The sequence below is a fragment of the Sphingomonas sp. Leaf242 genome (assembly GCF_001422045.1).
Taxonomy (GTDB): domain Bacteria; phylum Pseudomonadota; class Alphaproteobacteria; order Sphingomonadales; family Sphingomonadaceae; genus Sphingomonas.
Window position 1 is genome coordinate 280987 of record NZ_LMLW01000001.1, and the last position, 56228, is coordinate 337214.

The 56228-nt window shown below is 65.2% G+C and carries 58 protein-coding genes (1 of these 58 running past the window's edge); 29 read left to right on the forward strand and 29 right to left on the reverse strand.

What is annotated here, in order from left to right:
• Positions 1-406, reverse strand: partial view of a hypothetical protein gene (locus ASF09_RS19970; protein ID WP_156359124.1) — the 5' end (the start) only. Its footprint begins 485 nt before the window's first position; only the first 406 of its 891 coding nucleotides appear in the window; its start codon is at positions 404-406; its stop codon lies off the left edge, out of view.
• Positions 407-659: 253 nt separating this feature from the next.
• Here ASF09_RS19970 and ASF09_RS01330 point away from each other — a divergent pair, with 253 nt between their 5' ends.
• The 7 genes from ASF09_RS01330 (at position 660) to ASF09_RS01365 (ending at position 4812) form a co-directional block, all read left to right on the forward strand.
• Positions 660-977, forward strand: coding sequence for a hypothetical protein (locus ASF09_RS01330; protein WP_060524863.1), 318 nt, complete (start codon positions 660-662; stop codon positions 975-977).
• 537 nt (positions 978-1514) lie between these two features.
• A complete protein-coding gene (locus ASF09_RS01340; protein ID WP_156359125.1) occupies positions 1515-1757 on the forward strand; it encodes a hypothetical protein in 243 nt (80 codons plus the stop codon).
• The gene (locus ASF09_RS01345; RefSeq protein WP_060524060.1) at positions 1754-3049 is read left to right on the forward strand and encodes a hypothetical protein; all 1296 of its coding nucleotides are present in this window, start codon (positions 1754-1756) and stop codon (positions 3047-3049) included. The genes ASF09_RS01340 and ASF09_RS01345 overlap by 4 nt, the downstream gene beginning before the upstream one ends.
• Positions 3046-3501: a DUF3597 domain-containing protein gene (locus ASF09_RS01350; RefSeq protein WP_060524062.1), complete on the forward strand. Its 456-nt coding sequence runs from the start codon at positions 3046-3048 to the stop codon at positions 3499-3501. Before ASF09_RS01345 ends, ASF09_RS01350 begins: the two co-directional genes overlap by 4 nt.
• Before the next feature lie 73 nt (positions 3502-3574).
• The gene (locus ASF09_RS01355) at positions 3575-3988 is read left to right on the forward strand and encodes a glycine zipper 2TM domain-containing protein (RefSeq protein WP_183128697.1); all 414 of its coding nucleotides are present in this window, start codon (positions 3575-3577) and stop codon (positions 3986-3988) included.
• 278 nt (positions 3989-4266) lie between these two features.
• Positions 4267-4479, forward strand: coding sequence for a cold-shock protein (locus ASF09_RS01360; protein ID WP_031394996.1), 213 nt, complete (start codon positions 4267-4269; stop codon positions 4477-4479).
• Positions 4480-4584: 105 nt separating this feature from the next.
• Positions 4585-4812: a hypothetical protein gene (locus ASF09_RS01365; protein ID WP_056047490.1), complete on the forward strand. Its 228-nt coding sequence runs from the start codon at positions 4585-4587 to the stop codon at positions 4810-4812.
• 664 nt (positions 4813-5476) lie between these two features.
• Here ASF09_RS01365 and ASF09_RS01370 read toward each other — a convergent pair.
• From ASF09_RS01370 to ASF09_RS01435, 14 genes are all read right to left on the reverse strand, one after another.
• Positions 5477-6472, reverse strand: coding sequence for a cell wall hydrolase (locus tag ASF09_RS01370; RefSeq protein WP_060524063.1), 996 nt, complete (start codon positions 6470-6472; stop codon positions 5477-5479).
• Positions 6473-6629: 157 nt separating this feature from the next.
• Entirely contained in the window at positions 6630-9455 is a 2826-nt protein-coding gene (locus ASF09_RS01375; protein WP_060524065.1) for a M16 family metallopeptidase, read from the reverse strand.
• Between the two features lie 8 nt (positions 9456-9463).
• Positions 9464-9661 carry a hypothetical protein gene (locus ASF09_RS01380; protein WP_197978314.1) on the reverse strand — a complete coding sequence of 66 codons (198 nt, stop codon included), beginning with the start codon at positions 9659-9661 and terminating at the stop codon, positions 9464-9466.
• On the reverse strand, positions 9658-10809 hold the full coding sequence (tgt, locus tag ASF09_RS01385; RefSeq protein WP_060524067.1) for a tRNA guanosine(34) transglycosylase Tgt: 1152 nt from the start codon (positions 10807-10809) through the stop codon (positions 9658-9660). The genes ASF09_RS01380 and tgt overlap by 4 nt, the downstream gene beginning before the upstream one ends.
• Position 10810: 1 nt before the next feature.
• Positions 10811-11266: an EF-hand domain-containing protein gene (locus ASF09_RS01390; RefSeq protein ID WP_060524867.1), complete on the reverse strand. Its 456-nt coding sequence runs from the start codon at positions 11264-11266 to the stop codon at positions 10811-10813.
• 8 nt (positions 11267-11274) lie between these two features.
• On the reverse strand, positions 11275-12300 hold the full coding sequence (gene queA, locus ASF09_RS01395) for a tRNA preQ1(34) S-adenosylmethionine ribosyltransferase-isomerase QueA (RefSeq protein ID WP_060524069.1): 1026 nt from the start codon (positions 12298-12300) through the stop codon (positions 11275-11277).
• Between the two features lie 7 nt (positions 12301-12307).
• Complete coding sequence (locus ASF09_RS01400; protein ID WP_056047501.1) at positions 12308-13030, reverse strand: peptidylprolyl isomerase; 723 nt, start codon at positions 13028-13030, stop codon at positions 12308-12310.
• Between the two features lie 222 nt (positions 13031-13252).
• Complete coding sequence (gene coaD, locus ASF09_RS01405) at positions 13253-13759, reverse strand: pantetheine-phosphate adenylyltransferase (RefSeq protein WP_060524071.1); 507 nt, start codon at positions 13757-13759, stop codon at positions 13253-13255.
• Between the two features lie 9 nt (positions 13760-13768).
• The gene (locus tag ASF09_RS01410; protein ID WP_060524073.1) at positions 13769-14668 is read right to left on the reverse strand and encodes a polyprenyl synthetase family protein; all 900 of its coding nucleotides are present in this window, start codon (positions 14666-14668) and stop codon (positions 13769-13771) included.
• A 4-nt stretch (positions 14669-14672) separates the two neighbouring features.
• Positions 14673-14912, reverse strand: a complete 240-nt coding sequence (locus ASF09_RS01415; protein WP_056047509.1) for an exodeoxyribonuclease VII small subunit — start codon at positions 14910-14912, stop codon at positions 14673-14675.
• Between the two features lie 54 nt (positions 14913-14966).
• On the reverse strand, positions 14967-15167 hold the full coding sequence (locus ASF09_RS01420) for a hypothetical protein (protein WP_060524075.1): 201 nt from the start codon (positions 15165-15167) through the stop codon (positions 14967-14969).
• Positions 15168-15269: 102 nt separating this feature from the next.
• Complete coding sequence (locus ASF09_RS01425; protein WP_060524077.1) at positions 15270-16946, reverse strand: GGDEF domain-containing protein; 1677 nt, start codon at positions 16944-16946, stop codon at positions 15270-15272.
• A gap of 672 nt (positions 16947-17618) precedes the next feature.
• Complete coding sequence (clpA, locus tag ASF09_RS01430; protein WP_060524079.1) at positions 17619-19937, reverse strand: ATP-dependent Clp protease ATP-binding subunit ClpA; 2319 nt, start codon at positions 19935-19937, stop codon at positions 17619-17621.
• A gap of 305 nt (positions 19938-20242) precedes the next feature.
• Complete coding sequence (locus ASF09_RS01435) at positions 20243-20461, reverse strand: DUF1192 domain-containing protein (protein WP_443024935.1); 219 nt, start codon at positions 20459-20461, stop codon at positions 20243-20245.
• A 100-nt stretch (positions 20462-20561) separates the two neighbouring features.
• On the opposite strand from ASF09_RS01435, the gene ASF09_RS01440 reads away from it, so the two are divergent.
• The 7 genes from ASF09_RS01440 (at position 20562) to ASF09_RS01470 (ending at position 27865) form a co-directional block, all read left to right on the forward strand.
• Positions 20562-21542 (forward strand): NAD(P)H-quinone oxidoreductase, encoded by a 981-nt coding sequence (locus tag ASF09_RS01440; RefSeq protein ID WP_060524080.1) that lies wholly within the window; start codon positions 20562-20564, stop codon positions 21540-21542.
• A gap of 344 nt (positions 21543-21886) precedes the next feature.
• Complete coding sequence (locus tag ASF09_RS01445; protein ID WP_060524082.1) at positions 21887-22771, forward strand: UDP-2,3-diacylglucosamine diphosphatase; 885 nt, start codon at positions 21887-21889, stop codon at positions 22769-22771.
• A gap of 131 nt (positions 22772-22902) precedes the next feature.
• Positions 22903-23937 (forward strand): glycosyltransferase family 4 protein, encoded by a 1035-nt coding sequence (locus ASF09_RS01450; RefSeq protein ID WP_060524083.1) that lies wholly within the window; start codon positions 22903-22905, stop codon positions 23935-23937.
• A gap of 109 nt (positions 23938-24046) precedes the next feature.
• A complete protein-coding gene (locus ASF09_RS01455) occupies positions 24047-24724 on the forward strand; it encodes a DUF1013 domain-containing protein (protein WP_055873545.1) in 678 nt (225 codons plus the stop codon).
• A gap of 368 nt (positions 24725-25092) precedes the next feature.
• Entirely contained in the window at positions 25093-26157 is a 1065-nt protein-coding gene (locus ASF09_RS01460) for an MBL fold metallo-hydrolase (RefSeq protein ID WP_060524085.1), read from the forward strand.
• A 34-nt stretch (positions 26158-26191) separates the two neighbouring features.
• Positions 26192-27061: a dienelactone hydrolase family protein gene (locus ASF09_RS01465; RefSeq protein ID WP_060524086.1), complete on the forward strand. Its 870-nt coding sequence runs from the start codon at positions 26192-26194 to the stop codon at positions 27059-27061.
• Between the two features lie 189 nt (positions 27062-27250).
• Positions 27251-27865, forward strand: coding sequence for a glutathione S-transferase family protein (locus ASF09_RS01470; protein WP_082443981.1), 615 nt, complete (start codon positions 27251-27253; stop codon positions 27863-27865).
• Positions 27866-28377: 512 nt separating this feature from the next.
• Here the strand turns inward: ASF09_RS01470 and ASF09_RS01475 are convergent.
• From ASF09_RS01475 to ASF09_RS01485, 3 genes are all read right to left on the reverse strand, one after another.
• Positions 28378-28896 carry a thioredoxin family protein gene (locus tag ASF09_RS01475; RefSeq protein WP_060524871.1) on the reverse strand — a complete coding sequence of 173 codons (519 nt, stop codon included), beginning with the start codon at positions 28894-28896 and terminating at the stop codon, positions 28378-28380.
• Positions 28897-28901: 5 nt separating this feature from the next.
• Positions 28902-30593: a DEAD/DEAH box helicase gene (locus tag ASF09_RS01480; protein ID WP_060524088.1), complete on the reverse strand. Its 1692-nt coding sequence runs from the start codon at positions 30591-30593 to the stop codon at positions 28902-28904.
• 271 nt (positions 30594-30864) lie between these two features.
• Positions 30865-31344, reverse strand: coding sequence for a hypothetical protein (locus ASF09_RS01485; RefSeq protein ID WP_082444039.1), 480 nt, complete (start codon positions 31342-31344; stop codon positions 30865-30867).
• Positions 31345-31454: 110 nt separating this feature from the next.
• Between ASF09_RS01485 and ASF09_RS01490 the strand changes: the two genes are divergently transcribed.
• The 4 genes from ASF09_RS01490 (at position 31455) to zwf (ending at position 37205) form a co-directional block, all read left to right on the forward strand.
• Complete coding sequence (locus tag ASF09_RS01490; protein ID WP_060524090.1) at positions 31455-32882, forward strand: FAD-binding oxidoreductase; 1428 nt, start codon at positions 31455-31457, stop codon at positions 32880-32882.
• 62 nt (positions 32883-32944) lie between these two features.
• A complete protein-coding gene (locus tag ASF09_RS01495; protein WP_060524092.1) occupies positions 32945-33727 on the forward strand; it encodes a SapC family protein in 783 nt (260 codons plus the stop codon).
• A gap of 341 nt (positions 33728-34068) precedes the next feature.
• Positions 34069-35622, forward strand: coding sequence for a cation:proton antiporter (locus tag ASF09_RS01500; RefSeq protein WP_060524100.1), 1554 nt, complete (start codon positions 34069-34071; stop codon positions 35620-35622).
• Between the two features lie 83 nt (positions 35623-35705).
• On the forward strand, positions 35706-37205 hold the full coding sequence (gene zwf / locus ASF09_RS01505) for a glucose-6-phosphate dehydrogenase (protein WP_235529492.1): 1500 nt from the start codon (positions 35706-35708) through the stop codon (positions 37203-37205).
• 108 nt (positions 37206-37313) lie between these two features.
• Here the strand turns inward: zwf and ASF09_RS01510 are convergent, their stop codons facing one another.
• The 3 genes from ASF09_RS01510 to ASF09_RS01520 are packed head-to-tail and all read right to left on the reverse strand — an operon-like array spanning position 37314 to position 38305.
• Positions 37314-37601 (reverse strand): hypothetical protein, encoded by a 288-nt coding sequence (locus tag ASF09_RS01510; RefSeq protein ID WP_056047554.1) that lies wholly within the window; start codon positions 37599-37601, stop codon positions 37314-37316.
• A gap of 52 nt (positions 37602-37653) precedes the next feature.
• Complete coding sequence (locus tag ASF09_RS01515) at positions 37654-37884, reverse strand: hypothetical protein (protein ID WP_056047557.1); 231 nt, start codon at positions 37882-37884, stop codon at positions 37654-37656.
• Between the two features lie 43 nt (positions 37885-37927).
• On the reverse strand, positions 37928-38305 hold the full coding sequence (locus tag ASF09_RS01520) for a winged helix-turn-helix transcriptional regulator (protein WP_056047560.1): 378 nt from the start codon (positions 38303-38305) through the stop codon (positions 37928-37930).
• 95 nt (positions 38306-38400) lie between these two features.
• Between ASF09_RS01520 and ASF09_RS01525 the strand changes: the two genes are divergently transcribed.
• Positions 38401-39462, forward strand: coding sequence for an SDR family oxidoreductase (locus ASF09_RS01525; RefSeq protein ID WP_060524104.1), 1062 nt, complete (start codon positions 38401-38403; stop codon positions 39460-39462).
• A 135-nt stretch (positions 39463-39597) separates the two neighbouring features.
• On the opposite strand, the gene ASF09_RS01530 is transcribed toward ASF09_RS01525, so the two are convergent.
• Positions 39598-41985, reverse strand: a complete 2388-nt coding sequence (locus ASF09_RS01530) for a hypothetical protein (protein WP_060524106.1) — start codon at positions 41983-41985, stop codon at positions 39598-39600.
• A 142-nt stretch (positions 41986-42127) separates the two neighbouring features.
• On the opposite strand from ASF09_RS01530, the gene ASF09_RS01535 reads away from it, so the two are divergent.
• The 5 genes from ASF09_RS01535 (at position 42128) to ASF09_RS01555 (ending at position 46738) form a co-directional block, all read left to right on the forward strand.
• Positions 42128-43402 carry a Xaa-Pro dipeptidase gene (locus tag ASF09_RS01535; RefSeq protein WP_060524107.1) on the forward strand — a complete coding sequence of 425 codons (1275 nt, stop codon included), beginning with the start codon at positions 42128-42130 and terminating at the stop codon, positions 43400-43402.
• A 278-nt stretch (positions 43403-43680) separates the two neighbouring features.
• Positions 43681-45063, forward strand: a complete 1383-nt coding sequence (locus ASF09_RS01540) for a hypothetical protein (protein WP_060524109.1) — start codon at positions 43681-43683, stop codon at positions 45061-45063.
• Positions 45064-45165: 102 nt separating this feature from the next.
• The gene (locus ASF09_RS01545; RefSeq protein ID WP_060524111.1) at positions 45166-45681 is read left to right on the forward strand and encodes a DUF2975 domain-containing protein; all 516 of its coding nucleotides are present in this window, start codon (positions 45166-45168) and stop codon (positions 45679-45681) included.
• On the forward strand, positions 45681-45899 hold the full coding sequence (locus ASF09_RS01550) for a helix-turn-helix domain-containing protein (RefSeq protein ID WP_060524113.1): 219 nt from the start codon (positions 45681-45683) through the stop codon (positions 45897-45899). The genes ASF09_RS01545 and ASF09_RS01550 overlap by 1 nt, the downstream gene beginning before the upstream one ends.
• Positions 45896-46738, forward strand: a complete 843-nt coding sequence (locus tag ASF09_RS01555; protein WP_060524115.1) for a hypothetical protein — start codon at positions 45896-45898, stop codon at positions 46736-46738. Before ASF09_RS01550 ends, ASF09_RS01555 begins: the two co-directional genes overlap by 4 nt.
• 283 nt (positions 46739-47021) lie before the next feature.
• Here ASF09_RS01555 and rplL read toward each other — a convergent pair whose 3' ends face one another.
• Positions 47022-47396 (reverse strand): 50S ribosomal protein L7/L12, encoded by a 375-nt coding sequence (gene rplL / locus ASF09_RS01560; protein ID WP_056047577.1) that lies wholly within the window; start codon positions 47394-47396, stop codon positions 47022-47024.
• A 64-nt stretch (positions 47397-47460) separates the two neighbouring features.
• Positions 47461-47976, reverse strand: a complete 516-nt coding sequence (gene rplJ, locus ASF09_RS01565; RefSeq protein ID WP_055879768.1) for a 50S ribosomal protein L10 — start codon at positions 47974-47976, stop codon at positions 47461-47463.
• 575 nt (positions 47977-48551) lie between these two features.
• Between rplJ and ASF09_RS01570 the strand changes: the two genes are divergently transcribed.
• Positions 48552-48845 carry a hypothetical protein gene (locus ASF09_RS01570; RefSeq protein WP_060524116.1) on the forward strand — a complete coding sequence of 98 codons (294 nt, stop codon included), beginning with the start codon at positions 48552-48554 and terminating at the stop codon, positions 48843-48845.
• The gene (locus ASF09_RS01575; RefSeq protein WP_060524118.1) at positions 48842-50077 is read left to right on the forward strand and encodes a hypothetical protein; all 1236 of its coding nucleotides are present in this window, start codon (positions 48842-48844) and stop codon (positions 50075-50077) included. The genes ASF09_RS01570 and ASF09_RS01575 overlap by 4 nt, the downstream gene beginning before the upstream one ends.
• 269 nt (positions 50078-50346) lie before the next feature.
• Here ASF09_RS01575 and rplA read toward each other — a convergent pair whose 3' ends face one another.
• Positions 50347-51039 carry a 50S ribosomal protein L1 gene (rplA, locus tag ASF09_RS01580; protein ID WP_056047582.1) on the reverse strand — a complete coding sequence of 231 codons (693 nt, stop codon included), beginning with the start codon at positions 51037-51039 and terminating at the stop codon, positions 50347-50349.
• Positions 51040-51043: 4 nt separating this feature from the next.
• Positions 51044-51475 (reverse strand): 50S ribosomal protein L11, encoded by a 432-nt coding sequence (gene rplK, locus ASF09_RS01585; RefSeq protein WP_056047586.1) that lies wholly within the window; start codon positions 51473-51475, stop codon positions 51044-51046.
• 383 nt (positions 51476-51858) lie between these two features.
• Between rplK and ASF09_RS01590 the strand changes: the two genes are divergently transcribed.
• The 3 genes from ASF09_RS01590 to ASF09_RS01600 all read left to right on the forward strand — a co-directional run bounded on the left by ASF09_RS01590 (position 51859) and on the right by ASF09_RS01600 (position 54585).
• Positions 51859-52809: a hypothetical protein gene (locus ASF09_RS01590; protein WP_060524120.1), complete on the forward strand. Its 951-nt coding sequence runs from the start codon at positions 51859-51861 to the stop codon at positions 52807-52809.
• 145 nt (positions 52810-52954) lie between these two features.
• Positions 52955-53938, forward strand: coding sequence for a phosphoribosyltransferase-like protein (locus ASF09_RS01595; protein ID WP_156359127.1), 984 nt, complete (start codon positions 52955-52957; stop codon positions 53936-53938).
• Between the two features lie 5 nt (positions 53939-53943).
• On the forward strand, positions 53944-54585 hold the full coding sequence (locus ASF09_RS01600) for an NADAR family protein (protein WP_060524123.1): 642 nt from the start codon (positions 53944-53946) through the stop codon (positions 54583-54585).
• Here ASF09_RS01600 and ASF09_RS01605 read toward each other — a convergent pair whose 3' ends face one another.
• From ASF09_RS01605 to secE, 3 genes are all read right to left on the reverse strand, one after another.
• Positions 54586-54864 (reverse strand): hypothetical protein, encoded by a 279-nt coding sequence (locus tag ASF09_RS01605; protein WP_060524125.1) that lies wholly within the window; start codon positions 54862-54864, stop codon positions 54586-54588. It abuts the gene before it with no gap.
• 578 nt (positions 54865-55442) lie between these two features.
• On the reverse strand, positions 55443-55979 hold the full coding sequence (gene nusG, locus ASF09_RS01610) for a transcription termination/antitermination protein NusG (protein WP_055872668.1): 537 nt from the start codon (positions 55977-55979) through the stop codon (positions 55443-55445).
• 13 nt (positions 55980-55992) lie between these two features.
• Positions 55993-56190, reverse strand: a complete 198-nt coding sequence (secE, locus tag ASF09_RS01615; RefSeq protein ID WP_056047594.1) for a preprotein translocase subunit SecE — start codon at positions 56188-56190, stop codon at positions 55993-55995.
• Positions 56191-56228: the final 38 nt, after the last annotated feature.

Consider the following 56228-nt stretch of genomic DNA (forward strand, 5'->3'; position numbering starts at 1 on the left):
CGGCTTTCGTCATTTTCAGAGAAATTATCTTAGGATGCATCAGCCCGTATCTTGGGCCGGTCAGAAATTGCCTGGCTCCCGCATATCCCTTGAAAACGACATGCTGTCTTCCTCTGTATGTCTTTAGAATATACTGGCCGCCAATGCCTAATTCGGCAATGATAAGGCGTACGGTTGCTCCTCCTTCTCGGACGTCTTTCCCAATTGGAAAATAGCTTTTGATATTTTCTAGGTAATCGTGCCCGTGCTTCTGCCAAAACTCGTTTGATTTTCGAAGCGTGGTCTTACCGAGTGCAACCTGCTTGTCGGTCCAAGTGCGAACTACATGCTTGAGATCGACGACCGCGGCTTGCGCATTTGCTTGGGAACGTTGACCCGGCATCGCTCTAGCAGTTGGTCCAGTCATATAGACTCCAGTTTTCACCGATGTTTTTACAAGCGAAGGTTGCACTAACCAGAACAGCAGGAAAGTATTTCGCCGTCAATATCATCGCCATGCGATTGCCAGAGAGCAACGGAAATGTGTGGCAAGGGATTGTTAAGATGGTTAATTACCTCGTCGCATCGCCACCGAGGGGAGGGGCTTGCGGGCGACTGGTTTGGAACATGTCGTAGGTCCGATCCGTTGCCTGATATAGACCGCTGAATTGGATTCGACCATGACCAAGCCTCATCCGCACAAGCCCACCGCCCAGCCCAAGACGTTCGGCATCAACGCGCTGTCGATTGGGGCCGCGGCGATCGGTCTCGGGGGTGCGTTGCTGGCGGTGTTCCTGCGATCGAAGGCCAACCCCGCCGAGCATGCCGCGCCCGATCTCGCGCTCGACAAGCCCCGCCCGGGTGCGACCGATCGCGCGCCGGCCGCCTTCCGCCCCGATCCCACCGCGGTCCCCACCAAGGCCGAGCGCGAGTCGCTCCGCCCCGCCACCGGCCCGGCCCCGTCGTTCGCCGCGGATCGCGGTTCGACGCTCGGCTGAGACGGCTTCCTGATCCTCCCCCGCAAGGGGAGGTGGCTGGCGCTTGCCAGACGGAGGGGGAGGGGGCAAATACTCACGTCCCGTGTCCGCCCCCTCCGTCACCTGCGGTGCCACCTCCCCCTGGCGGGGGAGGATAAGTAGGGCTCGTCTACGCCGATCCCGAATCCTCCACCCTCGCTCCGTCACACCGGATTGCTTCCGGGGGCCACGCTCCCCCGAATTTGATAGCCGCGGTAGTGCGGAACGTTGGATACCGGAACGAGTCCGGTATGACGGGGGGAGGTGGCTTCGCCACGCCAGTCGGCCACGCACCCGTTGCCGAGCCCCCGTTGCCGATGCCAACCGTCATCCCCCCGTCCGTCATCCTGACGAAAGTCAGGACCCAGAGCCCCAAGCGCCGTACCCCGTAACCCTGGGTCCTGACTTTCGTCAGGATGACGATAGGGGGCGGCAGCACGAGCACCACCCGATAAAACCGCTGTCCTACACATCCCGATCCGGCATACCTGATCGGTCCTCTCGCAACGAGGATCGACCATGGCAAACGCACCCACTCCGGCCGATCCGCGACTCTGCCACTTGGCCAAGCGCGCCGTACCCGCCCCCAAGCCACGCTACGAACCCCCGATCCCCGACCACCTCCCCGACGCGGTCCGCCACGTCATGGCCTGGCAAGCGCATGTCGACGCCGGCCGGATCGGCAACCGCCTGCCCGTATCCCCCGAGATCGCCGCCAACCGCGACCGCTGGACCGCGCTTGCCCGGACCATGCGCAAGTGACCGCTGCTCTCCAGGAACACGGTATCGACGCGCCGCCGATCGACTCCTTCACGCAACAACATCGCCAGCGCATCGACGGCTGGTCCCCCGAGCGCCAGCGCGGCTTTCTCGAACGCATCGCCGAGGGTGCCACCGTCGACGAGGCGACCGCCAGCGTCGGCCTGTCGCCCCGCGCCGCGTACAGCCTGCGCCGCCGTGCATCGGGCGCGGCGTTCGCGCTCGGTTGGGACGCCGCCAAGCTCGTCGCGCGGCCGATCGTCGCCGAGGCGCTGTTCTGTCGCGCGATGGTCGGCCAGATCGAGCGTCTCACTAAGCCCGACGGCGACGTGATCGAACGCCACCGCTTCGACAACCGCCTCGCCATGTCGCTGCTCGCTCGGCTCGATCGCCATGCCGAGGAAAGCGAGACCACCAACGCCGCCGCGCGCCTGATCGCGACCGAGTTCGATGCGTTCCTCGACCTCGTCGAGCGCGATGCCGGCCCGGCCCGCGCCGGCCTGTTCCTCGGCGAACGCGTCCGCTCGACCGAAATAGGGGAAGGGCTGGCGCCGATCGTGGCGCTCGCCCGCGCCGACCGCTGGCTTCGCAGCAACGCCGGCCTCGCGTCGGAGGTCGACGTCGCCGATCTCGATCCCGCCGCCCGCGCAGGCTGGACCGCCGAGCAATGGGCGCGCGCGGAGGCCGCCGGGCTGCTCAGTCTCGCGCCCGAACCCGTCGCCAAACCGGTGCCACAGAAACCCGCTCCAGCGTCTGCACTTTCTGCACTTCCGGCGGCCGAGCCCGACGGACGCGATGGCGAATGCCCGGTCTGGTGGGACGACGTCACCTGTGCCTGGCGCACCCGCTTCCCACCGCCGAGCGACTATGACGAAGAGGACGGCAGCATTTTCGGCGACGACGATTACAGCCGCGACTGTTCCGAGGAGGAGGTGATCATCCTCGATGCGCCGCGCGACCGCGAAACCGCCGAGCGGGTCGTCGTCGAGGGCGCAGACCGCGACAGCTGGTTCATCGGCTATGCGGTCGACTGCGGGCTGATCGGCGATGACGAGGTCGACGCGGTGGCCCCCACCGATGCGGCCCGAGTCGCGGCGCTCGCCGATATGTTCGATCCGGAACGCCCGAGCGAACCCGACCCCGAGTTCGAACCCGGTGCCGATCACCGCCCCGGCGCGGGCCCCGGCCAGTCGCACGGCGCGGCCGATCTGACGCCGGCGCTTGCGGACGCTGCACCCAAATCCGCCACCGGGCGTTCTCCCGCCATACGCCTCATCAACGGAGACCCCCCATGAGCATCTTCAGCAAGATCAAGTCCGCCATCTTCGGTGAGCACGGCCCGCTCGGCAGCGGCCATTTCGGCACGCCCAAGGCCGACGCACCGGCTCCAGCGCCCGCGCCGCAGACCACCGCAGCCCAGCCCGCGCCGACGCCAACGCCGACGACTGCCGCCCCGACTCCGCAGGCGGCGCCCGCCGCGCCCGCCCAGTCGGTCGATGTCGAGGCCGTTCTCTCGGGTATCGCCTCCAAGAAGGGTTCGGATCTCAACTGGCGCACCTCGATCGTCGATCTGATGAAGCTGCTCGATCTCGATTCGAGCCTCGACAACCGCAAGGAGCTCGCCACCGAGCTCGGCTATACCGGCGCAAAGGACGGCAGCGCCGAGATGAACATGTGGCTGATCAAGGCCGTGATGCGCGAGCTTGAGAAGAACGGCGGCACCGTGCCTGCCAACCTCAAGGACTGATCTGGGATAGGCGCCGGCAACCAAACCCCGGCGCCGATCATTACGCTCTCGATATCCACGGAAAGGACACGACATGCGCGTTGCGATGCTGGGCCTGCTGGCCGCCTCCACTCTGGTCGCCGGCTGCGTTGGCGACGGCGGCAGCCGCTACGGCGCCGACCCGCGCTATCGGTCCTACGACTATAACCGGCCGGATCCCGCGTACAACGGCTACGATGCCGGCCGCTATTACCGCGACGACCGCCGCTACCGCGAGCGCCGCCTGTCGCAGAACGAGCGCGTCTATCGCGGCAACGACGGCCGGTACTATTGCCGCCGCAACGACGGCACCACCGGGCTGATCGTCGGCGGAGTCGCGGGCGGCGTGCTCGGCAACGTTATCGCGCCGGGCGGTTCGGGCCTGCTCGGCACCGTCCTCGGCGCAGCCGGCGGGGCGCTTGCCGGGCGTGCCATCGACCGCAACAGCAACGAGACGCGTTGCCGCTAAGCCGCTCGACCGGCACCGAAATATCGGTGTCGGTCGTCACGAAGTATTGCTGCTTCGGGATGGGCGCGCGAAAATATTAGTTGCGTAAATCGACGCGGTTTTTGACCCATTTTATCGGCAAGATTTGCATTTCCGGCGATCTTGGCCCATATGGTGCTCAGCTACAGTCGCATATCGACGGTTCTTGGCGCTTTGCGGCACCTTTCTCCTTCTTTCCCTGCTCCGCGGCACGGGCCGCCCGAACGTCGGGTTGCCCCATACTAAGAAGGAGCCATCTCATGGCTATCACCGGAACCGTAAAATTCTTCAACGCCGACAAGGGCTATGGCTTCATCGCGCCGGATGGCGGCGGCAACGATGCATTCGTGCACATCACCGCGGTTGAGCGCGCCGGCATGCCGACGCTGAACCAGAACCAGCGCGTCACCTACGAGCTCGAGCCCGACAAGCGTGGCAAGCAGTCGGCCGTGAACCTCCAGCCAGCCGATTGATCTCGCTGGCGGATTACGGTCCGCCAACCTGATCTCGGCTGCGATGCGGCGGCTATCATGGCCGCCGCTTCACCCCTTTGAAATTTCCCGCAGGAGCGCACCAGCATGGCCGATAATCCAGAATTTTACCGGGCCCGCGCTGATGAAGAGCGTCGCAATGGCGATGCCGCCCTCCTCGACAACGTTCGCGACCGCTGCCGCCGTGCCGAAAAGGCCTGGGACGAAATGGCCTCGCGCGCCGAGCGCACCCAGGTCCTCCGCGCCGCGCGCGAAGCCGCCCCTCCCGGCGGCGAGCGCATGAACATGATGAACGTGATGGTCGCCGCCGAATAGGCGCACCTGCGATCACCACGATGCGATCGACGAATGAAGACAGCCCGGGTGCCACCAGCGCCCGGGCTTTTCTGTGTCAGGAAGCGGCCGATAGACCCGGTTGAGTTCGGGGACTCTCGATCCCGTCATACCCATCCCTTCGGCTACGTTTAAGGGGATCGCCTAAACCTGCAACTCGGCGAACTCCAACGTTCCGGATTGGGCAAATTGAGCCCTGAAACCAGTCCGTGATAGCCAACCTGTCGGACCGTCCTGCGCCCCAAGCGGTGGAAGTCGCGCCGCTCCAGCAGCGATGCCTGGAACCCATCGACAGCCGGTTTGAACCGCTAAATCCGCTCTTTTCGCGCGTTATTTCGGCCGCTTCGGCTTTACTCAGGAGTTCAGGATCTCCGTTGCCGCCTATCGATAGAATATGGCCCGCGGAACAGTGTGCCCGTGAACCAGTCGGTGATCATAGTTTCAAGCAGGTAGTCGTCATTCCCGCGCAGGCGGGAACCCATAATGGCAAACCTCGCGACGTGATCGCCTACGCGTGAGCATATGGGTCCCCGCCTCCGCGGGGATGACGATGGTTAGGTGACAATGGGTATAACCACGGAACAGTACCGAGCGACGGAGCAATCTTGGCGCTGCCGCACCCGAACACACTGAGTGTCGGTCGGCCCTATTTCAACGGCTTCCCCGAATCCTTCCAGCGATCCAGAATCTGCGATTCGGGCGGCAGCATGTCGTCGGCAACCGGCGCGGGTGTAGGGGTGGCGGACTTCATGGACATCGCGCCCCGCTGAACCGACGCCATCGAGACAGCCGCGACGCTCGGCGTTGGAACGGTATCCGCCGCGGCGACGCCTGCAGCGATCATCGCCGGCGTGGGTGAAGCGATCGGTGCCAGTGGGGTGTGCGGCCCCGGTACGGGTTCACCGCCGCCATAATGTTGGCTGAACGCGGCCGATGTGCCCCAATACCCCTTCCATCGGTGGAAGAAATGCGCGCCGACGACATCGGTCATTACCATGCTGCGGTTCCACGCCGGGGTCACCGCATAAGTGTGATAATGCGTCGCCAGGCCGACCGGTGCGTAGACATAGCCGGACAGCGCCATGCCCGCGGCCCGCGCCGCCCGCATCCACGCCGCGCGATTGGGAATACGCGCCATCGCGCCATCGCACGCAAAGCTGAACTGGCAGCCGGCATGTTCGGACCCTTGATACACCACGCCGCACACGGTCGCGGGAAATGCCGGATGGCGGGTACGATTGAGGATCACCTGCGCCACGGCCTGCTGGCCTGCATCGGGTTCCGATGCCGCTTCATAATAGATCGCGGCAGTCAGGCACTGCACCGCGCGGCCGCGATCTATCGCCGAGATGCCGGTCGTCGAGAATGGCCGGGCGGGGACGATACCGACGTCTATCGCCGTACCGGCGGGGATCGGCAGGTCGGGAAGATCGATCGTCCCGGTCACGCCGGCAGCGGGCGCGGCGGTTTCCTGCTTGTCCGACACCGTCGGCAAAGCGGTATCGCCCGGCAAGGTCGAAGCATCGGTGCGATCAGCCGTGACCGCGCCGTGGCGCGCGATGGCACGCAGCGCGGCCTGCGCGGACATCCCGGCACCGATCACCAACAGCACCGCAACCATGCCCAACCAGATGCGGCGCATCAGCCGAAATGTTCGCATCTGAACCCGCAACCGACTTACCTCGCCTCTGCCCGACCGCCGCGGGAGAATCGGAGTATAGCCGATTATGCCGCCGCGAACTGTTCCGTATTTACAGCGCGTCCCGTCTCGGGACGCACGGCATCGTGGCAGGAATTGCTTACCGCAAGGTTGGCGTGTCGAGGTTCAAGGCGGCTTCGGGAATGACTTCGACGTTGGGATAGGCTTTGCGCAAGGGCGCGATGAACTGCTTCGCATCGCCGACCACGACGATGCTCGCCGCCTTCGGGTCGAGCAGCGCGATCGCCGCCGCCTGCACGCCCTTTGGATCGACCGCTCCGACCGCGCCCGTGAAGCGTTGGAGTTCGCCCAGCGGTACCCCGTTCTGAACATATGCGCCGAGAATGTTGGCGACACCGGCGGTCGTCTCGATCCCGCGTCCGAAATTGCCGATCAGCACGGCTTTACGCGTGTCGAGTTCGGCCGCCGGGACGGGGGCCGACCCCATCCGGGTCATCTCGGCGGCGATCAGCGTTACCACCTCCGCCGCTGTCGGGTTCTTGGTCTGGGTTCGCGCGGCGATCGTCCCCTGGGTCTTGCCGGCATCCAGCGCGCTGCCCGCACCGTAGGCCAGCCCGCGCTTGATCCGGATTTCCTGGTTCAGCCGCGACGAGAAGCCGCCGCCGAGCACGGTGTTGCCCACCGCCAGCGCATAATAGCGCGGGTCGGCGCGTTCGATGGCCGGCCGCGCGACGACGACGCCCGCTTGTCCCGCCTCGGGCATGTCGACGACGATCACGCGAGGCTTGGGATAGACGACCGGTGTAGCCTTCGGTGCACCTGCGCCCTGTGTCGTCCAGCGGCCGAACTGCGCCTCGGCCAATGCCTTCGCCTTGGCGGCGGTGACGTCGCCGACCATGATCAGCGTCGCTTGGTCCGGCTTGAAGCTGCGCGCATAGGCCGCGGTGATGTCGTCGCGCGTGATCGCTTTCAGCGATAGCGGAGTTCCCCCGCTGGGCGCACCATAAGGCGATGCGCCAAGCACCGCCCGGTCCGCGACGAGCCCGGCGACCTGCGCGGGGTCCTTGAGCGCCAGCGTGACCGCGTCGATCTGTTGCGTGCGTGCGCGCTCGATCTCCTCGGGCGCAAACGCCGGGTTGATCGCGACGTCGGCGAGGATCGCCATCGCCGGCGGCAGCTGATCCGATTTCACGGTCACGTCGACCGACGCCCCGTCGCTCGCCGCAGTGCTGCCGATCGCACCACCAAGACCTTCGATGGAGCGCGCGATCTGCGTCGCGGACCGCGTCTTCGTACCCTTGGTCAACAGGTCGGCAGACAGGCTGCTGACGCCGGCGCGGTTCGCAGGATCGGTGGCCGCGCCGCCCGCGGTCACGAGATACGCGGTGACGATCGGCAGGTCGTGCCGCTCCACCGTCACCAGCCGCATGCCGTTGGCAAGGCGGGTCTCGATCGGCTGCGGGATCGTCGGCGATACAGGTGCGCTTGGCGCAGGCGGCTGGACGCGCTGGCTGTCAGGCGCAGGCGTCACGATTTCGATATTTGCCGGTCCCTTCAGATCCGCGACTTGCACGGTCGGCGCCACCGCGATCGTATCCGCGATACCGCCCGCAGGTTTAGCGGCAAGTGGCATGTAGCGGATCGTTGCCGATTGATTGTCGCCAAGATATTTCCGCGCAACCCGCTGGATATCCGCCGCCGTCACCCGCGATATCGCCGCCAACTGCTTGTCAGCCGCCGCCGGATCGCCATCGATCAGCACCGCTGCGGCCAGCGTGCTCGCCTTGCCCTCTGCCGTCTCGCGCGACTGGATCGACTGGGTCAGGATCTCGTTCTTCGCCTCCGCCAGTTCCGCGGCGGTCACCGGTGCATCGCGGAACCGGGCGATCTCGCGCTTCAACGCGGCCTCGCCCGCCTCGACCGTCTTGCCGCCTGCCAGGATGGCATAGACGATCATGTTGCCGGTCGCCTGCTTGGTATCGAGCATGGCCTCCGCGGACTGCGCCAGTTGGTCGCGGTACACTAGGCTTTCGTACAGTCGCGAACTCTCGCCGGTCGCCAGCACTGCTTTCAGCACCGTCAGCGCGGGGATATCCGCGTCACGGTCCGGCGGCAGGTGATAGCTGACCAGCACGGCTGGCAGCGGCGTGTTCGGCTCGTACACGGTACGCGTCACCGCCTTGGTCCGCGCGGGCTCGGCCACCGTCACGCGGGGGATCGCGGTCGCCGGCTTCTTGATCCCCGCGAAATACTGGTCGACCCAGCCGTTCAGCTGTGCCGGATCGAAATTGCCCGACACCACGAGGATCGCGTTGTCCGGCCGATAATAGGTCGCATGGAACGCCCGTACGTCGTCGATCCCGGCGGCTTCGAGGTTCTCCAGGCTGCCGATCCCCGGCCGCGCATAGGGATGAACCTGATAGGCAAGCTCGGGATAGTAGATCGAGAACAGCTTGCCGTAGGGTTGCGCGAGCGTCCGCTGGCGCAGTTCCTCCTTCACCACATCGCGCTCCGAGCCGAAGCTCTTGGGCTCGACGACGAGGCTCGCCATGCGATCGGCCTCCGCGAACAACAGCCGCTGGAGGTGGTTCGCCGGGATCACCTCGTAATAATTGGTATAGTCGTCGTTGGTCGAGGCGTTGTTGTAGCCGCCGACATCCTCGGTCAGCCGGTCCATCTGCTCCGACACAAGATTGCGCGTCGACTTGAACATGAGGTGTTCGAACATGTGCGCGAACCCGGACTTGCCCTTGGGATCGTCCTTGGAGCCGACGTCGTACCAGACCTGCACAGACACGTTCGGCGTGCCGGTATCGCGGATCGCATACACGCGCAGGCCGTTCGGCAGCGTACGCTCGGTATACGCGATCGGCTTCACAGAAACCTGCGTGGGAGCGGTCTGCGCTACCGCCGCTACGGGAAGACATGCTGCGGTCAGCAGCAGAGCGGAGCGGAGGAGGCGCATCGGGATCCTTACTTGTTGCGGTTCGCGAACAGCACTGCGCCCGCGATCGCCGCCGAGCCGATGCCGACGCCAAGCCCGATCTTCGCGAGCGGCCAGCTCTTGGCCTTCTCCGCGGCGTTATGCGCGGCGGCTTCGGCCTGCAGCTTTGCCTCCTTCGCGGCGGCGAGGATTTCGTTCGGGGTGTCGCTGTCGATCTTGATCGTCACTTGGGCTCTCCTTCACTCTTCCGGGCATACACGCCACGGAAATCATTCGCGAACTGCGTCAGCGTCCCCGAGGCGATCGCCGCCCGCAGATCCGCCATCAGCGTCTCGTAGAACCAGATGTTATGCTCCGTCATGAGCATTGCGCCAAGCATTTCGCCCGACCGTACCAGATGATGCAGATACGCCCGGCCCCAGGTCGCGCAGACCGGGCAGGGGCAGGCGGGATCGAGCGGCCCCATATCCTCGGCGAACTTGGCATTACGGATGTTGATCGGGCCGGTGCGCGTAAAGGCCTGGCCGGTCCGCCCGGAGCGCGTGGGCATCACGCAATCGAACATGTCGATCCCGCGCTCGACCGCGCCGATGATGTCGTCCGGCTTGCCGACGCCCATCAGGTAGCGCGGCTTGTCGACCGGCAACTGGTCCGGCGCGAAGTCGAGGCAGCCGAACATCGCTTCCTGGCCTTCGCCGACCGCGAGCCCGCCGACTGCATAGCCGTCGAAGCCGATATCGATCAGCGCATCCGCCGACGACTTCCGAAAACCTTCGTTCAGCGCACCCTGCTGGATCCCGAAGATCGCATTGTTCTCGGCATGATCTTCGCCCGCATCGAACGCCGCGCGCGACCGCTTGGCCCAGCGCATCGATCGCTCCATCGCCGCCGCCTGTACTTCACGCGTCGACGTCGTCGGCACGAGTTCGTCGAACGCCATGACGATGTTCGAACCGAGCAGCCGCTGGATCTCGATCGACCGCTCGGGGCTTAGCAAATGTCGCGTGCCGTCGAGATGCGACTTGAACGAGACGCCCTCCTCGGACCGCTTGGTCAGGTCGGCAAGACTCATCACCTGATAGCCGCCGGAATCGGTCAGGATCGGCTTCGACCAGCCCGAGAACGCGTGCAGCCCACCTAGCCGCGCGACCCGCTCGGCGCCCGGCCGCAACATCAAATGATAGGTGTTGCCGAGGATGATATCCGCGCCCGCGCCAACCACGTCGGCGGGTTTCATCCCCTTGACCGTCGCGGCGGTGCCGACCGGCATGAACGCAGGCGTGCGGATGTCGCCGCGCTGCATCGCGATGACGCCGGTGCGTGCCTTGCCGTCGGTGGCGGAGATGGTGAAGTCGAAGCGGGGACGGGTGGTCATATTATTTTTTCTTGCGGAGGCCGTAGCGATCGCCGGCCGGCGCGCCGCGGATGGTGATGAGTTCGGCGCGAGTCAGCACGCCGTCCTTGTCGCGGTCGAACCGCGCGAAGAATTGCGCGAACCGCGCCTGGAGTTCGGCCAGCGTGATCCGGTTGTCGCCGTCGCGATCAATCTCGAACGGGCTCGGCAAAGCGTTGCGATCGCCGAGCCATGCCTGCGCCCAGTCGGCATAGGCAATGTACCCGATCGATCCCGACGCAGCGCCCTCGGCGGTTGCATAGCTCCGCGCAACGCACGCGGTCAGTTCGGCCTGCGTCACGCGGCCGTCACCGTTCGCATCGCACGCGGCAATGAACAGCGCAGCCGGCTCGGCGAAGATCGTCGCGGGCGGTTGCGGCGCGCCCGCGGGCGGCGGCGCGGCCGTGATAGCCTGAAGCAGAGCGAGAGCGAGCAGCATGCCGCCCGTCATGGCAGCAGAAGCGAGGCGTCGCCATAGCTGTAGAACCGATACTTCTCAGCGATCGCATGCGCATACGCCGCCTGCATCCGCTCGCGCCCCATCAGCGCCGACACCAGCATGAACAACGTCGAGCGCGGCAGATGGAAATTGGTCATCAGCCCGTCGATGCCGCGGAACCGGTATCCCGGCGTAATGAAGATCGCGGTGTCGCCGTCGAATGGACGGATCACGTCGTCCTCGCCGGTCGCGCTCTCGATCAGTCGCAGCGACGTCGTACCCACCGCGATCACGCGACCACCGCTTGCGCGGACTGCGTTGAGCCGGTCGGCGGTGGCGGCATCGATCCGGCCCCACTCGGCGTGCATCCGGTGCTCGGTCGTATCGTCTGCCTTGACCGGCAGGAACGTCCCCGCGCCGACATGCAGCGTCAGCGTCGCGTGACCGATCCCCGCCGCGTCGAGCGCCGCCATCAACTTGGGCGTGAAGTGCAACGCCGCGGTCGGCGCCGCGACCGCACCTGGCTCGCACGCGAACATCGTCTGGTAATCGTCCGCATCGCGTTCGTCGGTCGGGCGCTTGCTGGCGATGTACGGGGGCAGGGGCATGTGGCCCGCGCGTTCCAGCAGCAGCTCGACCGGCTCGTCGCCCTCGAACACCAGCGCGTAGCTGCCGTCGTCTTCGCGATCGACCGCCGCCGCGCTGACGCCGTTGCCGAACGCGATCACGTCGCCGTCGTGAAGCCGCCGCGCGTTGCGGATGAATGCCCGCCACCGACGCGGGCCCTCGCGCTTGTGCAAGGTCGCACCGATCTTCGAATCCCCGCGCCGTCCTTCGAGCTGGGCGGGGATCACGCGCGTATCGTTGAACACGAGCATGTCGCCACGCCGCAGCAACAACGGCAGGTCGGACACGCCCGCATCAAGGGTACGATCACCTTCGAGTACCAGCATCCGTGCAGAATCGCGCGGCGCCGAGGGGCGCAGCGCGATGTTGTCGGTCGGCAGGTCGAAGTCGAAAAGGTCGACGTTCAACGGAGTCTCACTTCTTGGCAGGCGCCTTCTTGACCGGCGCCTTGCGGGCCGGCGCGAGCTTGGGCTTCGCCGCGTTCGGGCCCGAAGCCGTTCCCGGCAACGTCACCGGCGCACCGAGCGCAGGCGCCGGCGGGCCAGCGACATACGCCGGAGGATTGTCCGCCGCGATATAGGCATGGACGATCCGCGACGGGTTCGCGGGCGGCTCGCCGCGCTCGATCGCGTCGACATACTGCATCCCGTCGATCACGCGGCCGAACACGGTGTATTTCTTGTCGAGGCTGAGGCGCGGCTGGAAGACGATGAAGAACTGGCTGTTCGCGCTGTCCTCCTTGTCAGAGCGGGCCGCCGACACCGCGCCGCGGACGTGCGGCAGATAATTGAATTCGGCCTTGAGGTCGGGCAGCGTCGATCCACCGGTGCCGTCGCCCTTGGGATCGCCGCCCTGCGCCATGAAGCCATCGATCACGCGGTGAAAGGCGAGGCCGTCATAGAAATGCTGGCGAGTCAGCGTCTTGATCCGCTCGACCATCAGCGGCGCGACGTCGGGCCGCAGCCAGATCGTCACGCGGCCGCCGGTCGACAGGTCGAGCAACAACAGGTTCTGCGTATCGGTCGTGAGCGGCGGCGTGAGGCGCGCAGGGGCTGCCACGACATCCTTCTTCTGCGCAGCGGCTGGTACCGTGACGAGGCACCCGAGCAACGCGAACATTCCGACGAAAAAGCGCATCAAATTCCCACTCGCAAGAGGCCCGGCGCAACCAGGCTGCCGCCACTTAGAGCAAATCCCCGCTTGCGCCAATCTGAACGTGCGGGGCCGCTGACGCCTAACTGCTCCCCTCCCTGAAAGGGAGGGGCCGGGGGTGGGTCGGCCCGCTTGAGCCTCAACGGTCCAGTCATGCGGCACCCGACCCACCCCCAACCCCTCCCTTCCAAGGAGGGGCGAAGAAGGTTAGCTCCCCTTGCGGCCGATCTTCTGGACCCGCGCCACGACCTCGACCCGCACCGATTCCGGCACGAACTTGGCGATATCGCCGCCATACAGCGCGATTTCCTTGACCAGCCGGCTCGCGATCGGCTGCAACGCGACGTCGGCCATCAGGAACACCGTCTCGACGCGCGGATTGATCTGCTGGTTCATTCCCGCCATCTGGTACTCATATTCGAAATCGGCGACCGCGCGTAAGCCGCGGACGATCACCTTCGCGCCCTGCCGCTCGGCGAAATCCATCAGCAGCGAATCGAATGCGACGACCTCGATGTCGCCGCCGATGCTCGCGACCTCGCGGCGCACCGTCGCCATCCGCTCCTCGATCGTGAACATCGGCGACTTCGAGGGATTGGTGGTGACGCCGATCACCAGCCGGTCGACCAGCTTGGCGCCGCGCCGGATGATGTCCATGTGACCTAGGGTGACCGGATCGAACGTGCCGGGATAAACGCCGATTCGCGGTGTCATTGCGCTCTCCTAGCGGTCGCGTTCGAGCACGTAGCGGGCGATATCCCGCAGCAGATCGGCTTCCTTGCCATAGCTATGGAGATGCGCGATCGCCTGGTCGACCAGCATCCGTGCCTGTTCGCGCGCGCGCTCGGGCCCGAGCAGCGACAGAAACGTCTCCTTGCCCGCGACCTCGTCCTTGCGCAGCGACTTGCCGACCACCGCCTCGTCGCCCTCGGCATCGAGCAGGTCGTCGGCGATCTGGAATGCGAGCCCCAGATCGTGCGCATAGCCGCGCAATCCGACGCGCCCCTCGGGTGGCAGGCGCCCGAGGATCGCCCCAGCCTCGACCGACGCCGAGATCAGCGCCCCGGTCTTCATCTGCTGCAACCGCGTGACGGTGGTGAGGTCGAACCGCGTGTTTTCGGCCTCGATATCCATCTTCTGCCCGCCCGCCATGCCGTTGGGGCCGGCGGCGCGCGCGAGATCCTGAACCAGTTCGATGCGGACGAACGGATCGGGATGCGTGGCGGGATCGGCGAGGATCTCGAACGCCAGCGCATGCAGGCAATCGCCCGCCAGGATCGCGGTCGCCTCGTCGAACAGCTTGTGCACGGTCGGCTTGCCGCGGCGCATGTCGTCGTCGTCCATCGACGGCAGATCGTCGTGGATCAGCGAGTAGACGTGGATCGCCTCCAGCGCGGTCGCCGCTCTCGCGGAACAGTCGCGTGATACGTCGAACAGGTTGGCGGTCGCGAACACGAGCAGCGGCCGCAGGCGTTTGCCGCCACCGATCGCCGCATGACGCATGGCTCGGTACAGGTCGTGACGCGGATCGTCGGGGATCGCCAGCAACTGGTCGAACTGCCGGTCGATCTCCGCCGAAACCTCAGCGAGCGCATCCTTCAGCGTGGTGGAAATCGCTGCCACCGGCTCAGCCTGCCGCGAACGGGCGCACGCCCACGGGCTTGCCCTCGCCATCGAGCCGGATCGCCTCGATCCGCGCCTGCGCCGCGTCGAGCCGGTCGGCGCACCGCTGGCGCAGCTTGTTGCCGCGCTCGTACAGCTCGATCGCCTGCTGGAGCGGCGTATCGCCACTTTCCAGCTTCCCGACGATAAGCTCGAGTTCCTTCAATGCATCCTCGAACGCGAGGTCTTCGATCGGCGTGTCCATGTCCGCCGCTATGGCGCAGGCACGCGATGGGGGTCAAGGACATGGCGCGCGTGTTCAGCGCAGCCGGCTTACGGTCCAGGTATAGAGCACGGAGACGCCGACTAGGCCGAAGTCGACCGCCGCCTGCATCCGATGCGGCGCGGGATCGCGCACATCGTGCGTGACCAATCGCAGATCGACGGTCGGATGCCGCATGGCGATCGCGGTCAGCGTGACCAGCCCCGCGATCAGCAGCGTCCCCTTGTGATTTCGCATCGTGTGTCCCCCCGGCAATGCGCGCGATCATGTCGCAAATGTCGCGCGGCGACAAGTCGACCGTCAAACCTCGGCAGCGGTCAGTCGGGGGTCAGGCGGCGGTCAGGCGGCGATGCACACCGGGGCTTCGCGCGCCCGGTCGCGCCCGGCGGCCTTCGCCGCGAACAACGCGCCATCGGCGCAGTGATACAGGTGCTTCCAGTCCTTCTCGTGCAGCAACGGCCCGGTGCACGCGCCGATGCTCGCGGTCACCACGATGTCGAACGGCATCCGCTGACGGCGCAGGCGATCCAGCACCGCGTCGGGCGAGACGGCGTTCGCCGCGTCGAGCAGGATCGCGAATTCTTCGCCGCCGATCCGCGCGACCAGCGCATCCGCCGGCACCGCGTTGCGCAGCGCGCGCGCGACCACGCGCAGCACTTCGTCGCCGCCGTCATGGCCGATCTTCTCGTTGACGCGCTTGAAGTGGTCGACGTCGGCGATCAGCAGCATCTGGTCGCCGGGCCGGCCGATCGCACGCGTCAGGAACGCGCGGCGATTGAGCAGTCCGGTCAGCGGCTCGGTATCCGCCAGCAACCGCGCGGCGATCTCCTGTTCGCGAGCCTCGTCGCGCTCGACGCTCAACAGGCGGATCCGATATGCGATCGCCAGACTCGACAGCATCGATTCGAGCGCCATCGACAGGATCGTCGAATTGTCGAGCCACAGGCTCCATTTCAGCAGGCCGAACGCATTCGCGACGCGCAGGCCGGCCACCGCGATCGGCACGCTCCATGCGAGCGAAAACAGCCACAGGAAATGGCTGCGCGTGCGCCAGGCGTTGTAGAGGACGGTGGGAATCAGGATCAGCAACGCGAGGTAGGCCGTCGCGAGCAACCTATCGAGCAGGTGGAAATGCCACGGAGCGAAGGCTGCCCACGCGGTCGCGCTGGTCAGCAACGCAACCATCACCCAGGTGCTCGCGGGCCGCAGCCATCCTGCGAACACCGGCCGCTCGAAGAACGCGCGCGCGAACAGCAAGGCCGAGACGGCGGACCCGGCAAGGAACAGCGTGTTCAGCCGCTGCCGGTCGTTATTGTCGAGGGCGGGGACCATCTGCCCGAGTGCTCCCGACGACGTCAGCGCATAGGCCAGCAGGCACAGCACCAGCAGGCAATAGGCAGGCTGGAAAGCCTGTCGCAGCGCCCCCCACAAAGCCAGGTTGTAGACCATCAGCGCCAGCGCCATCCCGCCAAATGCGCCGTACAATGCTGCCAGCAGGATTTCGGTGACGTCGCGTTGTTGGTGGTCCGCGATCGCAGGGCCGAGGATGAGACCGCGCAGGTTCGCCGCACCCTCGATGTGCCAGAGCAGCCGGACCGGCGCGGAGTCGTGATACGGGATCGGCTGGACGATCACCGCGCCGAGCCCGAGCAACTGTCCTGCGGTGCGCGAGGTGAATGCGGTCTGGCGGATCGCGCCATCGGCATACAGGACATACAGCGTGACGCGGTTTACCCATGTGCTGCCGATCCGCACGGTATCGGCCCACGTCGTATTTGCGGGCAGCGGCTTCGACACCACCCAGAAATCGCCGCCGCCAAACCGCGTCTGCGGTGTGGTGCAGTCGAACCCGTCAGGGTGCGCAAACAGTGCTTTCGGCGTTTGGCCCGGTAATGCTGGACGCACGCATACCGACAGGGGCGTGCCCGTGATGGCTGCGGCCGGAGTCGCGAAGGCAACGCAGAACGACAGCGCCATCGCGCCGATCATCCATCGCAGCCATGCCAAACGTTCCATACCGCCACACTAGCACCGCTTCCCCAATTATCGGTAAACGCGGTCCAATTTGGTTGTAAATCGTTCCCCGCCAGGGGGGCGTGTAGCGTCGGAGGGGGAGGGCACGGAACAGAGGCGACCGCGGACCGCTCCCTACGTGTGGAGAGCGCCAGTCACCTTCCCTCGGCGGGGACGATAGGAGCGGCTGACCGATATAAATCTGGGAAAGCCATATCAGTCGTCTCACTTGCCTTGCGAAAACTTGTCGGCCTTATCCCATTCGGACATCAGCACCTCCCCGGCGGAGGCCGGGGTCCAGTTGGAAAGGTTGCGGAAACGGAGCGTTGCGCGTCGTTAGCTGCGTCCCCCAACTGGACCCCGGCCTCCGCCGGGGAGGTGAAGTACCTTCAGGGCATTCGTACCGGCATGTCCGATAGCAGCCTGCGCGCTTCTTATTCTCTCGCGAAGGCAGGAGCCCAGCCTAAATGTCCGCCGCCGGGAAGAACACGCTTCTCTCGATGTGAGGGATAGGGCCGAAACCAGCCCAGGTGATGCGGTGACCTCGGCAAGTTCAGCGCCACCGAGCGGAAGTCGACCGCCCAAAACCGTCACCTTCAAAACGCCCGCTGCATAAAAAAGCCCGCCGCCGGATCGCTCCGACAGCGGGCTCTTCACCTCAACCGCAACCCGAGACTATTCCGTCTCGACGGTCTCGACCTTGCCCTTCTTCTTGGGCTTCTTCGGCGCGGCAGGCTCGATCGCGAACGACAACGCGCCGTCCCTCATCTTCACCGTCACCTCGCCGCCGTGGACGAGCTTGCCGAACAGCAGTTCCTCGGCGAGCGGCTGCTTGATCTTCTCCTGGATCAAGCGACCCATCGGCCGTGCGCCATACAGCTTGTCATAGCCCTTGGTGGTAAGCCACGCCTTCGACTCGTCGTCGAGGACGATATGCACGCCGCGGTCCGCCAGCTGAAGCTCGAGCTGGAGGATGAACTTGTCCACCACCCGCGCCACGACTTCGGTCGGCAGATACCCGAACGGCACCACCGCATCGAGACGGTTGCGGAATTCCGGCGTGAACATCTTCGTCACCGCCACCTCGTCCTCGCCCTCACGCGACAAATTGCCGAAGCCGACCGTCTCGCGCGCCATGTCGCTGGCGCCCGCATTGGTCGTCATGATCAGGATGACGTTGCGGAAATCGACCGACTTGCCGTGCTGGTCGGTCAGCCGCCCGTTATCCATCACCTGCAACAGGATGTTGAACAGGTCCGGATGCGCCTTCTCGATCTCGTCGAGCAGAAGCACGCAATGCGGGTTCTGATCGATCGCATCGGTCAGCAGACCACCCTGGTCGAACCCGACATAGCCCGGGGGCGCACCGATCAGACGGCTGACCGAATGCCGCTCCATATATTCGGACATGTCGAACCGCTGGAGCGGAATGCCCAGGATCGTCGAGAGCTGCTTAGCGACTTCGGTCTTGCCGACGCCGGTGGGCCCGGTGAACAGATAGTTGCCGATCGGCTTCTCCGGCTCGCGCAGACCCGCCCGCGCCAGCTTGATCGCCGACGACAGCTTCTCGATCGCCGCATTCTGCCCGAACACCACGCGCTTCAGATCCGTCTCGAGCGTGGCCAGCGCCAGCTTGTCGTCGGTCGAGACCGACTTCGGCGGAATGCGTGCCATCGTCGCGATGACCTGCTCGATCTCCTTCGGCGTGATCGTCTTCTTGCGCTTGTTCGGCGGCACCAGCATCTGCATCGCGCCGACCTCGTCGATCACGTCGATCGCCTTGTCCGGCAACTTGCGGTCGTTGATGTACCGCGCCGACAGCTCGACCGCCGACTTGATCGCATCGGGGGTGTACTTGACGTTGTGGTGATCCTCGAACGCCGAGCGCAGGCCAGCGAGGATCTTGATGGTATCCTCGATCGTCGGCTCGTTCACGTCGATCTTCTGGAAGCGCCGCAGCAGAGCGCGGTCCTTCTCGAAGTGATTGCGGAACTCCTTGTACGTCGTCGAACCGATGCAACGAATGGTGCCGCCCGACAAAGCCGGCTTGAGCAGGTTCGAAGCATCCATCGCACCGCCACTCGTCGCACCCGCACCGATCACGGTATGGATCTCGTCGATGAACAGCACGGCATCAGGCAGCTTTTCGAGCTCGTTTACGACCGCCTTCAGCCGCTCCTCGAAGTCGCCACGATAGCGCGTCCCAGCCAGCAATGCGCCCATGTCGAGCGAGTAGATCACGGCAGGCAACAGCACGTCGGGCACGTCGCCCTCGACGATTTTCCGCGCCAGGCCTTCCGCGATCGCGGTCTTGCCGACGCCGGGATCACCGACATAGAGCGGGTTGTTCTTCGACCGGCGGCACAGGATCTGGATCGTGCGATCCACCTCCGGCCCGCGCCCGATCAGGGGATCGACCTTGCCGTTCTTGGCCTTCTCGTTGAGGTCGACCGTGAATTGCTTGAGCGCGCTTTCCGTCTTGCCCTTCTCCTGTCCCTTGGCCGGCTTCTCGTCGTCCGCACCCTTTGGCGTGGATGCTTCGGTCGCCTGCTGCCCGCCCTTGCCGACGCCGTGGCTGATGAAGCTGACCGCATCGAGGCGGCTCATGTCCTGCTGCTGCAGGAAATAGACGGCATAGCTCTCGCGCTCGCTGAACAAGGCGACGAGCACGTTGGCGCCGGTCACTTCGTCGCGGCCGGAGGACTGGACGTGCAGGATCGCGCGCTGGACGACGCGCTGGAACCCGCTGGTGGGGGAGGGATCGGTCGCCGCATCGACCTTCAGCGCGTCGAGTTCGCTGTCGAGGTAGTGCGAGACGGTGTTCTTCAGATCGCCGATCTCGACGTTGCACGCGGTCATGACCTTCGACGCATGTTCGTCGTCGATCAGCGCGAGCAGCAGATGCTCCAGCGTCGCATATTCGTGACGCCGGGACGATGCCGCCTCGAGCGCCTTGTGCAGCGTGGTCTCGAGGGCGGGTGCAAATGATGGCATTTACAATACTCCTGTCGGGCCGCGAGAACGCGAGCCCTTTGCCACTATGTCGGAACTGATATCGGTCGCATCAAGCACTTGAACCCGGCCCTGTCCGTTCCTGCGTCGGTTAAAGATCGAACGACCCGCATTACCCACGCCGTCATCCTGGGCTCGACCCAGGATCCAGAGCCATAAAGGCGGACGCTCGTAACTCTGGGCCCCTCCGTCTGCTGGGATGACGAAGCGGTGAGGCCGTCCCACATCGGTCGAAAGGACAGTACCGGTCGATGCCGTGGCCGCAATCAAAGGCACCGCGGCGGCGGTCACCGCCTGAAAAGATCGTCGGCGATGGCGCGGTGGCTGACCGCACGGTCCTTCTTGACCTGGCATCTGGCGATCTCGCCTTGCAGCACGGTTATGCGTGCATCGAGCTCGGCGACCGACAACGGATCGAGGTCCTGTCGCACGAGCGCATCGAGCAGATCGTCGGGACGGGAGGGGGTGTCTTCCGGGTCCATAATTTCTGTAACGTTGACCCGCACCGGAGTGATGTCAATAAGGCGCGAAGTTCAAAAGGGACGTGACGAGCAGATGACCGCGATACCCGAAAACAATTCGAATAACTTAGGTTTGCCTGACGTCATGAAGGCGATCGATCCGGAACAGCCCGGCGGTCCCGACGTCCTGGTGCTCGTCGACCGTCCCGTGCCGCGGCCGGGGCCGGGCGAAGTGCTCGTCAAGGTGGCGGCGGCCGGGGTCAACCGTCCCGAGGTCATGCAGCGCCAGGGCAAGTATCCGCCCCCGCCGGGTGCGCCCTCGATCCTCGGCATGGAGATTTCCGGCACGATTGTCGCGGTCGGCGACGGCGTCGGCGACGAACAGATCGGCCAGCGCGTCTGCGCGCTGATCTCGGGCGGTGCATATGCGGAATACGCGGTCGCACCGTTCGGCCAGTGCCTCCCTGTCCCTGAGGCGCTGACGATGGTCGAGGCGGCGGCGATGCCCGAAACGCTCTTCACCGTCTGGACCAACCTTTTCGAGCGGGCCTACGCGATGGAGGGCGACACCGTCCTCGTCCACGGTGGCACCAGCGGCATCGGCACGATGGCGATCGGGCTGTGCAACGTCTTCGGCATCGACATCATCGTCACCGCCGGCTCGAAGGCGAAGTGCGAAGCGGCCTTGAGCCTCGGCGCGACCCACGCGATTGACTACAAGTCGGAGGATTTCGTCGAGCGCGTCAAACAGATCACCGGCGGCAAGGGCGTCGCCGCGGTGCTCGACATGGTCGGCGGCGACTACGTCCCGCGCAACCTGCAATGCCTTGCGGACGATGGCCGCCACGTGTCGATCGCGGTCATGGGCGGCATGATGGCGACGGTGCCCCTGTTCGAGATCATGCGCCGCCGCCTGACGCTGACCGGCTCCACGCTCCGCCCGCGCGACACCGCATTCAAGTCGCTGGTCGCCGACGAACTCGCGCGCACCGTCTGGCCGCATGTCGAGGCTGGCAAGCTGAAGCCGGTAATCGATCGCACCTTCGCATTCGCCGATGCACCGGCGGCGCACACGCGGATGGAAGCCGGCGATCACGTCGGGAAGATCGTGCTGACGATGGGGTGAGGGGGGCAAACGCCTACCACCCGTACTGCACCACCCCGGCGAAGGCCGGGGCCCAGGTGGGAACGCTGAGTAAGTGGGCGGCGCGCTTCGTTATTGCCACCTCTCCAACTGGGCCCCGGCCTGCGCCGGGGTGGCGCGTTCAGTTCGGTTGCCTAACAAAACTCGTTCTCCCGCGAAGGCGGGAGCCCAGTCTGGATCCCCGCCTTCGCGGGGAAACATGCTGACCTTGTTTCAGCTATAAACACGATAGATTCGCTGACTTCGAACAGTCACCAGACTGCGACCACCGTGTAACAATACTCGGCTAATACTCGCGACAAGGATAGTTTTGCGGGGGCAGGCTCATGAACGCCATCACGACGTTTTCGCCATCTAGCTTCGTTGGCGCCGATATCACCGATATCGCAGACTTCATCCACTCCCGGCCCGCCGTACCCGAGCCGGTCGTCGAACGCCGCCAGTATCGCACGATCTGGATCTCCGACGTCCATCTCGGCACGCGCGGCTGCAACGCGGGGATGCTCAACGACTTCCTCGATCACGTCGACAGCGAGACGATGTACCTCGTCGGCGACATGATTGACGGCTGGCGGCTTAAGAAGAAATTCTACTGGCCCGCCGCGCATAACGACGTGATCTGGCGCCTGCTCAAGCGTGCCAAGCGCGGCACCCGCGTCGTCTACATCCCCGGCAACCACGACGAGGTGTTCCGGCAATATTCAGGCCTCGACCTGGGGGGCATCTCGATCCGCCGCAACGCGATCCACGAGACCGCCGACGGTCGCCGCCTGCTGGTCCTCCACGGCGACGAGTTCGACGCGATCACGCTCGCACACCGCTGGATCGCGCATATCGGCGACGCCGCCTACACGATGCTCATGGGCCTCAACCGCTGGGTCAACGGCGCGCGCCGCCGCATGGGCATGCCCTATTGGTCGCTGTCGAAACACGCCAAGGCCAAGGTGAAAAACGCGGTCGCCTTCATCTCGCACTTCGAGGAAGTCGTCGCGCACGCCGCCGGCGTCCGCGGCGTCGAAGGCGTCGTCTGCGGCCACATCCACACCGCCGAAATGCGCGAGATCGCCGGCATCGCCTATTACAACGACGGCGACTGGGTCGAAGGCTGCACCGCCTTGGTCGAGCATTTCGACGGCCGCATGGAGCTGCTCCACTGGGGCGACGAGATCGCCGCCCGCGAACGCGACAAGGTCATATCCATGGCCGCCTGACTTAAACCCTCTCCCCGGCGGGGAGAGGGCAAGTCCACGACGTCGGTGAAAAAATGCCCTCACCCTCCCACCGGCTGCGCCGGCCGGGCCCCTCCCTCTCCCGACGGGAGAGGGTAAGAAAGGATAAGCCGATGCGTATCGCGATCGTCACGGATGCCTGGAGCCCGCAAGTCAACGGCGTCGTCCGCACCCTCCAGGCTGTCCGCCAGGAACTCGAATCGATCGGCCACCAGGTCCTGGTCGTCTCCCCAGAACGCTTCGCCTCGATGCCATGCCCGACCTATCCCGAGATCCGACTCGCCTTCGCGCGCTCAGGCGCCGTCGGCCGCATGCTCGCGGCATTCGGCGCCGACGCGATCCATCTGGCCACCGAAGGGCCGGTCTGCCTCGCCGCCCGCAACTGGTGCCTCGCCCGCGCGCTCCCGTTCACCAGCGCGTATCACACGCAGTTTCCCGACTATATCGCCGCTCGTACCGGCGCGAACCCCGACTGGATCTGGCGCTACATCCGCTGGTTCCACCGGCCTGCTCAGTCTATCCTCGTCTCCACGCCATCGGTCGCGAAGACTCTTGCCGATCACGGCCTGCATCAGGTCCGCGAATGGGGCAGGGGCGTCGACTTCGCCCAGTTCGGTCTCGATGGCGCACGAGATCCCGAACTGACCGCGCTGCCGGGCCCCATCCTGCTCTATGTCGGCCGGGTCGCCGTCGAGAAGAATATCGAGGCGTTTTTGTCCTCCAGCCATCCCGGCACCAAGGTGGTCGTCGGCGATGGTCCCGCGCGCGCCACGCTCGCTCGTCGGTTTCCACAGGCCGTTTTCCTCGGACATCGTTCCGGTCTCGACCTCGCCGCCGCGTACCGGACCGCCGATGCACTCGTCTTCCCGAGCCGCACCGACACCTTCGGCCTCGTCATGATCGAAGCCCTCGCCTGCGGAACCCCCGTCGCGGCGTACCCGGTCACTGGGCCGATCGACGTCCTCGACGACCGCGTCGGCGCGATGCACGAAGACCTCGATACTGCGATCGCTACCGCGCTGACCCGCGACAGCGTGACCTGCGCCGCCTATGCCGCGCGCTACAGCTGGCCCGCCAGCGCGCGCCAGTTCCTCCACGCGCTTGTCCCGCTCGACCGCCCCCTGGATCGTCCGCTCCTCGCGGCATGATACGCGTTACGCTTGTTCGCTTGCTTGATAGCGCCGCGCGCACTAAGTCTGCTTCATGTCAGGCCGCTCCGAAAGGGGCGGCCCTTTCTATTTTTACGGAGTTTCCGCCGTGGCCCAGCCGCTCATGCCCCACGCGACCGCCGCCTGGATGGTCGACAATACCGCGCTCAGCTTCGAGCAGATCGCGGACTTCTGCGGCCTGCACATCCTCGAGATCCAGGCGATCGCCGACGACACCACCTCGACCAAGCTCACCGGCCGCGATCCCGTGCGCGCCCATGAAGTGACTCAGGACGAGATCGACAAGGGTGCCGCCGATCCGGATTACCAGCTCAAGATGATCAAGGGCCCCGAGCAGGTCCGCCGCACCAAGGGCCCGCGCTACACGCCGGTCTCGAAGCGCCAGGACAAGCCCGACGGCATCTCGTGGATCATCCGCAATCATCCGGAGATCACCGACGGCGCGATCTCGCTGCTGATCGGCACCACCCGCACGACGATCGCCGCGATCCGCGATCGCAGCCACTGGAACATCGCCAACATCACGCCGAAGGACCCGGTCACGCTCGGCCTGACCTCGCAGCGCGAGCTCGACGCCGCGGTCGCGAAGGCAGCCAAGGCCGCCGGCATGGAAGCCCCGACCGACACCCGCCTCGAAGGTGACCGCGAAGTGCTCCTCCAGCAGCTCCGCGCCGAGCGCACTCAGGCGGCGGCGGACGCACAGTTCGTGGCAGACGGCGGCGTCCTCCCCGTCAAGCCGCTCTTCGACGACCCCTTCAAGCGCTGACCTCACTACCCCTCCGAAAGCGGGAGGGGGCAGGGGGTGGGCTCGCGCTGACCTCTGAAGATGCGGCTAGCGAGGGTCGCCGTCACGCTAGCCCGCGACCGTATCCGGTCCATCCCCCGCTGCTTTGTTCTCCCGCGAAGGCGGGAGCCCAGTCTGGGTCCCCGCCTTCGCGGGGAAACAAGCTTTCCCTGTCTTACGGGGGGCGGTGTCGAACCAGTTTGAGTAACGGCGAGAGCGCGAATTAGCGCGCACCCTATCTGATCCTCCCCCTTGCGGGGGAGGATCGCAAGATTGCGCGGACTAGCTAGCTAGGCGTCCGCCGCCCGGCAGCACTATCTCCCGCCACAGCCAGTTGCTAACTGCAACGGATGGCAACCGCACCCGACACCGATTTCGCGCCGACCAGCCACAAGGGCCTGACCTATCCCTTCGGAGGCGCGGAGCCCGCGACCGGCGGCACGATGCACGTTGCCCCTGGCATAGACTGGGTCCGCCTCAAGATCCCCGGCCCCCTCAAACACGTAAATTGCTGGCTCCTCGCCGACATCGATGGCGACGCGCTGATCGACACCGGCATGAACACCGCGGACGCCCGCGACGCCTGGAAAGCCATCTTCAACGGCGCCAAAGCCGGCACGCGGATCACCAGGATGATCGGCACCCACTTCCACCCGGACCATATCGGCCTCGCCGGCTGGATGTGCGACCACCACGCCGCCGCCCTGATCATGACCCGCGCCGAGTGGCTCACCGCGCGCATGCTCGCCGCCGATGCCCGCGACTCGGTCCCGCACGAAATGCTCGCCTTCTGGCGCGGCGCAGGCTGGGGCTCGGAACAGATCGACCACGCCACCGCCAAGGGCTGGGCCGGCTTCCGGAAAATCATCACGCCGCTCCCGCTCAGCTACATCCGCATCGAAGACGGCGACACGCTCACGATCGGCACGCGCGACTGGCGCGTCGTCATCGGCTCCGGCCACTGCCCCGAGCATGCGTGCCTGTACGACGAAGCCGGCGGCATCCTCATCGCCGGCGATCAGGTCTTGCCCCGCATCAGTCCCAACGTCTCGCTCGGCGTCACCGAACCCAACGCCGACCCGCTGGGCGAATGGTTCGCCTCGATCGCCAAGCTCAGGACGCTGCCCGCCGACCTGCTCGTCCTGCCGGGCCACGGCGACCCGTTCACCGGCCTCCACACCCGCCTCGATGCGATGGACCGCGAACACCGCGAGCGACTCGACGAGCTCGCCGTCTTCCTCGCCGAGCCCCGCCGCGCCGTCGACTGTTTCGGCCGCCTGTTCCGCCGCGCGATCGGGCCCGACGTGCTCGGCATGGCGACCGGCGAAGCCCTCGCGCATCTCCGCCGCCTCGAAGTCGAAGGCCGGGCGACCCGCGAGACACAAGATGGCGTATGGTGGTGGCGCGCGGCCTGAGTTAGCATGCGGCCGAATTCAAGAGGATAGGCCCATGTGCGACGAGCATACCGCCGACGATAATGAAGCCTATCTGGCCGGCGTCTCGCGCCGCCAGTTCGGCATGATGACCGGCGCGATGGGGCTGACGATGTTGCTCCCCGCGCCCGCGAACGCCGCGGTCATCAAGGGCCGTGACGTCTCGATCGTCACGCCCGACGGCAAGGCCGACGCCTATTTCGTCGCTCCCGCCACCGGCAAGCACCCCGGCGTGCTGGTCTGGCCCGACATCATGGGCCTGCGCCCCGCCTTCCGCCAGATGGCCGACCGCCTCGCGCAATCGGGCTATGCGGTGCTCGTCGTCAACCAGTTCTACCGCTCGACCAAGGCACCGTTCCTTAAGCCCGGCGAATCCTACGACCAACCCGAAGTCAAAAGCCGCATCGCCCCATTCCGCGAAGCGCTCACGTCCGAAGGCACCGTCCGCGACGCGAAAGCGTTCACCGCCTTCATCGACGCGCAACCGCAGGTCGATCGCAAACGCGGCATGGCCACCACCGGCTATTGCATGGGTGGCCCGATGGTCATGCGCACTGCCGCAGCGGTCGCGAACCGCATCCGTGCAGGCGCGACGTTCCACGGCGGCGGCTTCGTCACCGACAAGCCCGACAGCCCGCACCTCCTGATCCCGCAGATGAAAGCGCAATACCTGATCGCAATCGCCGCCAACGACGACGCCCGCGCCCCTACCGAGAAGGACACGCTGCGCACCGCGTTTGCAGCCGCGAAACTCCCCGCCGAGATCGAGGTCTACGAAGGCACGATGCACGGCTGGTGCCCGCCCGACTCGAAGGTCTACAATCCGGTCCAGGCGGACAAGGCCTGGGCGCGCATGCTCACGCTGTTCGACAAGGCGCTAGTGTAGGCACCCCCTCTTCGTCATCCTGACGAAAGTCAGGACCCAGAGCCAAAAGGGCTGACCCTCGTAGCTCCGGATCCTGGGCAAGCCCAGGATGACGGCCGTTGGAGCGACCTGCTGCAACCAAAGCGAGCGCTTGACCGCGTTCCCGCTCCATGAGACCATCGTTCACGATCCGTTCTCAAGGAGAGTCGCGTGACCCTGACCTTATACACCAACCCGATGTCGCGCGGTCGCATCGCCCGCTGGATGCTCGAAGAGGTCGGCGCCGAGTACGAGACGGTCGTGCTCGGCTACGACACGACGATGAAGGCCGAGGCGTATCGCGCGATCAACCCGATGGCCAAGGTCCCCGCGCTGGTCCACAACGGCAAGACCATCACCGAATGCGCCGCGATCTGCGCCTATCTCGCCGAGACCTTCCCCGACGCGGGCCTGGCGCCACATGCAGACGAACGTGCCGACTATTATCGCTGGCTGTTCTACGCCGCCGGTCCTGTCGAATCCGCGATCACCAACCGCTCGCTCGGCGTCGTCCCCACTGATGCGCAACAGCGCATGGTCGGTTATGGCAGCTTCGATGCCGTCGTGGACGTGCTCGAACGCGCCATATCCGCGCATCCCTACATCGCCGGCGACCGCTTTACCGCAGCCGACGTGTATGTCGGGTCGCAGATCCTGTTCGGTCTGCAATTCGGCTCCTTACCCAAGCGCGAGGCGTTTGCAGACTACGCTGCTCGCCTGAACGAACGTTCGGCATACAAGCGGGCAGGAGAGTTGGACGACGCGCTGATCGCGGCTGCAGCCTAGGGTCGACCGACGACGCGCGCGACGGGTCATACTTGACCTCGTCATCCTGACGAAAGTCAGGATCCAGAGCTACGGAGGCTAGCTGTTGGTACCCTGGATACTGACTTTCGTCAGGCTGACGGCGGGTATTGGGCCGGCACGGTGCGTTGAATTAGCTTCTTGGCAGAACCGATTGCGTTGGCGGCGCCGTTGGCGCGCATCGGATCGACGTCACACGGGCAGGGGGCGTTGGATGCTTCCGGCGAGAAAGAGGGGCCGACTCACGAACACGACCGGTAGCAATGGTCCGGACAAACCTTGCCCTCACCCTTCCCACGGTCAAGCTGCGGCCGGCCTCGTCCCTTTCCCGTGGGGGACAGGGAGAGACGCGAAGGCGGCGATAGGTGAGGGCACGCCATCGATTGCAGTCGTGGACGCTAAATTCGCTGGCTAGGCGACTAACTAACCACGGCCACTTCAAGCTAAACCAGTATCAACTGCTCAGCCACTAGCCGGCCCTCACAAAACGAGGATCAGGCCGCCCACTTCGCCAGCCAGTCGGCCAAGGCCTGAGGCCCCATCGACCGAGCATCCGCCAGTTCGGTCTCATGCCCTGCATTCAACAGCTTGTTGGTCCGTGGATCGACCACCAGCACCGCCGGCACGCCCTTGAGGCGGCCCTTGATGCCGTAGCCCGCGGCGATCTGCCCGTTCTTGTCGAAGCGACCGACGTCGACCGTCACCACCACGAACTTGCTGTCCACGAAGCGCTTCATCTCGGGCAGGTCGATCGTCCCCGCCAGCAGGCGGCAATCAAGGCACCAGTTGCCGCCGAGATCGATCAGCAACCGCTTGTGTGTCTTCAGCGCGCGTGCCCGCGCCGCCGCAACCTGCGCATTGGCGTTGGCCGCCTCGTCATACGGCAGCGGCAAGGGCTGCGGCAGCTTGTCGAAGCTCGCCGTGTTGACGTGCGGCGCCGCGACCTTCGCGCGCGGTGCCGCCGGTGCGGCTACCGCGGTGGCGAGCAGGGCAAGCGCGGCGATACGGCTCATCGACATCATTCATATCCTCCGATCACGGCATTGAGGAAGCTCGGGAACGGCCCGTTCCAGCCATCCGCCGGCGCATCGGCGACCGGTTGGCGACGACCACCCGTTGAATCCGCAGGAATGCGCTCCGTCCGTGGCGGTTCGACCTTCGCGGCTTCTGAACGAACAGGTTGCGAGCGAGGAGGTTCCGACCGCACAGGTTCAGACGGCACCGGCTCAGACCGAACGGGCGCCGCTCGAACCGGTTCTACATACGCCGGTTCGACCTGCACCGGCTCCACCCGTGCTGGCTCCGCAACGCGCGGCTTCACCGCAGGCACTGGCTCGTCGATCGGCGTCCGCTCCCAGCGCGGGCGCTTCGCGACCACGACCGGTTCGACCGCGGCCAGCACTTCGGCGACGATCGCCGGCGCGACCGTGTCTTCGCGCGGTACGCGACGAGTCCGCGGCCGCTCGCGACCAGCCTCCTCCGCAACCGCGACCGGAGCCACGTCCTCCGAATGTCCCCCGCGACGGCTACGCGACCGGTCGCGACGCGGCGCGTCCTCTTCGACCTCGACGGCAACCGGCGCGGTCTTCGGCTCGGCAACCTTCAGCCGCTCGATCGTCTGCCCGGTAAGCTTCTCGATATTGACGATATTCTCGGCATCGTCGGGCGCGACGAACGTGTACGCCGTCCCCGTCGCCCCGGCGCGACCCGTCCGACCGATCCGGTGGACGTAGTCGTCGGGATGCCACGGCGCGTCATAGTTGAACACCGTCGACACGCCCTTGATGTCGAGCCCGCGCGCCGCGACGTCCGACGCGACGAGGATCGTCACCGCGCCGGTCTTGAACAGCTCGAGCTCGGCGAGGCGCTGCGGCTGCTCCATGTCGCCGTGGATCTCGCCCGACTTGTAGCCCGCCTGCTTCAGCACCTTGTTGAGGTCGCGCACCGTCGTCTTGCGGTTGCAGAAGATGATCGCGTTGGTCACCTCTTCCTGCGCGAGGATGCGGCGCAGCGTGTCGCGCTTGGCGGTCTGGCTCGGCACCGGCACCAGATACTGCTTGATGTTGAGGTTGGTCGACGCAGGGCGCGACACCTCGATCGTCTTGGGATTGGTCAGGAACTTGTCCGCCAGCTTCTTGATCGGCGGCGGCATCGTCGCGGAGAACAGCAGGGTCTGGCGCTGCTTCGGCAGCTTGGTGCAGATTTCCTCGATGTCGGGGATGAAGCCCATGTCGAGCATCCGGTCCGCCTCGTCGATCACCAGCATCGAACAGCCGTTGAGCATGATCTTGCCGCGCCCGAACAAGTCCATCAGCCGGCCCGGCGTCGCGATCAGCACGTCGACGCCCTTTTCCAGCGCGGCGAGCTGGTCGCCCATCGACACGCCACCGATCAGCAACGCCATCGAGAGGTTCGAGTTGACGCCGTATTTCTCGAAATTCTCCGCCACCTGCGCAGCGAGTTCGCGCGTCGGTTCGAGGATCAGCGAGCGCGGCATCCGCGCGCGGCTCCGGCCATGCGCAAGGATGTCGATCATCGGCAGCACGAACGACGCGGTCTTGCCGGTGCCCGTCTGGGCGATGCCGATGATGTCGCGCATCATCAGCACGGACGGGATCGCGCCGGCCTGGATCGGGGTCGGCTCGGTATAGCCGGAGTCGGTGACTGCCTTGAGCAGTTCGTCGGAGAGGCCGAGATCGGCAAAACTCATGCAAATGTCCGGTAAATGGAGGGTGAAATGCACTGCCCTCAAGCGTTTTTGCGCTCGCCGATTTAGCGACAAATGTCAAGGAAACGCGGTGAAACGAAGGTGGGGAAGGGGCGGCGGGCGGCGTATTTCCGCAAAAACCCCCGTCATCCTGACGAAAGTCGGGATCCAGAGCCAAGCAGCGTACCATCAGTTACTCTGGATCCTGACTTTCGTCAGGATGACGGAGCGGGGTGAGACTACGTTCGCTACACACGCGACTGGCCGGCCCCCGCTACTTCTTCGGCCGCAAACTCTTGAACCCATCGATCTCGCACCGCGCGCCCGAGCGCATCCGGATCGCATCGCGCGCCTTGCAGACCATCCCGTCGGGCCCCGGTCTCAGATAGAAGCCCGAATAATAATCGAGCGGTCGGCAATCGCCATCGAGCCGCGCGCGCAGCCTGGTCTGGTCGGCCATCAGCAGATCGAGCGCGCCGTCCTTGTTCAGCATCGCCCCGGCGATCTCGGCCACCGCGATGCATTTGGGGCCTTTGTGCTCCTTCCATTCGGTCGACCGGTCGACCGTCCGCATCGTCGTGCGGTTCATCCGGGGTACGCGGATGATGATGCGCTCGTGGATCGAGATCTGCGCGATCTGCAGACGGGACACACGGGTCTGCACCGGGCGCATATGCGTGTCCCGCGTGGCGGCCGCAGCGGCGGCGGGGCCTGCTAATGCAAGCAGGGTGGCGGGAATCGCGAAGTGGATCATGATGCTGTCGTAACCGTTAGGGCCCATCGTTGAACCCGCGATGAATTTTGTCTAGCGCGTGGCCTGTGGCTATTTTTCCGACAGCAACCCTGACCCCTTCGCAAGCCGCCATGCTCGACTCGCTGAGCGCGTGTCTCGACGCGAAGGCGATCGTCACCGACGCCACCGATATCGAGCCCTGGCTGCACGACTGGCGCGGCCGCTTCCACGGCGCTGCGCCCGCGTTGCTCGCACCGACCTCGACCGCCGAGGTCGCGCTGATCGTCAAGGCGGCCGCCGAGCACCGCGTGCCGCTCGTCGCGCAAGGCGGCAACACCTCGATGGTCGGCGGCGCGACCGCTCCCGCCGACGGCAGCGCGCTGATCCTGTCGCTGCGCCGGATGAACCGCATCCGCAGCCTCGACGCCGACGCCGGTCTCGCCATCGCCGAGGCCGGCGTGATCCTCGCCGACCTCGACGGCGCCGCGCAAGGGGAGGGCTGGCGCTTTCCGCTGACACTCGGCGCGCGGGGCACGGCGACGATCGGTGGGCTCGTCTCGACCAACGCCGGCGGCACGCAGGTCCTCAAGTTCGGCACCATGCGCGGTCTCGTCGCCGGTGTCGAAGCGGTGCTCGCCGACGGCAGTATCTACGACGGCCTGTCCGCACTCAAGAAGGACAATCGCGGCTACGACCTCGACCAGCTCTTCATCGGCGCGGAAGGCACGCTGGCGATCGTCACCGCCGCCACATTGCGTCTCGCCCCGGCGATCGCAGCGCGCGGCACCGCGTGGGTCGGCATCGGCTCACCCCAGGCCGCGCTCAAACTCCTGCGCACGATGCAGGCGAGGACTGACGCGATCGAGAGCTTCGAGATACTCCCCGCCGAGTCGCTCGATGCTGCCATCGCGCACCTCCCGAACGCCCGCGCGCCGCTCGCCGGCCGCCACCCCTGGCACCTCCTGATCGAGGCGACCTCGGCCACCACCGAAGGCGAGTCCCCAACCGCGCTACTCGAACGCCTGCTCGGCAAAGCGCTCGAGGACGGCGCGATCGAAGACGCGACGATCGCCACCAGCGAAGCCCAGTCCACGGCATTCTGGCTGCTCCGCGACTCGCTCTCCGCCGCCGAACGCGCGCTCGGCCCCGCAACGCAGCACGACATCTCGATCCCTGTCGAGACGATGCCGCGCTTCATGATCGAGGCGGCGGCGGCGTGCGACGCGCGCTTCCCCGGCACGCACGCCAGCGGCTTCGGCCATCTCGGCGACGGCAATGTCCATTTCCATGTCCGCGCCGCGCCCGGCACCGACCCCGCGCACTGGTATGCCGAGGACGCGCCGGTCGTCACCCGGTTCGTCGGAGACCTCGTCGTCGCGGCCGGCGGCTCGATCTCGGCGGAGCACGGCATAGGCCAGATGAAGCGCGACGAACTCGAACGCCTCTCGTCGCCCGCCCGCATGACCGCGCTCAGGGCGATCAAGTCCGCGCTCGATCCGCTCGGCATCCTCAACCCCGGCAAGCTCGTCACACTTGCACGCCCGCCCGGCGCACCATAGAGCCTCGCCCCAATCGGTGGCATGAGCCACCGGCATTTCGACCGACCGATCCGGAGAGTAACATGGCCAGCACCGCCCAGCTTCCGCTTTTCTATAATGGCCTCGAGCCGCTTTCGAGCGACACGCATGCGAACTACAAGGTCCGCCCGCAGGACAGCGCGCCGTTCCTGGTCGGCCAGCACGCCATCCCGATCACCGTCGACGAGTTTCCGCTGGTCCAGCGTCACATGCCGATCGTCTTCTCGGTCGGTGACGATGCGATCCCGCTCGCGCTGATGGGCCTGAACGAGGGCGTCAACGTGTTCGTCGGCGACGACGGCAAGCTGACCGAGAACACGTTCTACGTGCCCGCCTACGTCCGTCGTTACCCGTACATGCTCGCGCGTCTGCACCCCGATGCGCAGGAGTTGTCGCTCTGTTTCGACCCGACTTCGCAGGCGATCGGCGATTTCGAGGACGGCGATGCACTGTTCGAGAACGGCCAGCCGACCGAGCTGACCAAGAACATCCTCGGCTTCAACGAGTCGTTCGAACAGGCCGGCGCGCGCACGCAGAACTTCATGAACGAGCTACGTGAGCTCGAGCTGCTGATGGACGGCGAAGTCACGATCCAGCCTGAAGGTGCGGACCAGCCGTTCGTCTATCGCGGCTTCCAGATGATCAACGAGGAAAAGCTGATCGACCTGCGCGGCGATGCGCTGCGCAAGATGAGTAAGTCGGGCATGCTCCCGCTGCTGTACGCGCACCTGTTCTCGCTGTCGCTGATGCGCGACATCTTTGCGCGCCAGGCACAGCTCGGCCAGACCCCGCAGCCGCAGATGGCCGCACCGCAGTTCAACGTCTGAGGCTTTCCCACGAGGACGATCCGTGGCGCGCAATGCGCTACGGGTCGTCCTCGATACCGGCGCCGTGCTGCACCTACGGCAGCTCAATGAGGGTGCCGCTCGACGTGGGGCGTACGCATTTAGCAAAATTATTTGCAGTGCGGTGCAACAAGGGTTGAACCAAATCGGCGCTCACCCATTTAGGTCCTGTACGGCATCGTGTTCCCCCCTTTCGCGGCGCCGTACGGGACGCTTCTAGCGTCCCTCCTCCCTGAACCTAGGCCACTCCGTGCGACATGCACGGGGTGGTTTTTTTTGGCCTGCGCGATGCGGCGGGCCCGTCCGCTCCTCCCACCCGTTGCGTGCCCGTGGAAGTATTCGAAAGCCTCGACGCGATCCTGCTCGCCGCGCTGGTCCTGCTGGTCCTCGCGCGCAAGTTGAACGTGCCCTATCCGACCCTGCTGGCGGCGGCCGGGATCGGCTTTGCCGCGTTGCCCTTCGCGCCGAAGATCACGGTCGAGCCGCATCTGGCGCTGGCGTTGTTCATCGCCCCCGCGCTGCTGTACGCCGCCTATTACACCAGCCCACGCGCGTTGCGGCGACACTGGTTCCCGCTGCTGAGCCTCGCGGTATTCGCCGTGCTCGTCACGGCATCGGCGGTCGCGCTGGTCGGCGTGACGCTGGGCGGGTTGCCGCTCGCCGCCGCGTTCGCTTTGGGGGCGATCGTTGCACCACCCGATGCCGCCGCCTCGGAAGCGGTATTAGGCGAAGTCGGCATTCCGCGCCGCGGCCTGTTGCTGCTCCAGGGCGAGAGCCTGCTCAACGACGCCACCGCGCTGTTGCTGTTTGGGCTAGCGGTGGCGTTCGCGACGCATTCCGACACGCCGGTGACGCCGCTTGCGCTCGCGGCCGCGGTGCCGGGCGGGATCGTGTTCGGGGCGATTGCGTCGTGGCTCTACCTGCGCGTCGCGCCGTTGTTCGCAGGCACGCTCGGCGCGAGCCTCGCCGATTTCGCGGTTACGTTCGGGATTTGGCTGCTCGCCGAGCGTCTGCACATCTCGCCGGTACTCGCGGTCGTCACGTTCGGGATGATCGTGTCGCAGCGCCGCCCGATCGTCCAGCCCGCGCGCGACCGTTTGCAGGGCGCGGCGGTATGGTCGGCGGCAGTGCTCGTCCTCAACATCATCGCGTTCGCGCTGATGGGGCTGCAATCGCGCGACGTGCTGGTCGGTCTGCCCGCCGCCGAGCGCTGGCCCGCAATCGGGTTCGCCGCCGCGGTGCTGGCGACCGTGCTGGTCACGCGCATCGCGTGGGTGTTCTTCGTGCGGTTCGTCGAGGGCGTGATCGCCAGCCGCTACGCGCCGTCCTGGCTGCCCAAGCCACCGCCCTGGAATGCGTCGATCATCCTGTCATGGTCGGGCATGCGGGGTCTGCTGACGCTCGCGACCGCATTCGCGCTGCCACGATCGGTGCTGGGGCGCGACCTGATCGTGCTCGCCGCGTTCGCCGTGGTGATCGGTACGCTCGTGCTGCAAGGGCTCACGCTCGGCCCGCTGATCCGCCGTCTCGATCTCGGCGCGGATACCGGGCTGGCCGACGAGATCGCCCCCGCCCGCAAGCGACTGATTGACGCAGGCCTCGCGGTACTGCCGGCGCGCGAAGGCAAGGCGGCGGATGCATTGCGCTTCCGCTACGGCGCGGCCGGCAAGGTCACCGCCGAGGCGGACGATCCGCAGGCCACCTCGGAATTCGACGAACTCCACCTCGAGATGATCGCACGCCAACGCGTCCTGCTCCACGAAATGCGCGACAAGGGCGAGGTGGCCGAGGACGTGTATCGCCGCTTGCAGGAGGAACTCGACTGGGCGGAGGTCGACGCGCGCGCGTTCGGCGACAACATCCTTACGGCGACCTGAGCGCGAGCGCGGAACATCGGTACGCGCTACGCGGTTTGAAGAAACCACCGCAGAAAGGGTCGATGCATGTCCGAGGCGAATTCGTGAGCAAGTCCGTCAAGCCCGCCCCGCCGACGACGCTCGTGATCTTCGGCGCCTTCGGTGACCTGACCCGCCGCCTGCTGATGCCGGCGCTGATCAACATGACCCGGCTAGGGCTGGTCGGTAACGATTTCCACGTCCTCGGCGTCGGCATCGACGAAGGCAACGACCAGTCGTTGCGCGAGGCGCTTGGCACGTTCGATGCGAAGGGCGGCGAGGGGGCCGGCGGAAAAGGCGACGCCTGGGCACGGCTCAAGGATCGCGTCGGCTATCTCCAGGGCGATTTCACGCACGACGACGTCTACGAACAGCTAAAGGGGCGCGTGAAGGGCAACGTCGCGTTCTACTTCGCGGTGCCGGCCAAGTTCTTCGGGGACATCGTCGACAAGCTCGCCGACCACGGGTTGATGGCGGAAGCGCCGCACGCCTTCCGCCGGATCGCGATCGAGAAGCCGTTCGGGCACGACCTCGCCTCCGCACAGGCGCTCAACGCACGCATCCTATCGAAGGTCGGCGAAGCGCAAATCTACCGGATCGACCATTTCCTCGGCAAGGAAACCGTCCAGAACATCATGACCGCGCGGTTCGCGAACATGATGATCGAGCGCGTCTGGAACTCCGACTGCATCGCGCACGTCCAGATCACCGCCGCCGAGACGGTCGACGTCGGCACTCGTGGCAAGTTCTACGACGCCACCGGCGCGCTGCGCGACATGGTCCCCAACCACCTGTTCCAGCTGCTCGCGATGGTCGCGATGGAGCCCCCCGCCAGCTTCGATGCCGAGGCGATCCGCAACGAAAAGGGCAAGGTGCTCAAAGCCGTCCGCGTCTATTCGCCCGGCAAGGCGAAGCGCAACGGCGTCCGCGGGCAATATACCGCTGGCAAGGTGAAGGGGGTGGATGTGCCCGCCTACACCGCCTCGCCCGACGTCGCGCCGGACAGCAAGACGGAAACCTATGTCGCGCTGAAGCTGATGGTCGACACGTGGCGCTGGGCGGGCGTGCCGTTCTACCTGCGCACCGGCAAGGCGATGACCTGTCGCGACACCGAGATCGCGATCACCTTCAAGCCGGTGCCGTTCGCGTCGTTCCCCGGTGCCGCCGCCGACATGCTGCCGCCCAACCGGCTGATCATCCAGATCCAGCCCGACGAGGGGCTGAGCATGGACATCAACATCAAGCGCCCCGGTCTTGAGGTCGCAACCGCGCCGATCGCGCTCGATTTCCGCTATGCCGACGAATTCGATATCGGCCACCTGACGGGGTACGAGTCGCTGATCTACGACCTGTTCGTCGGCGACCAGACGCTGTTCCAACGGGCGGACGCGATCGAGGCGGGCTGGGCCGCTGTACAGCCGTTCCTCGACCTCTGGGCGCACGATGCCAGCATGCCGAAACCCTACGAGGCGGGGACGCTAGGCCCAGCTGAGGCGGATGCGCTGCTCGCGCACGACGACCACACTTGGCACGAACTCGCCCCGGCGGGGAAGACGGTCCCCTGATACGTCGTCGTCCTGACGAAAGTCAGGATCCAGAGCCAAGTGTGTAATGCTGCGTGGCTCTGGATCCCAGCTTTCGCTGGGATGACGAGAAGGTGACGCCGCGGGAGTTCAAACCCGCTCGGTCAGCTCGATCTCGCCCTCGACTTCCATCTCGTCCTCGTCGCCCATCTCGTCCATGTCGGGCATCGTGAAGTCGGCCTTCCAGTCATAGACCTTCTCGACCCCACCCTGCACCCAGACGCGCACCGCGCCAGACGTGATCTCGCCGCCCATCGCGCCGACGAAATCCGCCACCAGCGAATCCGCCGCATCCTCGTGATCGGTCGCGCCGGGGATCGTCGCGGCGGTCATTTCCTCATCGAGTTCGATGATCTGCGCCCAATATTGCTTCGCCATGTGTTGCTCCTGCGTAGATGAAAGGCCGTCAGCCGGCGTGTATGAGACGCCGTCAGCCGGCGGTGATGATGGGGTGATCCTCGCGCAGCCGGTCCGCCAGCCGCTCGACCGCGTCGACCTCGCTCGCGCTGCCCGACGGCGTCACTGCCCAGTTGCAATGCGCGTGCGTCGCGAGGCTGTAGACCTTCACGTCGCCGACGATCAGCCGCCACCGCCGCCGATCGCCGCTATTGTACCGGACGAGGTTGGTGACGAACAGGCTCTGGAGATCCGATGCGGTCATCCGCGCCCCATAGCGACAAGCGGATCGTCACTGCAAACCGTCGTTACCGGCGCGAGGTCGGCTTGGCCTGCAACGCATCGAGCGCATCGGCATTCCGGCGCCCCCAGTCGTAGAGAAGCTCGACCGGCTCGACGAACCGCGCGCCCAGCGGCGTCAGCGCATAATCCACCGCAGGCGGTACCGTCCCGTGCACGGTCCGCACGACCAGCCCGGCCGCCTCCATTTCGCGCAACGTCTGCGTCAGCATCTTCTTCGAGATTCCCGGGATCGATCGCAGCAACACGCCGGTCCGCGCCGGGCCGTCATGCCGCACGTGCAGCGTATGCAGGATCATGCTCGTCCACTTGGTCGCGAACAGCTCGAGCGTCCGTCGCGGCGCGCAATCCTCGCGCCATTCCTCGTCGGCCGTCCCCGCCTGCATGTGGATACCTTCCGGTGCCTATGTCCCCAAAGGGTGCCTTCTAGAAGCCCGTGCGTTCGGTGCCTAGCTGGTAGCGAGCAGATAAGGAGCTGAAGATGGCCAAGACGGCATTGGTAGTAGGTACGAGCGGGATCGTCGGCAGCGCGACCGCCGCGGCATTGGTGAAATCGGGCTGGACCGTCCACGGTCTCGCGCGGCGCCCGACCGAGCAGGACGGCGTCCAGCCCGTCGCGGCGGACCTCCAGGATCCCGCCAGCCTCGAAAAGGCACTCACCGGTCTCAAGCCCGACGCAGTGTTCATCGCCACCTGGTCGCGCCAGGACAGCGAGGCGGAGAACATCCGCGTCAACGGCGGCATGGTCCGCAACCTGCTCGGCGCGTTGTCGCCAGCCGGAAGCGTCGGCCATGTCGCGCTGGTGACGGGCCTCAAGCATTATCTCGGACCGTTCGAGGCGTACGGCAAGGGCGTCCTCCCCCAGACCCCGTTCCGCGAGGAGCAGGGCCGCCTCGACGTCGAGAACTTCTACTATGCGCAGGAAGACGCCGTGTTCGAGGCTGCCGAGCGCGAAGGTTTCGGCTGGAGCGTCCACCGCCCGCACACGATCATCGGCAAGGCGGTCGGCAATGCGATGAACATGGGCACCACGCTCGCGGTCTATGCGACGCTATGTCGCGAGATCGGCCGTCCGTTCCGCTTCCCGGGCTCGGCCGCGCAGTGGAACGGCCTCACCGACATGACCAGCGCGACGATGCTCGCCGATCACCTGATCTGGGCGGCGACCACGCCGGAAGCGCGCAATCAGGCGTTCAACGTCGTTAACGGCGACGTCTTCCGCTGGAGCTGGATGTGGGGCCGCATCGCCGAGTGGTTCGGCATCGAACCGGCCCCGTTCGACGGCACTATCCTGACTCTTGACGAGCAGATGAAGGATGATGCCGGCATCTGGCGCGAGATCGCCGCGCGCGAAGGTCTGGCGGAAGCCGACCTGTCGCGACTCGCCTCGCCGTGGCACACCGACGCCGATCTCGGCCGCCCGATCGAGGTGGTGACGGACATGGGCAAGAGCCGCCGCTTGGGGTTCAAGGAATACCAGCCCACGGATGACGCGTTCTTCGACCTGTTCGCGGAACTGCGTGCGGACCGCTTGATCCCGTAAATATCGCGTCTCTACGGCGTCATTCCCGCGAAGGCGGGAACCCATACCGGCTGGCCGTGCGATCGTGCACGACCGTCGGAGGATATGGGTCCCCGCCTCCGCGGGGATGACGGAAGGTGAGGGTGGGTTAAGGCGTTACGGTTTGACCGCCACCGTCGAGACCACCGCCGGATCATCCCGGAGCTTCAAATACAGCGCTCCGCCAACCGGCTTGGGTACGGTCAGCGAAGCCCCGGTAAACCCTTCCGGCACCCGCACCGCATCCGCGAACCCCGCATTCGCCGCCACCGAATCGATCAGGAACAGGTCGCTCCCGGCGAGCGTGCAGACGTCCTTGCACGTCACCCCAGCCAGCGCCGGCACCCGCACCAAACTCGTCAACGGCACCCAGTCGCCCGTAACGCCGTCCTGCACCAGTCGCCACCGCAGCGGCCCATGCGCGGACACGCCGAGCGCCTTGCCCGGCTCGACCGACACCACCGCGATCCGCTCGTCCTGCACGGTCAGCCCGCGACCCGACGCAACGCTCGTCGTCGGCCCACCGGCAACCGCGCCAATCTCGACGCTGTCCCCCGCCCCAAACCGCGTCGCCCCCTCCGCACGCAACGAGAACGTAAGCCGGGCGTCCTGCGCGATCGCCGTATCGCCGGCCAGTACGACGGGAAGCCCGGGGGAGGGGGGCGCCACCACGCTCTTGGCGATCAGCGTCGCCTTGGGTCGCGCCGCCGCGACGGTGAACTTCACCGACCGCTTCCGCCCGTCGGTCAGCGTCACGAGCGCAGTCTTCGCCTGCCCCGCCGCGAACGTCGGCGCTGTATCCGCGGTCAGCCCTAGCAGATCACCCTTGTCCGCACGGACCACCTCGCCCGGCTTGAACGCCACCCCGTCGACCGTCATCGACGCGACCAGATCGAGCCGCGTTCCCGCCAGCGTTCCCGCCGTATCGCCCGCATACAGCGTCAGGCCATCGATCCGTCCCGCCTCGGCCAGCGCAGTCAGCGCGATCTTCTGCGGCGCCTCGATCCCGTATTGCTTGACCAGCAGCGTCAATTTCCCCGGTGCGGTCTTCGCGAGTGGCAGCGTCAGTCCGATCCGGTCGCCATTCGTCGTCCACGCCAGCGGCACGTCGCCAGCCGTACTAGTCAGCGTCACCGCCTCGACGCAACTCGGCGTCGGCCCCGCCAGTGCGACCGGGTTGTCGCGCCCGACCACCAGATTCTCCGGATCGGTATCGACCATCGTCCACCCGCCCGCGCGCGGCACCTGCAAGCGGAACTGCGGTCCGTCGAACGGCGTGAATCCCCAACGCCCGTGCAGCTTGGCATCGGTAACCGAGCTCAAGCCCGCGGTCCGCATGCCGACCTGATCGAGCACATAGCCGCCGCGCTCGGCATCGGCCTGCACCGGCAGCTCGACCACGCCACCCTGCGGCGTCGTCACCCGCAAGCTCATGTCGTGCGCGAACTTGGTCGCATAGATCAGCGGCGCGCCCTCGACCGGCAGCACGAGGTCGGGCTTGGCCGCGCAGACCAGCCGATCGGCCTCCGCGCGCCGCAACGTCGGCGTCTGCGGCGTGCCCGTCTCGATCACCGGCATCGCCACCACCATCACCGATTTCGGGCTCGCGAACGACGGCGCCGCATTCAGCAACAACGCCATCCGATCGTCATGCAATCGCGCCAATGCCGGAATATAGCGGAACTGCGTCGACTGGAACGCGCCGAAGATCTTCGCCAGATCGCGCACCACGCCGATATACGGACTATAGTAGCCCAGCCCGCCCGCCGGTGTCGCGCTCAGTTGCAGCGCCAGATCGGTCGGTGCGCCCACCAGCGTATCCGCCAGCGTCGAGCTCTGGCCATCCGCCAGCACCAGCGAATCGCGGCTCTGCGTGAGGCAGGAGGCTTGCAGATCGGCGGCGAGATCGAGGCATTCCGCCTTCAGCTTGATCGACAGGCTGCGCGACAGCAGCGGCGAGACCGCTTCGATCCGTTCCGGCCGCGTCCGCTCCAGCGCATGGATACTATCGAGAAACGCATCGAGCCGCGCGCGATCGAGCGACGCCTGATCCAGATCCTGCACCGCGCGCACGAACGCCCCCGGCTGCTTGCGCACCGCCGCGACGACGGTATCGAAGCCACCGCTGTCGGGCACAAGGAACACCACCAACTGCCGCGCCCCGTCCGGCACCTTCAAATTCAGCGCGGCCTTCTTCGTCTTCCACGTCTCGGCCTTGAAAAACCACGACTTCGGCGGCGGCTCAGTCGCACCGCGCAAAAACCCCGCGACCAGCAGATAGCGCTCGGCATCGTCCTTCTTGCCGGTCGGCAGATCGGCCGCGATCGTGACCCGGTCGCCGGTCGCGAGCCGCGGCACCTGCGCGATCGGCAGGGTCGTCGTCCCGTGCGTCACGCCGACGCGCAAATTCGGCCCGGTAAGGTCGAACGGCGCAGGATCGGCGTTGGCTGCCGTCGGCGCGAGCGCCGCGGCCAGAGCACAGAGCGGAAGAAAGCGAAGCATCATCGGGGTGAGTCTCGTCGTCATGGGCGCAGCGATGACCTGCGTCGGTGTCCAGATTAGGGCAAGCGCGGTGCGTCGATCGCCCCCTTGATCCAACCCGCGCGGTGCCGCACACGATGCGCTACTCGGGGAAGGGGACAACCACATGACGATCGCCAGGATTCTCGCCGCAGCCTTGCTCGCCGGCACCGCCACCACCGCGGACGCAAAGACGGTCGTGGTCACCGCCGCGCACATGATCGACGTCCTCGCGGGCAAGCGCGTCGACAGCCCGCAGGTCACGATCGTCGATGGCCGCATCACCGCGGTAGGGCGCAAGGGCGACGCGGTCCCCGCCGGCGCCGAACGCGTCGATCTGGGCGAGCGCACTTTGCTCCCCGGCCTGATCGACATGCACGTCCACCTGACCAGCGACCCGACGCTCAGCGGGTATCGTACGCTGGAATTCACCGACAATTTTTGGACCGTCGTCGGCGTCGCCAATGCGCGCAAGACGCTCGACGCGGGCTTCACCACCGTCCGCAACGTCGGCTCGGCCAATTACGACGACGTCGCGCTCAAGCAGGGCATCGAGCGCGGTTACGTCCCCGGCCCGCGCATCGTCCCCGCCACCTACGCGCTCGGCGCGACCGGCGGCCACTGCGACGCGACCGAATTCCCGCCCTCGATCCAGGTCCCGCATCCGCAGATCGCCAACACCCCCGACGAGTTCCGCGGCGCCGTACGGACGATCCGCAAATACGGCGCCGAAGTGGTCAAGGTCTGCATGACCGGCGGCGTCCTCTCGAAAACCGACAGCGTCGGCGCACAGCAGATCAGCCTCCCCGAGATCAAGGCGATCGTCGAGGAGGCGCACATGCTCGGCATGAAGGTCGCAGTCCACGCCCACGGCACCGAAGGCATCAACGACGCACTCCGCGCCGGCGTCGATACGATCGAGCACGCCAGCCTCGCCGACGCCGAATCGTTCAAGCTCGCCAAGGCCAGCGGCGCGTGGTTCGACATGGATATCTACGACGACGACTATATCCTCGCCGAGGGCGCCAAGAACGGCGTCTTCGCCGAAAGCCTCGAAAAGGAACGCGCGATCGGCCTCAAGCAGCGCCAGACCTTCCGCGCGGCGCATGCCGCCGGGGTGAAGATGCTGTTCGGCACCGACGGCGGCGTCTACCCCAACGGCAACAACGCGCTCCAGTTCGCCAAGATGGTCGAATGGGGCATGACGCCGCTGGAGGCGATCCAGGCCGCCACCTCCAGTGCCGCGACCGCGCTCGGACGCGCCGCCGATGTCGGCGCGATCCAGCCCGGCCGCTTCGGCGACCTGATCGCGGTCGAAGGCGACCCGCTAGCCGACGTCCGCCAGTTGGAGCACCCCGCATTCGTCATGAAGGGCGGCGCGGTCGTCGTCGCACCAAAGTAAGGCGAGCCATCTCGATTCTCCCCGCCAAGGGGAGGTGGCTGGCGCTTGCCAGACGAAGGGGGAGGAAGGGCAAACCGCTGTTCCGTGTCTTCCCCCTCCGTCACCTTCGGCGCGCCCCTGGCGGGCGAGATTGCGGTCAACCAGCGCCCGATCGCTCATACGTCACCAACGCTTCGCCGCTACCTGGAAGCAACTCGTCGCATGACGGCTTGCCGTCGCAGCAGGTTCAGCCTCCCCCGAGCACAACGCCGCGAGACCGCGCGCAGGGGATTTCGACGATGACGACCGACCGCGGGGCGCTGGCCGCCCTGCTCGCCACCATGACAGTCTTTGGGGCCGTCCTGGGTACTGCCGCGACATCGGCAGTCGCGCAGACCGAGCCAGCCGCACCAGTACGCGGCCTGGAGCGCCTCCAGACGCCCGGTACGCAGCCGACCCCGGACACGAGCTCGATACCGGTTCCCGCCGCACCGACGATCGTCCTGCCGAGCACATCGCCGACCCCATCGCCGAAGAGTGCGCCGGTCCCGCGCAACGCGCCGACGCCACGCGCGACGACCACCACCGCCTCCGACCGTGCGGCGAGGGATCGCCCGGCTACCAATCCAGCAGCGACCGATCGAACGACTGGCCAACGCGCGGCCAACCGCAGCACTTCGGAAACGGCGACTCAACCGCGGACGTCGGAGCCCGACCAAACGCGGACGTCGACGCCTGCCGAACCGCCCGTCACGGCGCCGCCGCAAGAGCCCGTGCCGGCTCCCCAGTCTTCGCCGAGCGCGACCGCTCCCTCCGAAGCTGCGCCGCAACCCGCCGCACCGACCCCGAGGCCCGAATCCACGCTCTCCGCGCCGGAAACGGGCAGGTCGATGCCGCTGTGGCTGTCGCTGACGGCGATCGTCGTGGTTCTCGGTGCGCTATGGGCACTCCGCCGCAAACCGCGCGGCAGTCGATTCGACCGGATCGAACCCGAAGCCTATGTCGAGCCTACCCCCGAGCCTGCCGCCCCGACTCCCCCGGCTCCCGCTGAGCCGGCGATATCGTCGACGCCCGCTTCGCCTGTCGTCACCCCGGGCGCCGTAGCCGGTGCGGCCATACCCGCGAGCGCACCCAAATTCCTCGAGCCGAGGGCGAAGGCCGCGCCCACGCCGCCCGCTGCCGCACGCGCACGACTGACATGCGAACTCCGCCCCCTGCGCGCGGGCCTCAATATGCTCAGCGCCACCGTCGAGTGCGAACTCATCATCACCAACACGGGGACGGCATCGGCCGAGGCGATCCGGACCGGCGTCGCGCTGCTCACCGCGCATGCCGATCAGGATATGGACCTTGCGCAGTTCAACGCCGCGCCCGTCGTCCGTCCCGCCGCGCCGCCCTTCACCTTGGCCGCAGGCGAAACGCGCACCATCCGCACCGTCGCCGCGATTGCGCGCGAGGCGATCCGCACGATGACGGCCGCCAACCGCCCGATGTTCGTGCCCGTTCTCGCCACGAATATTCTCTACGCAACGGCCGGCGACGACGCGCAGACCGCTCGCGCGTGGGTGGTCGGTATCGAGCGTACCGACTCCGCCAAGCTCGCTCCGTTCTGGCTAGACGGCCCGGCGAAGATGTTCACCACCGTCGCGGCAAGACCTCACGCGGCGACGTTCGAGCGCTGACCTCTAGGCTGTAGCCTGCGATCGATCCGAAGATTTCCGCTCCTGTCATTTGACGTTTATCGATAAACGATACATATTGTTTATCGATAAACGGAGGGCGTCATGCGGGATCGGTTTTTGGGTATCGCGAACGGCGTGCTGCGGTTTGCCAACGGAGTGAACTGGACGTCCGCGATCGGTTTCGCCGTTGCGATCGTCTTGTCGTTCGTTTTCGCCGACGCACTGACCGCGCAGATAGCGGTTAAATATCACGGCCGACACGTCCCGGAGACGGTGGCGATCATGCGGTTGCTCGGCGTTATCTCGATCGCGGCGGCCGTCGCCGTGCACCAGCTGTTCACTCGTCTGATCGCGATCGTCGAAAGCGTGCGCGTCGGTGACCCATTCGTCGCGATCAATGCAGACCGGCTCCAGCGGATCGGCTGGGCGCTGCTCGTACTGCAGTCGCTCGACCTCGTCCTCGGGGCGACCGCGCTCTATTTCAACCGGATCAACGTCGATTTCGTCACCTGGACTCCTTCTTTTACCGGATGGATCGCGGTCGTCATGCTGTTCGTGCTCGCCCGCGTGTTCCGCGTGGGGGCGGGCATGCGCGACGATCTGGCGATGACCGTCTGATGCCCGTCATCGTCACGCTCGACGGCATGCTCGCGGCGCGTGGGCTGACGCTGACTGAGTTGTCGCAGGCGGTCGACATCACGATGGCGAACCTGTCCATCCTGAAGACCGGCAAGGCCAAGGCGATCCGCTTCTCGACGCTGGAGGCGATCTGCACCGCGCTCGACTGCCAGCCGGGCGACATCCTGAGTTTCACGGCAGAGGGGGAAACGGCATGAGCGATCGTAGCGAAAGACTCGGGATCGGCGGGCGCATCGTCGGCGCGATCCTCGGCATGGGGCGTGCCGTCGTGGAGACGTATCGGCTCGGCGGACGCGCCGTGAGGGCGGCACCGCTGGTCCTGGCGATCGCGGTGGTGCCGGAGTTTCTGCAACATATCGCGGAAATCCACCTCGGCATGTTCGTATCGGTCGAGCAGTTTCGTGCGCTCGCCAACGATCCGCTACGCTGGGGCTTCGGCTACGTGAAGATCGCGGGGTTCGTCATCGGCATTCTCGCGGTCGCGCGGTTCTGGTCGATACGGTCGGTTCGTCGGACGTTGCTGGTTCCGCCGATGACCTTCGTCCGGGTGGTCGTCGGATTGGTCGTGGGGCTGGCGGTCGCATCGCCGTTCATGTGGCTGGACAAGCAAGATCTGCCACCGGCGATCGCCGTTCCGCTTCAGATCGTTTCGGGGATCATTCAGGGTGGCTTCCTGATCTACATCGTCGGCGCGTTGATCGAGGACGCATCGGTGACGCCGAAGCGGGCGATGACGTCCCTCCTGCCCGCCGGGATCGTCCTTAGCGTCTTGGCGGCCGTCGCGTTCGGCCCGGCGCAGGCGCTGCATATGGCCAATCACAAGCTCGCCTTGGGCCAGCCATTGCCGATCGTGTGGGCGCTGATGGTGTTCGATGCGCTGTGGGTCGGGCTGTTCGCAGCGCTGGTGGGCTCGGCCTTGTTTGTTGGCGTGAGGACCGGGCTGACGTGGCGGGGGTGGACTGTGCACCCGCGCGATCTTTATGCGACCGATAAGAGTGCGGACGACGCGCTGCTGTATGAGGCTCGGACCGCCTGATCCGAACGCGCCACCCCGGCGAAGGCCGGGGCCCAGTTGGAAAGGCTGATGTAACGGTGAGGTACGCTCCGTCAGCGTGTATTCCGCTGTGACTACCATGTACTGCGGACCACGACGGTATCGGCACAACGAAAAAGGGCGACCCCATCGCTGGGGCCGCCCTTTTTCTTAGCTGCGGCCAGCAGGGGCAAAGCCCCTGCTTCGTCGGTCGGCATAGATGCCGCCGGCCGGCCTTGCGGGGGAGTGCGCTTCAGCGTGGCTGAAGCGTCTCTCCCGCCGCGGCTTACTTGACCTCGACGGTCGCGCCAGCTGCTTCGAGCTGAGCCTTGATCTTGGCTGCCTCGTCCTTCGACACGCCTTCCTTGACGGCCTTGGGAGCCGACTCGACCAGCGTCTTGGCTTCGGTCAGGCCGAGCGCGGTGATCGCACGGACTTCCTTGATGACGTTGATCTTCTTGCCACCGTCGCCGGTCAGGATGACGTCGAATTCGGTCTGCTCTTCTGCTGCAGGAGCAGCGGCGCCGCCGCCTGCTGCCGGTGCTGCGACCGCTGCTGCGGCCGAAACGCCCCACTTCTCTTCGAGCAGCTTCGAAAGCTCAGCTGCTTCGAGAACGGTCAGTTCGCTCAGGCTCTCAACGAGCGCGTTCAGGTCTGCCATGATAAATCTCCATCTCGGGGCTCGTGCCCCATCAGTTCAAAAAGGTAACGAAAGGCCTGCAAGATCAGGCGGCTTCCTTCTCCGCGTAGGCGGAAAGCACGCGCGCGAGCTGCGCTGCCGGAGCCTGCGTGATCGTTGCCAGCTTCGTGGCGGGTGCCACGATGAGGCCAACGATCTTGGCACGCAGTTCGTCCAGCGAGGGCAGCGTTGCGAGCGCCTTCACACCGTCGACGTCGAGGGTCGTCGCGCCCATCGCCCCACCCACGATTTCGAACTTGTCGTTCGTCTTCGCGAATTCCACGACCACCTTGGCGGCCGCGACGGGATCGATGGAGCTGGCCAGACCGACCGGACCCGTGAGCATGTCGCCCAGCGAGCTGTAGTCGGTGCCGTCCATTGCGATCTTGGCAAGCTTGTTCTTCGAGACCTTGTAGGTCGCGCCGGCGTCGCGCATCTTGTTCCGCAGCACAGTGGACTGTGCGACGGTCAGGCCGAGGTTGCGCGTGACAACGACGACGCCGACCTCGGAAAAGGTGCGGTTCAGCTCGGCTACGGCCGCGGTCTTTTGATCACGATCCATGCCATTCTCCACGTTTTACGAGTTCACCGCTTGCGCAGTGGACCCGGTTACTAACCGGAGGCGCAGACAAACCCGCGCTTCCGGGGTGTCTCGTCGATGGGGCATGGGAGAGGGGCGGCGCGCAGATGGGCCGACAAAATCTCATTCCCCGTCTAGGTGGGAGATTAAGCACCGGCAAACCCGCTGCACCCACTGTCTCGGACGGAGTTCGACGAGCAAGCCCGCCGAACGAAGGTGCCGCTTAGCGGAAATTGCGGGAGAGTCAAGTTCGACGGCATTGCGGCTAGCCCAGCACGCACCTCGACGTTTCGCCAAGCAACGTTGAGGCCGTTACGAGCAAGTGGATATCATGGATCGTAGTCGAAGGGTTTGTTGTCGCGGCGTCCAATCACGACAGGGTCAATAACAGGGTCCGGGCAATATCTTATCCGAAATGGATGCTAAACTCTGCCTTTCTAATCAGACCTCGACCAGAACCGATCAAACTACGCGGTTAATACGATGAAAAAAGGCGTAGGTTAAGCGTCCCGATGCTTTCAGCTAATAATGCTATGGGGAGATCGGTAGGGGGGGGTATGATCATGTTCGGGTTGATACTGAAATATTACCTATACGGAACGACGCAGGATCCCGTGCAGGTCGCGTTGTTGGGCAGTTTTAATGCCTTGATGAAGACGGTTTCTATCAACCCGTCATCCGCCGCTGCAGCTTGGCCGCGTGCCGACATCCTTCCTTTGGCCCAACATGATGTTAAATCGCAGTTTGGCGGCGGCACGCTCGAAGCCTTTGTCTGTACGTTGAACACTAGTCAGTTTGAAGCTGCATTCGATGGCGACGGCAATGCGCATGACGATGGCGGTGCGAAATGAAAAGATCCTATCTCCTCGCCGTGCTGTTGCTCGGGGCGTGCGCCCATCCGGAGGACCGCCGTTGGGCGACGCTCGTCTCAAGGACGAGCGACAGCGGCGAAAAGCCGATTGTCGCGGTATACTCGTTCGCCATGCCCAGCGAATCCCGCCCTCCGACACGATTGCGCGACCTGACCGGAGAGGGGCAGGCCGCGTATATCGCGCAAGTGGGTGGCGCCGGTGATGCTGCGGCCCTTCGCAAAAAGCTCGCGATGCCGATCGATGGCGAGCACGCTATCGGACCGACGGTGCTACCGGCGTTGGATCGGACACTGGTCGTCTCGGTTCAGAAGCCGCGTTCGGCCGGTGTCGGGGACCGGTTGATGCACACGACGGTCACGATCGTGCCGGTCGGCAAGGGGTTCGAATTCGCCGGTTATACGATCGCAGCCACCGATAACCGGGTCCAGGATATCGCGAAGCTGTCGACGACGAGCGATGCTTCGCTCGACGTCAGCCTCGCGCCGCCGATCAAGGCGCTGGGCGATGTCGGCATATCGGGCAAGGCATCGCGGAGCCACATGACGAGTGCGGATATCGTCCAGCAATACGAGAAGCTGAACATCGATATCGAGCCTGGAGCGATGACGATCATCCGAGAGAGCGAACGCGGTCTCGATGTTGTCGGCAATAAGATCGTCAACCTGACGATCGTCCCCCAGCTTCCAGAAAACGGCAATATACTGCCACAGGCCTTTCTCGCGACCGGGCAGGATTTGGTAGAAAATGGTCGCCTGCGATCCGCGACCACCGCCTCGATCGACCTCGAACAGGTATCTGTGCCGGAAAAATGCGCGCTGCGTGCGAAGGTCACGATGCGTTATCTGATGCGACACGTCGTGTCTGGCACGGAATATTACACCGAAGGCAAGCAGGCGGTTACGCTCCTCGACGGCGATACCGATCCCGTCCTTCATACGCTGGTGCGGGAAGAGGAAACCCAACCCCGTTTGTGGCAAATCGTCACGGCGAGCGGCCAGGGCCTGACCGTGTCGCCTGCTCCGGGGGCGCAGCAGTTCCTGGTGTTCGACAATTATTCCTCGGCCCAGGAATTTGCCGCCTGGATCGACATGACGCGCGCCCGGACGATCGGGGCGGCGAGAGTACAGTTGCTGGTCAACGGCGCGACGATCGCCTCTCCGCCGAGCGTGAGGCCTTATGAGTCAAAGTGCACCGCGGGCGTGGCGTCCTGAGTGAAAGATCCGGCACCAATTGCGCATCTGCGATTTCGACCCAGCATCGTCGTTGGCATCGCAACAGCGTGGACCGATACCTGCGCAAACACGGACTTTGGCGATGCCGCGGTCGAAGCACGCAAAAAAGGGCCGGGATTGCTCCCGGCCCTTTTCTGTCTCAGCGGCGGGACGGGAGTAAATCCCGTCCTCGTCGGTCGCGGTTGCCCGCGCCGGCCGGCCTGTCGCCGTCTCGGGGTTAGCTTGCACTAACCCCGTGCGGCTTGGGCTTACGCGCCAGCAACCTCGGTCGTGTCGACCTTGATGCCTGCACCCATGGTCGACGAGATCGCGACCTTCTGGACGTACTTGCCCTTGGCGCCGGTCGGCTTGGCCTTCACCACTGCGTCGACCAGTGCGTCGAAGTTCGCGCGCAGGTCTTCTGCCGGGAACGACGCCTTGCCGATGCCCGAGTGGATGATGCCGGCCTTCTCGACGCGGTATTCGATCTGGCCGCCCTTGGCTGCCTGAACCGCGGCGGCGACGTTCATCGTCACCGTGCCGAGCTTCGGGTTCGGCATCAGGCCCTTGGGACCCAGCACCTTACCGAGGCGACCGACGATGCCCATCATGTCCGGGGTCGCGATGCAGCGATCGAAATCGATCGTGCCACCCTGGATGATTTCCATCAGGTCTTCGGCGCCGACGACGTCTGCGCCTGCTGCGAGGGCTTCTTCAGCCTTCGCGCCGCGGGCGAACACGCCGACGCGGACGGTCTTGCCGGTGCCCTTGGGCAGCGTGACGACGCCGCGGACCATCTGGTCTGCGTGACGCGGATCGACGCCCAGATTCAGCGCGACTTCGATCGTCTCGTCGAACTTCGACGTGGCGCCCGACCGTGCGAGACCGATGGCCTCGTCGATGCCGTGCAGCTTGACGAGGTCGACCGTGACGGCCTTCTGCTTCTTGCTCAGCTTAGCCATGATCTCAGCCCTCCACCACTTCGAGGCCCATTGCGCGGGCGCTGCCTTCGATGATCTTCGTCGCAGCGTCGATATCGTTGGCGTTGAGGTCCTTCATCTTCGTCGTGGCGATCTCGCTCAGCTGCGAGCGCTTGATCGTGCCGGCGACGACCTTGCCCGGCTCCTTCGAACCCGACTTGAGACCAGCGGCCTCCTTGATCAGGTACGATGCTGGCGGGGTCTTGGTCTCGAACGAGAACGAGCGATCCGCATAGACCGTGATGACGGTCGGGATCGGCATGCCCTTCTTCAGTTCGCTCGTGCCGGCGTTGAACGCCTTGCAGAACTCCATGATGTTCACGCCGCGCTGACCCAGCGCAGGCCCGATCGGCGGTGCGGGCTTTGCCTCGCCTGCAGGGACCTGCAGCTTGATGTATCCGGTAATCTTTTTAGCCATGTCACTCTCTTTGTGTGAGCCTAGCGGTGATGGCGGCTACCTCTCGGCAACCTCCCGCAATTCCAACAGTGAAGGTGGAAGCCGGCGCCCATACCCCAAAACCCGCAAAGCGGCAACACCCTGCTCCCTCCTTCTTCTCGGCGTCCCTTCTCCTCCGCGTCTCCGCGCCTCCGCGCGAACCCCGAATCTTCTGCTCCTCTGACTTCTCTTCGCGCCCTCGCGCCTTCGCGTGAACCAATCCTACTAAAGACTGCGCTCCCTTGTTCTCCCGCGAAGGCGCGAGCCCAGTCTGGGTCCCCGCCGTCGCGGGGAAACAAACTCGAAAACCACGCCCCCAGCACAAGCCCCTTGCAATGTAGGATATCGAGGCAGACCCACTAGCGATGGCGCGCCCCTCCACCCCCGATCAGTTCACCCGCCGCCAGGCCGCACAGAACGACGCGTTCCTCGCCGCCCTCCGCCGCACCGGCAACGCTCGCGAAGCCGCCAGCACGCTAGGCTACAACCGCTCCACCTTCACCAAACGCCGCGCCGCCCACCCCGCCTTCGCGGCAAAATGGAACGCCGCGCTGGCCTTGGCCTCAGCGGCCCTAAACCTCCCCTCCCGCCTGCGGGAGGGGTCGGGGGAGGGGAGTGCCAAGAACGCCGCCATCCCAACCGGATCCCCCACCACGACAAGAACCGCCAACGGCCGCCTCCAGCTCCGTCGCCCGCCCGCCAACCGCCTCGACCACGCCGCCGAGCAAGCCTTCCTCACCGCGCTCTCCGTCACCGCCAACATCCGCCTCTCGGCCGCCGCCGCCGGGTTCAGCCACTCCGCCTTCTACGCCCGCCGCAAAGCCAGCCCCGCCTTCGCCCGCGAGATGCGCCTGGCGCTCGCGGCCGGCTACGAGTCGGTCGAGTTCGCGCTGTTAGCCGGTACCCTGCCGGGCTCGCACGACCATGACGAATGGCGTCACAACGCTCCCCCACCGATCCCGCCGATGACCGCGAACCAGGCGCTCCAGCTCCTCCACCTGCACAACCGGACGGTCCACCTGCAGGAGGAGCCACCGCACATCAAGCGCCGCCGCGGCGAATCGAGCGACGCGCACAGCTACCGCCTGTCGGCAATGTACGAAGCCCGCCAAGCCCGCGCCCGCGAAGCCTTCGATATCGCCGAAGCCGCCCGAAACGAACGCGGCGAACCGACGCTGATCAACCCGTATCCGGCGCCGGTGCGCCTGCCGGCACTCGATCAGGTCACCGGCTGGAGCAAGGCCGACCCGACAAAGACACCGCATGACCCGGATGTTGCGCTGTTCGGCGGGTGGCGGCTGAAGGATAGTAAGTGAACCGTCGTGTTGTCATGGTGAAAAGGCCAGCGACCACTGATTACGCAATTGGGCACCAGAAAATGATCCATTACAGATCTAATCTATATCAAGTTCGTGACCGACTTCTCAGCTCTCGCTAGAGGCGCGAGACTGAGGAGTGATTATGGCCAGTACACCAAATTTGGGTGCCGCATTAGCGGCGTTAATTGCGGACTATCGTACGGGCGAAATACCAGCGCCGGATGTCGCGCACGTGGAAAAATGGATATCGCAATTCGCTCCAGCGTCGCGCGATCCAATTCTCGTGGAGCTTTTACACGTATTCAGCCAGACCTATTTTACGCGCAGCGACGTCCAGGCCTTTATCGACGACATTGTTGTTAGCGCCAATTTCGCCGGGGCCAACCCAGCTCAGTTCTGGCAGGGCGTGAAGGTTTTGAAACTGCAGACAGCCGGGAACAGTCAGAACGACATGATTGAGATTCTGGACAAGTCTCTTCAACGCCAGTGTGGGCTCACATTGGCGTCATGCGGCGCGACGCCACACACCTATTTGTACTTGGACGATGTTCTTTTCTCAGGCGGTCGAATTCGGTCGAATCTAAAAAACTGGGTTGTTGGAGCTGCACCTGCCAAAGCAAAACTGGCAGTTTTGTTGATTGGCTCGCACGCGCTTGGCGAGTGGTATTCCGAAAACAAGATTTTAGGCGCCGCCCAAGCAGTGGGTAAAACAATTGACTTGAATTGGTGGCGTGCTGCGTCGTTCGAGGACCGCAAATTTAAGATCAACAATTCCGACGTGCTAAGGCCCGTTGCCATACCTCCCGATCCAGCGACGCAAACCTATGTGGCCAATTTCGATGAGCCTCCGCTTATTCGTACGATTGGCGGCAAAAGCCCCAGGGGCATATTCTCTGGCGAGGCAGGTCGTCATCTTTTGGAGCAGGAGTTTCTCGCCCAAGGTGTTCGGGTGCTGAATATGTGCCCAAACTTCGATAAATATATGCGCCCCTTGGGTCGCACGATGTTCGAGTCCCTCGGATTCGGTTCTACGATCGTCACGTATCGTAACTGCCCAAACAACGCACCGCTGGTATTTTGGGCGGGCGATCCATGGTATCCACTCTTTCCACGCAAGGCGAACTGAGACCGATGAACGAGACGCAGATTCGAACTTACCAAACCAAGGATGTCGTCCGGTTTCGGAAGACCGCCGAGGCATTTGGGGGGCTTTCGAATATGGCTCCCGGCTTTCCTGTCGTCGTGCTCGGACATCGGATCAGAACTTCCGAGGCGCTATATCAGGCGTGTCGCTTTCCGCATTTGCCGGAGGTTCAGCGGATCATTCTCGGGGAGGGTAGCCCGATGACCGCCAAGATGCGGTCGAAGCCTTATCGCAACCAATCCCGGCCCGATTGGGATGGGGTTCGCGTCAAGGTGATGAAATGGTGCCTTCGGGTAAAGCTGATCTATAACTGGCAGAAATTTTCCCAACTGCTGCTGTCGACCGGCAATCGTCCGATAGTCGAGGATTCTCGGAAGGACAGCTATTGGGGGGCGATGCCGCAGGACGATGACACGTTGAATGGGCAGAACGTCCTCGGGCGCTTGCTCATGGACCTCCGCATAAGATTGCAGGACGATCCAGATGCACTCCGCAGCGTCTCACCCCTGCCAATCCAAAAATTCTGCCTGTTTGACGAGCCAATCCCGGTGATAGCTTTGCCGCTGGACCAAGATGACGCGTCGATACGAAGCCACGACGAGAAACCGGCGCAACGCGCGTTTCTCTAACTAATCTTGCCCTTGGAAGGGGAGCTTGTCTTCAGGTTTGTGGCGGCGAAGCGGCAGGCGGGAGGTTTGCATGATTGTTAACAGCGCAGCAGAGCCGTTAGCCTTGTCGATATCCGCGACGCGATAGGTCTCGGTGAAAGCACCTTGACTCAGCTTAGTCGCTGCTCGTGCGGCGCGGACGTCCACTGTCGCCACTCGCCCGCGATCCGTATCGCCATGGGCGAACGCGATGGCGTCCTCCAACCCTGCTGCGATCTTGTCGAATGCGCTGTTCATCATGCCCTCCGCGACTTTGGCATATTGGTGTTGTCGGCTCCGTCGCTGTGGCGTTTTGTCGCGTCAGGTCGTCTACCAGCGTACCGGTCAATTTCGCCAGAGCATTGCGCTCGGTCTTCTTCAGCCTTGTCGTGTCGGTCCTGTGGAACCCGGTCAGGGAACTCCCCGCATAATGGTTAATCACGCGCTACCCGCCCGAAGTGTCAGTACTGGGTTCTCTCACGCTGAGCTTTCGCGCGCGCCCGCACCAGAGCATGATGTCGCCGATCTGCGGGTTGGCGGATAGCGATAGAGATAGAGACGATCGATGTACGCTCGTCATCCGTCATGCCGGCGGCACAGGGCGCGGACGAATGCGCCCTGATCTCGACTGCCGTATGCATTGGGCGTTTTTTGCGGAATGCCGAAATTCGGTCAATGATCGACAGAAGTGTGTTGGATTGGCGTTCGTCACAACAAAGCGCGACGCGGGAGTAAATCCCGCGTCGTCGGCCGGGCCTTTGGCCCGCCGGCCGGTCGAGGCCGTCTCGCGATTAGCTGCTGGCTAATCGTGTGCGGCCGCAAGCGCGCCGCTCTGCGGCTTACTTGCTTCTTTCGACCTGCTCGAACTCGAGCTCCACAGGCGTCGCACGCCCGAAGATCGACACCGAAACCTTGACGCGGCTGCGGTCGAAATCGAGTTCTTCTACCAAGCCATTGAAGGTCGCGAACGGGCCGTCGAGGACCTTGACCTGGTCGCCGATCTCGTAGTCGACCTTGACCTTCTGCTTGGGCGCAGCGGCGGCTTCTTCCTTGCTGTTCAGCATCCGCGTGGCTTCCGCCTCGCTGATCGCCTGCGGCTTGCCCATGCTGCCGAGGAAGCCGGTGACCTTCGGCGTGTTCTTCACCAGGTGATACACGTCGTCGTTCATGTTCAGCTTTGCCAGCACGTAGCCCGGCATGAACTTGCGCTCGACCGCGATCTTCTTGCCGCGACGGGCCTCGGTGGTGGTTTCGGTGGGGACTTCGATCTGCTCGACGAGCTGTTCGAGACCCATCCGGGTCGCCTCGGCCATGATCGAGTCGCGGACCTTGCCCTCGAAGCCCGAATAGGCGTGAATGATGTACCAGCGCGCCATGACGGAACCTTGCTTACTGAGCGAGTTTGAGGAGGGCGGAGACGATCGCTTGCAGGATCGAGTCGACGCCCAGGAAGAACAGCGCGAGGATCGTCGTCATGATCACCACCATCACGCCGGTCATGACCGTCTCGCGACGCGTCGGCCACGTGACCTTCGCGGTCTCGTTGCGGACCTGCTGGATGAATTCGAGGGGGGACGTCTTCGCCACGATGTTCTTCGAACCCGCTGATTGAGAAACTGAGATGC

Coding starts and splice junctions, on each gene's coding strand:
- ASF09_RS01475 (WP_060524871.1), bottom strand. CDS start 28,896: ATGAGCCGTATCGCCGCGCTTGCCCTGCTCGCCACCGCGGTAGCCGCA.
- ASF09_RS01450 (WP_060524083.1), top strand. CDS start 22,903: ATGCGTATCGCGATCGTCACGGATGCCTGGAGCCCGCAAGTCAACGGC.
- ASF09_RS01465 (WP_060524086.1), top strand. CDS start 26,192: ATGTGCGACGAGCATACCGCCGACGATAATGAAGCCTATCTGGCCGGC.
- ASF09_RS01370 (WP_060524063.1), bottom strand. CDS start 6,472: ATGCGCCGCATCTGGTTGGGCATGGTTGCGGTGCTGTTGGTGATCGGT.
- ASF09_RS01365 (WP_056047490.1), top strand. CDS start 4,585: ATGGCCGATAATCCAGAATTTTACCGGGCCCGCGCTGATGAAGAGCGT.
- ASF09_RS01355 (WP_183128697.1), top strand. CDS start 3,575: ATGCGCGTTGCGATGCTGGGCCTGCTGGCCGCCTCCACTCTGGTCGCC.
- ASF09_RS01400 (WP_056047501.1), bottom strand. CDS start 13,030: ATGCGCTTTTTCGTCGGAATGTTCGCGTTGCTCGGGTGCCTCGTCACG.
- ASF09_RS01445 (WP_060524082.1), top strand. CDS start 21,887: ATGAACGCCATCACGACGTTTTCGCCATCTAGCTTCGTTGGCGCCGAT.
- tgt (WP_060524067.1), bottom strand. CDS start 10,809: ATGACCACCCGTCCCCGCTTCGACTTCACCATCTCCGCCACCGACGGC.
- rplK (WP_056047586.1), bottom strand. CDS start 51,475: ATGGCTAAAAAGATTACCGGATACATCAAGCTGCAGGTCCCTGCAGGC.
- ASF09_RS01555 (WP_060524115.1), top strand. CDS start 45,896: ATGAGCGATCGTAGCGAAAGACTCGGGATCGGCGGGCGCATCGTCGGC.
- ASF09_RS01605 (WP_060524125.1), bottom strand. CDS start 54,864: ATGATGAACAGCGCATTCGACAAGATCGCAGCAGGGTTGGAGGACGCC.
- ASF09_RS01425 (WP_060524077.1), bottom strand. CDS start 16,946: ATGGAACGTTTGGCATGGCTGCGATGGATGATCGGCGCGATGGCGCTG.
- coaD (WP_060524071.1), bottom strand. CDS start 13,759: ATGACACCGCGAATCGGCGTTTATCCCGGCACGTTCGATCCGGTCACC.
- ASF09_RS01570 (WP_060524116.1), top strand. CDS start 48,552: ATGATCATGTTCGGGTTGATACTGAAATATTACCTATACGGAACGACG.
- nusG (WP_055872668.1), bottom strand. CDS start 55,979: ATGGCGCGCTGGTACATCATTCACGCCTATTCGGGCTTCGAGGGCAAG.
- ASF09_RS01340 (WP_156359125.1), top strand. CDS start 1,515: ATGGCAAACGCACCCACTCCGGCCGATCCGCGACTCTGCCACTTGGCC.
- rplL (WP_056047577.1), bottom strand. CDS start 47,396: ATGGCAGACCTGAACGCGCTCGTTGAGAGCCTGAGCGAACTGACCGTT.
- ASF09_RS01415 (WP_056047509.1), bottom strand. CDS start 14,912: ATGGACACGCCGATCGAAGACCTCGCGTTCGAGGATGCATTGAAGGAA.
- ASF09_RS01460 (WP_060524085.1), top strand. CDS start 25,093: ATGGCAACCGCACCCGACACCGATTTCGCGCCGACCAGCCACAAGGGC.
- ASF09_RS01530 (WP_060524106.1), bottom strand. CDS start 41,985: ATGATGCTTCGCTTTCTTCCGCTCTGTGCTCTGGCCGCGGCGCTCGCG.
- rplJ (WP_055879768.1), bottom strand. CDS start 47,976: ATGGATCGTGATCAAAAGACCGCGGCCGTAGCCGAGCTGAACCGCACC.
- ASF09_RS01495 (WP_060524092.1), top strand. CDS start 32,945: ATGGCCAGCACCGCCCAGCTTCCGCTTTTCTATAATGGCCTCGAGCCG.
- ASF09_RS01515 (WP_056047557.1), bottom strand. CDS start 37,884: ATGACCGCATCGGATCTCCAGAGCCTGTTCGTCACCAACCTCGTCCGG.
- ASF09_RS01540 (WP_060524109.1), top strand. CDS start 43,681: ATGACGACCGACCGCGGGGCGCTGGCCGCCCTGCTCGCCACCATGACA.
- ASF09_RS01330 (WP_060524863.1), top strand. CDS start 660: ATGACCAAGCCTCATCCGCACAAGCCCACCGCCCAGCCCAAGACGTTC.
- ASF09_RS01510 (WP_056047554.1), bottom strand. CDS start 37,601: ATGGCGAAGCAATATTGGGCGCAGATCATCGAACTCGATGAGGAAATG.
- ASF09_RS01490 (WP_060524090.1), top strand. CDS start 31,455: ATGCTCGACTCGCTGAGCGCGTGTCTCGACGCGAAGGCGATCGTCACC.
- ASF09_RS01440 (WP_060524080.1), top strand. CDS start 20,562: ATGAAGGCGATCGATCCGGAACAGCCCGGCGGTCCCGACGTCCTGGTG.
- ASF09_RS01600 (WP_060524123.1), top strand. CDS start 53,944: ATGAACGAGACGCAGATTCGAACTTACCAAACCAAGGATGTCGTCCGG.
- ASF09_RS01595 (WP_156359127.1), top strand. CDS start 52,955: ATGGCCAGTACACCAAATTTGGGTGCCGCATTAGCGGCGTTAATTGCG.
- clpA (WP_060524079.1), bottom strand. CDS start 19,937: ATGCCATCATTTGCACCCGCCCTCGAGACCACGCTGCACAAGGCGCTC.
- ASF09_RS01525 (WP_060524104.1), top strand. CDS start 38,401: ATGGCCAAGACGGCATTGGTAGTAGGTACGAGCGGGATCGTCGGCAGC.
- ASF09_RS01390 (WP_060524867.1), bottom strand. CDS start 11,266: ATGCTGCTCGCTCTCGCTCTGCTTCAGGCTATCACGGCCGCGCCGCCG.
- ASF09_RS01360 (WP_031394996.1), top strand. CDS start 4,267: ATGGCTATCACCGGAACCGTAAAATTCTTCAACGCCGACAAGGGCTAT.
- ASF09_RS01350 (WP_060524062.1), top strand. CDS start 3,046: ATGAGCATCTTCAGCAAGATCAAGTCCGCCATCTTCGGTGAGCACGGC.
- rplA (WP_056047582.1), bottom strand. CDS start 51,039: ATGGCTAAGCTGAGCAAGAAGCAGAAGGCCGTCACGGTCGACCTCGTC.
- ASF09_RS01575 (WP_060524118.1), top strand. CDS start 48,842: ATGAAAAGATCCTATCTCCTCGCCGTGCTGTTGCTCGGGGCGTGCGCC.
- ASF09_RS01520 (WP_056047560.1), bottom strand. CDS start 38,305: ATGCAGGCGGGGACGGCCGACGAGGAATGGCGCGAGGATTGCGCGCCG.
- ASF09_RS01485 (WP_082444039.1), bottom strand. CDS start 31,344: ATGATCCACTTCGCGATTCCCGCCACCCTGCTTGCATTAGCAGGCCCC.
- ASF09_RS01375 (WP_060524065.1), bottom strand. CDS start 9,455: ATGCGCCTCCTCCGCTCCGCTCTGCTGCTGACCGCAGCATGTCTTCCC.
- ASF09_RS01550 (WP_060524113.1), top strand. CDS start 45,681: ATGCCCGTCATCGTCACGCTCGACGGCATGCTCGCGGCGCGTGGGCTG.
- ASF09_RS01480 (WP_060524088.1), bottom strand. CDS start 30,593: ATGAGTTTTGCCGATCTCGGCCTCTCCGACGAACTGCTCAAGGCAGTC.
- ASF09_RS01545 (WP_060524111.1), top strand. CDS start 45,166: ATGCGGGATCGGTTTTTGGGTATCGCGAACGGCGTGCTGCGGTTTGCC.
- ASF09_RS01535 (WP_060524107.1), top strand. CDS start 42,128: ATGACGATCGCCAGGATTCTCGCCGCAGCCTTGCTCGCCGGCACCGCC.
- ASF09_RS01420 (WP_060524075.1), bottom strand. CDS start 15,167: ATGCGAAATCACAAGGGGACGCTGCTGATCGCGGGGCTGGTCACGCTG.
- ASF09_RS01590 (WP_060524120.1), top strand. CDS start 51,859: ATGGCGCGCCCCTCCACCCCCGATCAGTTCACCCGCCGCCAGGCCGCA.